Origin of the sequence: Labrenzia sp. C1B70, from assembly GCF_000475395.1 — a bacterium.
GTDB lineage: Bacteria > Pseudomonadota > Alphaproteobacteria > Rhizobiales > Stappiaceae > Roseibium > Roseibium algicola.
The window spans coordinates 171917-229587 of record NZ_AXCE01000003.1 but is presented as its reverse complement, the minus strand read 5'-3'; the positions used below and the strand labels follow the sequence as shown (position 1 = coordinate 229587).

Below are 57671 nucleotides of genomic sequence, written 5' to 3'. Positions count from 1 at the left end.
GGAGAGGATCAACGAGATCCTTGAAGAACTGGCGCTGGAAGGCTTGACCGTCGCCCGCCTGAAAGGCGGCGATCCACTGATCTTCGGTCGCGGTTCGGAAGAAGCCGAACATCTTTTGTCACGCGGCATCGCGGTCGAATATGCGCCCGGCATTACCGCTGCCCAGGGGGCTGCCTGCGTAACAGGTGTGCCGCTCACCCATCGTGGTCTGGCAACCGGCGTCCGCTATGTGACCGGACACCGGCAGGCAAACGGCGTTCTCGACCTCGATTGGAAAAGTCTCGCCTGCGAGGACACCACGCTGGTCGTCTACATGGGGGTTGCCAACATCGGGCAGATTGCCCTGCGCCTGATTGCCGAAGGACTGAGCGGGACAACCCCTGTACTTGCCATCGCAAACGCGACGACACCGCGTGAAACCAGGCTTTATTCGGAACTCGACAGGATCGCGATCGATATCCGCGACGCCAGGTTCAAGGCGCCGGTGCTGTTTGTTGTCGGCAAGGTCGTGACCCTGAGTGCCGAATGGCCGGCAGCCACCCTGGACGCCATGCTCAGTGCCGTGGACAGCGGCACAGCCGGAAGGCTGGTCCATGCTTAAGACGCTGCTCACCATTGCCTTCTGTCTCCTGGCCATCACAAGCCTCGCGCTTGCCGAGGAACAGGAAACGCCTGCGGCATTGGTCAACCTGGTGCGACAGGACTGCGGCTCGTGTCACGGCATGACACTGAAAGGTGGCCTTGGACCGGACATCCGGCCGGATGCCCTCGGTCATTACGATATCGACACCCTGTCCACGGTGGTTCTGGACGGCATCCCGAAAACGGCAATGCCTCCCTGGCGTCCGATCCTGAGCGAGGCCGACGCGAGGAAAATTGCCGAATATCTTTTGAAGGGAGACACGAAATGAAGTGGCTATATGGAGCCGTTCTGGCAGCCATCTTGACCGGCACTGTCCAGGCGCAGTCGGTCGTTGCCACCGGCGATCTCGGTCTTGTGGTTGAACGGGCGAGCGGGTCTCTGTTGCTGGTCGATCAGTCCGACCGTGCATCCCTGGCACGGATAGAAGGGCTTGGCGACCTTTCCCATGCAAGCCTGGTCTATTCACCGGACGAACGTTTCGCCTATGTCTTCGGCCGCGATGGCGGCCTTTCCAAGGTCGACCTTGTCGAGAAACGGATAGCCAAGCGGGTGATTCAATCCGGAAACGCCATCGGCGGAGCCATCTCGGACGACGGTTCACTGGTCGCGGTTTCCAACTATGAGCCCGGCGGTGTGCGTATCTTCGACGCTCAGACGTTGGAGATGGTTGCAGATATTCCGACCGGGTCGAAGACAATCGGTCTTGTCGATGCGCCCGGCAAACGCTTTGTCTTCACTTTGTGGGATGCAGGCGAAACCTGGATCGCGGACCTCAATTCGGAGGAACCGAAGATCACCAGGGTTACCGGCATGGGCACCAACCCCTATGACGCCCTGATCACCGGTGACGGCCGTCTCTACATCACAGGCCTGTTTGGCGAAGACGGATTGACCGCGCTCGACCTGTGGCAGGAAGATCCCGAACCAATTCGCGTTTTGCCCGGATATGGCCGCGGGGAAGCGGAGCTACCGGTCTACAAGATGCCGCATCTGGAAGGCTGGGCACGCGCGGGCCAGGAGTTTGTCCTGCCTGCCGTCGGGCACCACGAGGTTCTGTGGGTCGATGGTGAAACGCTCGCCGAAACCGGACGCACCAGTACCCATGGTCAGCCGGTCTTTGCCATGGCGCGGCCTGATGGCCGCCAGGTCTGGGTAAACTTCGCACATCCGCTCAATGACACCATCCAGGTGATCGATACGGTCACAAAGCAGGTCGTTCACGAGTTCAAACCCGGCCCTGCCGTACTGCACATGGAATTCACGCCACGCGGTAACGAGGTCTGGGTTTCCGTGCGCGATGCCGGCAAGGTCATGATCTACGACACCCGGACCTTCGAGAAGACAGGCGAAATCGACGCCGAAAGCCCATCCGGCATCTTCTTTACAGCCCGGGCACACAGGACGGGGTTGTGAGCCATGACAAGCCTCATCGATCCCATTGACCTGACCCTGCTCGACAACTGGCAACGGGACTTCCCGTTGGTGCCGAGACCTTTCGAAATCATTGCAGCGGGAACGAACTGCTCCGAAGGTGACGCTATCGGGCGGCTGCAGGATATGGCTGCGACCGGCCGGATCACCCGCGTTGGTGCCACCTGTGCACCCAACACGGTTTCGGCAAGCACATTGGCGGCCATGTCGGTGCCACACGATCGCATCGAGGCCGTTGCCGGGATCGTCGGTGCTCAGCCGGGCATAAATCATTCCTACCTACGGGAGAATTACCGGAACCTCTGGTTCGTTGCCACCGGCCCGGACCGGGAGCATGTCAACGGGGTTCTGGACACAATTCGAGACCAGACACAGCTTGCCGTACTGGATCTCCCGATCATCCGTCCGTTCAATATAGACCTAGGCTTCAGCTTGAACGGCGGCCTGGGCCGGCCACCAGTGCCCCGGCCGGTCCGGTTGGAGCGACTGCAGGAGGGAGACGATGACCTCCTGCAGGCTCTGACCACAGGACTACCGATCATACAGCGTCCCTACCTGCGTATCGCAGAACACCTCGGCCGAACGGAAGAGGACGTTCTGGAACGGATTGGAAGGTTGCTTGACGCCGGTATCATTTCCCGCTTCGGCGTGATTGTACGTCATCGCGCCCTTGGTTGGCGCGCGAACGCCATGGTTGTCTGGGATATCGAACCGGAAAGGATCGCCTCGGCGGGCCCGGCGCTTGCCGCGCATCCGGGGGTGACCCTGTGTTACGAACGCAGGCCCGTGGCAGGCGTGTGGCCCTATCGGCTTTACTGCATGATTCACGGCCGGAGCCGGTCGCAGGCACTGGATGTTCTCATTCAGGCATCGCGCCTGCCGGAAGTGGCGGGCGTCAGACACGACGTTCTCTTTTCCACCCGTTGCTTCAAGCAGACCGGGGCGCTGATCTCTCGTCAGGGAGTTGCGGCATGACCCGGAAACTGTCTCCTCTTGAACGGACCTTGATCAATCGTCTGCAGGACGATCTGCCGCTGGTTCCGCATCCCTTTCAGGAATTGGCGCAGGAACTGGGCCTGAGTGAAGAAGAGGTTGCCGGGCACATCCGGACCTTGCGCGACGACGGCCTGCTGACGCGGTTCGGACCCTTCTTCGATGCGGAAGCCCTTGGCGGTGCCTTTTGCCTTTGCGCCATCGCGGTACCGCCAGAGCGTTTCGAAGACGTCTTAACCAAAGTCAATGCCTACCCCGAAGTCGCCCATAACTATGAACGGGACCACAAGCTCAACATGTGGTTCGTCCTGGCAACGGAAAGTCAGGCCGCAATTTCGGCAACTGCCGAAGCAATCGAACGCGACACAGGCTTGCCGGTGCTGCTGTTTCCGAAGGAACGCGAGTTTTTCATAGGCTTTCGGGTGAACGCATGACCTTGACCCCACAGGACCGAACGATCGTCGAGGCCACACAGGCCGGATTGCCTCTGGTCACCAGACCCTTTGCCGTGGTTGCGGAAAGCCTGGGACTGAGCGAAGCGGAGCTGATCGACCGCCTGAAGCAGCTGAAGGCGCAAGGTGTCATCCGGCGTATCGGGGCCGCCCCAAATCATTACCGACTCGGCATGACAGCCAACGGAATGACCGTCTGGGATGTCGATGACGCAGTGGTCGACAGTCTTGGCGAAAAGGTCGGCGCCCTGCCGTTCGTCACGCATTGTTACCGCCGTCCGCGAGCGCTGCCCGACTGGCCTTACAACCTCTTTGCCATGGTTCATGGAGAAACCCGCGAGGAAGTTATTGCAAAGCGGGCGGAGATTTCCAGTCTGCTGGGCAAGGCCTGCCGTGCCGGCGACATCCTGTTTTCAACGCGCATCCTGAAAAAGACCGGCATGCGCCTACGCGGCAAGGAGGGCTGAACGATGTTCCGCCTCTCGGAATACATGCACCAGATCGTGGAGCCGACACCTGTCAGGACACGCCGCGGCACCGGTGCGGTCAAACCGGTGGTGATCTGGAACCTGACCCGGCGCTGTAACCTGAAATGCCGGCATTGCTACACTGTGTCGGCGGACGTCGATTTTCCGGGCGAGCTGACCCACGACCAGGCCATGGCGACCCTGGAGGATCTTGGACACTTCGGCATTCCCGCCCTGATCCTGTCCGGGGGCGAACCGCTGGACCGGAAAGACCTCTTTGAGATTGCCGGGCGCGCCAGAAGCCTTGTGCGCATGCTGGCTCTGTCGACCAACGGCACCAGGCTGCATGGCGAGACTGCCGACAAGGTGGCCGAGATCGGTTTCGATTATGTGGGCATTTCCATTGACGGGATCGGGTCCACGAACGACTGGTTTCGTGGCGTCGAGGGAGCTTTCCAATCTGCCCTGCGGGGCGTTCGCGAATGCAAGTCACGCGGCATCAAGGTCGGGCTGCGCTTCACCCTGACCGAGGGCAACCACGAAAGCCTGCCGGATCTTCTGCGTCTGTGCGACGATGAAGGTGTCGACAAGTTCTATCTGTCCCATCTCGTCTATGCCGGCAGGGGCGACAAGCACCGCGGCGAAGATGCCGAGCACAAGCGCTCCAGATGGGCAATGGACATTCTGATGGACCGCGCATGGCAAGGTGTCAGCGGTGGCCGGCCACTCGATATCGTAACCGGCAACAATGATGCCGACGCGGTTTACTTTCTGGAATGGGTACAGCGGATCTTTGGTCCGGAAACGGCAGCCCATGTGCGCGGTCATCTCGCGGCCTGGGGAGGCAATTCCTCCGGTCTCGGTGTCGCCAACATCGACACCCTCGGCAATGTGCATCCGGATACCTACTGGTCCGACTACACCATCGGCAGCGTGAAATCCGTTCCGTTTTCCGAACTCTGGACCGGTGAAGACCCCATGCTGGCCGGGCTCAGAACAAGGCCAAGACCGCTCAAGGGGCGCTGCGGTGCCTGTGCCTTCAAGGACGTGTGCGGCGGCAATACCCGTATCCGCGCACTGCAACTGACTGGCGATCCCTGGGCCGAAGACCCTGCCTGTTATCTCAACGACGACGAAATCGGGCTTGCCGGCCCTGGCGGCGAGCGCCTGGCCGTGACCCCGTTCCGAGGAAAACGCCATGATCCGGCTCACCGCTTCGCTTAGCGCACTCCTTCTGATGACCTCGCTTTCGGTTGCAGGCCCCGCGCAGGACTATGCAGACAACTGCCAGGACTGCCATGGAGCAGGCCGTCTTGGTGGTGTCGGACCGGCACTGATCCCGGAGACCCTCGGCCGCATGCGCGGTCCGGATCTGGATGCTGTCATTCGAGACGGCCGCAAGGCGACGCAGATGCCGGCATTCGCCGATATTCTAGGTGCCGATCAGATCGAGGCCCTGGCCGCTTTCCTGAAGGAGCCACTGAGTGACGTTCCGGACTGGACCGAAACGGACATCGCCGCCAGCCAGGTGATCAATGAGGACTATCAGCCGGTCGAAAAGCCGGTCTGGCAGTCCGATCCGATGAACATCACCCTTGTCGTCGAAACAGGTGATCATCACGTGAGTGTTCTTGACGGCGATACCTTCGAGACACTCGACAGGTTCGCAACGCCGTTTGCGGTCCATGGCGGGCCGAAATTCTCGCCGGACGGGCGCTATGTCTTCATCATGTCGCGCGACGGCTGGGTCCAGAAATACGATCTCTACGCGCTTCAGGAAGTCGGCCGGGTGCGGGCAGGGCTCAACAGCCGCAACATTGCCATGAGCCATGACGGCAAGTGGCTGGCGGTTGCCAACTATCTGCCGATGACGCTGACGATCCTGTCGACCGAGGACCTTTCGGTCGCAACCGTGATGGATGTGACGGCCAAGGACGGTACGGCCAGTCGCGTTTCGGCGGTCTATCAGGCTCCCAACCGCAAGAGCTTCATCCTTGCCTTGAAGGATGCTCCGGAAATCTGGGAAGTAGCGACCGATCCGGAAGCCGACCCGGTCTACGAAGGCTTCGTGCACAGCCGGGAAAAAGGCATGGTCGAAGCATTGCCTTCGTCCGTCGGTCTCTTCGCCCGCCGCCGGATCCTGACGGCGGAACCGCTTGACGATTTCTTTTTCGATGACGACTACCGGCATCTCGTCGGAGCGTCGCGCGACGGCGCGCGCGGTGTCGTGGTCAACCTGAATGTCGGCCGTGAAATCGCTGAACTGCCGTTGGAAGGCATGCCGCATCTCGGGTCCGGTATCAGCTGGGAGCGGGATGGCCGCAGGGTCATGGCGACCCCGCATCTGAAAGAAGGCAAGCTGTCGGTCATCGACACCGAAACCTGGAAGCAGATCGCGACGATCAAGACCGACGGTCCCGGCTTCTTCCTGCGCAGTCACGAGAACACGCCCTATTTCTGGGCCGATGTCTTCTTCGGTCCGAACAAGGACGAAATTCATGTGATCGACAAGGAAAGCCTGGAAATCGTCAAGACCTTGAAGCCCGTCGAAGGCGCGACGGTTGCCCATGTCGAATTCACGAAAGATGGCCGCTATGCCCTTGTCTCCGTCTGGGAGGACGACGGTGCGGTGATTGTCTACGACGCCAGCACGCTGGAAGAGATCCGGCGCCTGCCCATGCGAAAACCTTCGGGGAAGTACAATGTCTGGAACAAGATCACCTTTTCGGAAGGAACGAGCCATTGAGGCGATCCTCGTCTCGCATGGCCAGCCGTCGCACCCGCAGGCAGGTGAAGCGTATTTGCGCGCACTTGCGCAGCAGGTCCGCGAATTCCTGCCCGGCTGGTCCATCCGCTCGGCCACGCTGGCCGCGCCTGGCGCTCTTGATCGGGCCCTGGGCCTTGCCGGGCCTGAACCGCTTGTTTTTCCGGTTTTCATGGCCGAAGGCTGGTTCACGCAGACCGCTCTGACAGGCAGGCTGAAAGGGACGGGCGCCCGGCAGCTGCCTGCCCTCGGTATTCATCCCGAGTTGCCACGGTTGACGGCGCATTTTCTGGAAATGACGGCTGAAAGAACTCACTGGAATGCGTCCGGCTACGAACTGCTGCTGGCAGCCCATGGGTCGGCTACCTGCCGGTCGACCGCGCAAAGCACCGTCCGCTTTGCCGCTGGTCTTGCCGAATGGTTGCCGGAAAGACCGATCCGGCTGGGCTTCCTGGAAGAAGCACCCTTCCTGGAACAAACGGCTACAAGTTGCGGCATGAGAACGGTCTTGTTGCCCCTGTTTGCCGGAAACGGGCACCATGTGACCCAGGACATTCCGGAAGCTCTCGACAAGGCTGGGTTCGAGGGACTGCGCCTTGCTCCGCTGATCGAGGCGCCTTTCGTACCCAAACTCATTGCCTGCGCGCTGGAGAGCGCCAATCGGAAGGAACTGGCGGCGTGACCCGGATCGAAACCGGCTGGCCGGTGCGCAAACTTGCGATCGTGCTTTACCCGTTCACGGCCGCTGCCGTTGCCATCAATCTCTTCATGCTCAGCCTGATGGGGCAGGCCATCGGCTTGCCGGCCCTGTCGCCGATCGTGTCGATCTGGATCAGCTTGCCACTCGGCATCCCGGCGACATGGCTTGCAGCAAAGTGGGTGCGGCGACTGATGGACGAAGCAGATGGAAAACTGCCACCGGCAGATTGATAGCCTCGTAAACGGGAAACAGACCATGTTGATACAAAGGGACCTGCGTCGAGGAACTGGCCTGCGCATGGCTGGTGCCGCCGCCGCTGTTTTCGGTGTCATGACAGTCGTGAGCGGTGGAACGGTTCTCTTTGGTGGCGATCAGCTATCCAGACTGGCTGGCAACGTCGTCTCGTTTGTCCTGTGGTTCAATTTCCTGGCGGGCTTTGCATATGTAATGACCGGCATCGGGCTCTTGTTCGCCAGAGGGTGGGCTCGCTGGATGGCCATCGCGATTCTGATCGGGACCGCGATCGTCTTATGTGCATTCCTTGTGTATGTGTCCCAGGGCGGGCCTCATGAAACGCGCACTCTCGTGGCATTGATCTTCAGAACGGGCTTCTGGGCGATCGTTACCTCGACCACCCTGCGCGCCGTAATCCGCTGACAGACGCTTTCCTCAAGCCCTCAGCCACCCTGTCGAACCATCGCGGCGCACCACGAAGGCGCTGGTTGCCGTAAAGTCGGTAAGGGCTTTGCCAAGGCGGTTCTCTTCAAGTACCAATGCAGCTGTGGACAGGCCATCGGCGAGAGCTGCGGCCGGAGCTATGACGCTGGCGCCATCTACTGCACCCGCAACCGGCAGGCCGGTTCGCGGATCGATGATGTGGGAGCGCCGGCCGGCCTGATCGAACGTCGTTCCGAGCCGCGCGGAACTGGCGACTGCGGCGTTCGTCAATCTGATCCTGGTCTTCGCCTCTGCGCTTTCGGCCACTGGCTGCAAGGTCACTGGCCAGCCACGGTGAGCGCCTGCGTCGAGAGCAGGTTCTTCATCCGGCCCGCCTCTGGTGACGATCTCACCGAGGTCGACAACCATGTTCGTGCATCCCTTCGCGGCTAGCAGGGCCGTCACCCTGTCCGTGATGTAGCCTTGGGCAATGCCGTTGAAGGACATGGACATGCCTTTTTGCGCAAAGCGGATCTCGCTCGGGCCATAAACGACGTGTCTGAAGCCTGTGCGGCTTCGGGCAGTTGCAAGATCTTCTCCGGTGTCGCCGGATGCCTGCCTGGCGTAATAGGCCCACAAAGGTTGAATGGTCGGGTCGAAGGCTCCTTCAGTCGCGGCGTGTAGCCTGTCGCACAGGCTGAGCAGATCGACCATTTCCAATGAAGGCGCCGAAAGCCGTCCGTTGGCATTCAGCCGGACCAGCTCGCTGTCCGGTTGGTAGAGACTGAAGATCGCTTCCAGCCTGCGGATTTCCGCTTCCACCCTGGTGAACAGGCGTTTCGCTTCGCTTGCGCTTTCATGCAGGATATCGATCTCGGCCCCAGCCCCGAGCGCAATGCCGCGCCAGCGGTACAATTGGGCCTGTCCACCTGCCATTGCGGCGCCTGCGGGCAATGCAAGGCCAGCAACACCGGCGGCGCAGATCCGCAGGAAGCGCCTGCGGTTCATGGGTGGTTGATTGATGGTTGCATGTGTCATTGCGCAGCCCCGTGTTTTGCAGACATGGGAACCGAGGTGGCGGCGGATACATCGACGGCTCCCAGAACGTAGTCGGTCGGGATGTCTTCAGCGCGGACGACGCGGCCCTTGTTGTCCCGTGCGAAGGCGTCCGCTCCGGCCCGCGTGCCAAAGGGAATTGCTTCCGGGGCGCCCATGCCGCCTGCCACGTCGCTGCCGATGACGAACCAGGCCCCATCCAGATCGATCCAGTTGTCGGTACCGGGCTGGGTCCAGCTTTCTGCGCGCTCCATGTCATTGACATAAACGGCAGCAATATCCTTCGGCTCTTCGGGAGAACGCAGGAAGGCAACCGCATCGCGGACCTGTGTGAACCAGAGCGGATTGGGATTTCCTGCCAGATGGATCTGCGCCTTGGGGCCGTCATGTTCCAGAACGGTCATCTGGCAGTAGTGACCAGCCGCCTCCGGTGTCAGATGCACGGCATCGGGTTTGGCAATCTGAACCTCTTCCTGGCAGGCAGCCAGGAACCCGAGCATGAAGATGGAAATGAGCGCGCGTTTCATGGCGCAATCCTTTTTATCAGAAGAGCGGAGCTGGCCATGGCCAGGCCGGCAAATGCGGCCAGGGAGCCAAGGGCAAGCAAGGGGTCGAAGGGCAGCGTGTCTGCCACCCCGGCCATGCCGCCTACAAGATCACTTGCGCCGAGGGCGGCCAGGTTGAACAGGCGGAAGGCGTCGGCAGGGTTGAGCAGGATGGCGTAGGGGAAAACGTCGGACGCGAAGACACCGCTTGGGTTTGCGACCAGCGCGCCAAGCAGCGCAAGGTCATACAGGACGACCAGTATAAGCCACACGGCAACCGAAGCCGCCGCCGCAGTGCGCGACTGGCGTGTCAGTGAACTCAGAACGTAGCCCGTGGCGAGAAAGCAGACGCCGAGCAGGATCGAGGTTGCGATCAGACGCGCAAAATCCGCAAGGCCCGAGAGGGAGCCGAAACCCGCTGCCACAAGCAACCCGGCGGTCAGACCGTAGCCGACAACCAGTGCGAATGCCAGAACCAGCGTATGGCCGACGGCCTTGCCGATCAGGAATTCGACACGGGAGATCGGGCAGGACAGCGTCATCAGCAAAGTACCGCGTTCGATCTCGCCGCAGATGGCGTCGAATGCGAGCAGCAGGGCGATGAGCGGCACGAGATAGACCGACAGACTGGCCAGAGAGGCAACGGTAATGGTCAGGCGGTCGACGCCGAGCGTTCCCGCTGGTGCCGAGCCGAGCAGGGCGAGCGCCAGCGAGAACACGGCGAGGATCATCGCTGCAAGCAGGATCCACCTGTTGCGGATTCCAATTCGGATTTCTTGTCCTGCTACGGTGAGGATTCTGGAGAACATGGCTCAGGCCTCCTTGCCAGCAGTGCTGGAAAAATACCGGTAGACGTCGTCGAGGCTCGGCGCGTGCACATCGACATCCTCAACCAGGTTGCCGAGTGCGCTGATTGCCGAAAGGGCTTTGACCTTATCGTCCGCGTTGCAGTTGAATTCGACCGAACGTCCGTTCATCTGCCCGCCGCCGAGGCTTTCGGAGACATGGGCAAGATCTTCGGGCCTGGTCCAGACCTTCAGCCTGATCGGCAACCCGGCCTGGGCGCGCAGGCGGCTCAACACATCGTCCGCGACGAGCCGGCCTTTCGACAGGATCAGGATCCGGTCTGTCCGGGCCTCCAGTTCGGTAAGGGCGTGAGACGACAGCAGCACCGTCGTTCCCTGACCGGCGATTTCACCGATCAGTTCATAGACCGTCTGCCGCGAGATCGGATCGAGGCCTGTCGTCGGTTCGTCGAGCAGGATCAACCTAGGTCTCCCGACAAGAGCCTGGGCGAGACCAAGGCGTTGACGCATGCCCTTGGAATAGGTGCCGACCCGCCGTTTTGCAGCCTCCGCCAGGCCAACCCTTTCGAGCAGCGGCAAGGCCCTGGCCGGGCTTTCGCCTTTCAGTCTCGCGTAGAAGGTCAGCACTTCCTTGCCGGTGAGCGAGGCGGGAAAGGCGACTGATTCCGGCAGATAGGCCGTGCCGACACGGGCATCGTGACTGCCGGGGGCAGCTCCCATGACGGCGACGTCTCCATGGTCGCGCTTCAGAAACCCGAGCACGATCTTGAACAGTGTGGTCTTGCCGGCGCCGTTGTGCCCGAGCATGGCAACCCGTTCACCTGCGTTCAGCGAAAAAGACACTTCATCGACGGCCTTGTGCCCGGAAAAGGTCTTGCAGACGCCGTCCACGCGGAGGGTCGGTGCAGAAAGGGACGTTTCGGTCATCCTTGAACTCCCGAATTCGGTGTCGCCCGCACCGGCGGATGCATCAATGGGGCGTTATCGACGATGCCGCCTGGCAGCAGCGCCGGAAATTGAGATTGGGTCCACCGCAGCAGCTGAACGGCTGGACTGCCGACCAGAAGCTTGGCGGAAGGTTGGGTCCAGAGGACCTGGTCGACCATGTCGTTGGGCCGGTAGGCGGTGTCGGCAATGCCGTCGCCGTTCATGTCGAAGGCCGGGTGGTCGCTCCAGTAGTTGCCGCGCCCGTCCGTGCTCCAGTCAAGCTGACGGCTGCCGACATATTTCACCTGGGTCTTGTTGGCGATGAAGGCATTGCCCTTGAAGGCGTTATTCGCAGAACCCGCGGTGAAGTGAACGCCGATGGGGCAGCCTTCGAAGCTGTTGTCTGTCACCGTGTTCTTGTTGGCGTTGTACATGAACAGGCACTTCTCGCCGCCGCCTTCAACCTGGTTGCCGGAAATCTCGGCGTGATTGGCATAGTTGAGCATGAGGCCGTGATTGCGGTCGCGGATCGAGACGTTGTTGCGTACCTTCAGCCGGTCGGAAAACATCAGCGCGTAGCCGATGTCGTTGCCTTCAGAAACGTTGTTCTCGATGACACCGTTGTTGCCGTGCATGTAGTGAACGGCAAAACGCAGGTCTTCGAACCGGTTGTTGCGGAACGTGTCCTTGGGACTGGTGTTGACGAAGATGCCGTCGCGGCCGTAGCGGATCGTGTTGTATTCCGCCAGAAGATCAGGCGCGTTCCAGACGTAGATGCCGTTGCCGCGCTCGTTCATGCGCAGGTCCTGGCGGCCTTCGATGAGATTGTTCGAAACTGTTGCGTTGTGCGCACCGTGAACATCGACGCCTGTCAGGTTGTCGAGGATCCGGTTGTCACGCACGGTGGCACGATGCGCGGTCTTGGACAGCTTGACGCCCGCATCCAGCGTGTCCTGCGAGAGGCCGGAACCGGTCAGTTCCAACCCTTCCACGACACTGTCCGGTGCGTTGATGGTGACAACGCTACCTGTGCCGTTGCCGGCAATGCCGGCCTTGCCTGCTCCACTCAGCGTCAAAGGTTTGTCGAGAACCACGGGGCCCTCATGCTTGCCGGGTGCAAGCCGGAGAATGTCCCCGGCCTGCGCTTGTTGAAGAACCTGCTGCAAGGCGCCCTTTTCGGCTGGTACCTGCCATTCTTCCGCCTGTAGCGGACCGCAGACGGTCAGGCTCGCCACAGCAGCGGTGGAAAGGGCCAGTGATCTGAAAAAGGCGCGGTGCATGGCTTAGGCGTTCCTCGGTTCCACGAACATCCGGCCGCGCATTTCCATGTGCAGCGCATGGCAGAACCACTGGCAATAGTACCAATGGACGCCCGGGCGTTCGGCAACAAAGGTGACCGACGCGGTCGCCTGCGGACCAACTTCCATGGCGATGCCATAGTTGGACAGGCAGAAGCCATGGGTCAGGTCATCGATATCATCGATGTTGGTGACGTAGATGGTGACTTCGTCGCCCTGCTTTACCGTGAACTTCTCGAGGCTGAATGTCGGCGCGACCGAGTGCATGTAGACACGCACCTTGTTGCCGTCGCGGATGACATCCGCGGCATATTCCAGCTCGACGCCGTCGGCGGCAGCCTGTTTCTTGGCATCGTCAAACCAGGGATGGTTGCGATCCCAGACAGTTGCCGGATTCAGCTTCGACGCATGCACGATGATGCTGTCATGCGGCTCGGCGAACGTCGGCCCGTCGTGAACCACCTTCATGTCGTCGGTGGAAATGTCGATGAGCTGTTCGTTCTCCGGTTTCAGCGGACCGACGTTCAGGAACCGGTCCTTGGAGAACTTGTTCATCGAGATCAGCCATTTGCCGTCCGCTTCCGCGGTTTCACCCATGGACGTGGAGTTGTGGCCCGGCTGATAATGCACATCGACCTTCGAGATGATCGGATCGACTTCTTCGCCCGCATAGGCGCGGATGGCCTTGTCGACGTTCCATTTCACGATCTGGCTGTCGAGGAACAGGGTGGTGAACGCGTTGCCCTTGCCGTCGAAAGCCGTGTGGAGCGGGCCAAGGCCGAGCTGAGGTTCGGCGACAACAGCCGAGCGTGGATCGGCATTGTCAGAGAAGAGCGCGTCGACCTTGGTCACGTCGATCACCGTGCAGGTGGGCGACAGCTTGCCATTGATGACGATGTGCTTCTTGTCCGGTGCCGCGTTGCAGCCGTGCGGGCTGTTCGGAACCGGGATATAGCGGGTGAACTGGGAATTGGCTTCTTTCCGGCCGTCGACGATCGGTACACCGTTGAGTTCCCGGTAGTTGCCCGCAGCGACGGCTTCCTCGATCGCCTTGATGTTGAAGACGACGCAATGGTCCAGTTCGCTCTCGGTCATTTCGGCAAGGTTCATGCCCATTTCCGAGTTGTAGCTGGTCGAAAAGGCGTATTTGCCCTGGTAGTCGGCGTCGCAGTTATCGAGGTTGCCCGATACGATCACCTGCCAGGCGACCTTCATCTCGTCACCGTCGATGGCGGTGAACAGGCAGGAATACTGGGACGGATCGTCAAGAATCTTGCCGTCGTTGACCAGCGGTGCTTCATGCTCGCCATTTGCGAAGACATAGCCGGTGCGCGGATATTTCTGCGGCCGCATGCCGTGGATGTCGTGTGCGTTCGGGATCTCGATGATCTTGTCGCACTTCATCGTGGTGCAATCGATGCGAGCCACGCGCGTGTTCGCCTTGTCGTTGGCGAAGATGTAACGACCGTCGTAGGTGCCGTCGGTGAAGGACATATGCGGATGGTGCAGATCGCCGTTGTCATAGGTGACCTTGCCCTGTGCCGCGAGATACGCCTTGGTTTCCGGCAGCAGACCTTCCGTCAGGATCTTGAGGGACTCGTTGGTCTGACCCCAACCGGTTGCCGAGCAACGGTTGAACACCGGAACACGCATCAGTTCGCGCATGGACGGGAAACCGAGAATGCGCAACTCGCCGCTTTGGCCGGACGACCAGAAGCCGTAATATTCGTCGAGTTCACCCGGTGCGAGTTCGAACTTCTGTCCGTCTCCCTGCGCATATGCAAGGTCTGCACTGCTGAGGGCGACTGCGCCCATTCCGGCGACGATGGCGGTCTTGGCTGATCCGCCCAACAGATCCCGGCGGGATACGCCGCGCTGTTCTTGAGTGTCCTTCATGGCTGATCTCCTTAGGTTGCCTTTTGAAGGTTATTTGGCCGGCACCGGCGTTTCCGCCTTGGCTTTTGTGTCCGGCTTGACGAGACCGGTCTGCACCTCGAACCGCCGTCTTTTCGCGAGCTTCTTGATGCAAACGGGACATTTCTGGTCGTGCTGATACAGAACCTGGCAGTGCAGGCAGTTCAGGCACTCGTTGGGATTGATGTGGCCTTCGGGATGGATGGCCTGGACCATGCACTCCTTGGCGCAGCGGTTGCAGGGGTTGCCGCACTCGCGGTACCGCTTCAGCCAGTCGAACATCCGCAGCCGTGCAGGGATCGCGAGGGCTGCGCCGAGCGGGCACAGATACCGGCAGTAGAACCGCTCGATGAACAGGCCGGCTGCCAGCAGGGCCACTGCGAACAGGACGAAGGGCCAGGCGCGCTGGAACTTCAGGATGATGGCCGTCTTGAAGGGTTCGACCTCGGCATAGTGTTCGGCCACATCGAGTGAATAGAGCGACAGTCCGAACAGACCCAGGAAGATGATGTATTTCACCGGCCACAGGCGCTCATGCAGACCCCACGGCACTTCGATCTGCGGGATACGGCACAGCTTGGCGATACGGTTGGTCAGCTCCTGCAGCGCGCCGAAGGGGCACAGCCAGCCGCAATAGGCGCCGCGTCCCCAGAACAGAAGGGCAGCAGCCACGGAGAACCACAGCAGGAACACCAGCGGATCCATGAGGAAGGCGTCCCAGCTGAAGTCGCTCGTGAGGGCGGAGAAGAAGGCCAGCACGTTGACCACTGACAGCTGGGCGTTTTCCATCCAGCCGAGCCAGACCAGCGTGAAGGTGAGGAAGCCGATGCGGAACCAGAAGGTGAAACGCTCGTTACGGGTCACCTGCATCTGGAAGAAGAACACCAGCGTGAGCACGGCGATGGCAGCGCCAAGGATCAGAACGTCCGTCTTGCGGTCATTCCAGATCCGTTTCCAGAGGGCCTGGACACCTGTGTCCTTTTCCGCGATGGCTCCGCTGGATTGACCCGAAGCTGCGGCAGGCGCTGCGGCTGGTGCAACGGTCTTCAGATAACTGTCGGGCAGGCGGTAGCCGAGGTCGAACGTCAGGAACACCTTTTCGATCGGCCCGACCGGGCGCTGCACGAGCAGCTGCAGCCGGAATTCCTTGGCAGGATCGAAACCTGAGTCTGCCGGAATGATGAAAAGGTCCATTTCGGAAAAGGCCGGGGCACCTTCCGCGACGATCGTGCCGACGCGGTTGTGCTGGCGATCATGGAAACGAACCGAGATATCGTCCTGGATGAGCTGGATCCGGTCAAAGATCCCGCCCCGCACATAACCGGACCCCTTGAAGGAATAGCGTCCCCGGCCGGCCACAAGAATGGCGTGGTCGCCGTCGTTCAGCCGTGCCATCAGGTTGGCATATTCCGCTTCGCCCAACAGCGACAGGCCGATTGAAGGTACATCTGCAAGAGCGAGGTAGAGGTCGATGAAAGTGCCGGTTTCCGGGCCTTTTTCAGGCCTGTCGACCGCACGTTTGTCACCCTGGCTCACAAAGGATTCGTTGATCTGAGCAACATCCAGGGAGAGGCGCCGTACCGAGCCATCACCGGTCAACGTCATCCAGTCACTGATGTCTTTCTTGCCGGTATCGACTTCCCTTTGCGGGCCACTCTCCGCAACTTCGGAAGCAAGACCACCCAGACCCAGGGTCCGTGCAACCTTCAGGCCCGAACGGATGATGGAATCGTCGATGACCATGATGGTCACGGTCGCGCCGGATATGATGTCGAGATCGTGTGCCGAGCCACCACTGGCGGCTTCCGCCTTCAGGTCGAGACCTGCATAGCCTTCCGTGACCGCACGGATTTTCTTGTCCGGAATTCCGATCAGGACAATCGGTTCGGAGTGTTTGACCAGTCGGACACCCGTGATGACGGCGTCCTTGTCGACCCCGACAAGAGTGTGGATCGGTTTGCCGGAATAGCCCGTTGTGGAGACGAAATCCGAAGTCAGGTAAACCCAGCCGAGCGTGTCTTTGCCTTTCAGGGCAGGCACGACCGGAACATCGTTCTTCAGCGGGCCGAAAGTTTCGGCCCCCGGCACGAGTTCGCCCGGCACTACCTTGTCGAGGTAATGCTGGACCAGCGCTTCATCTGCCTTGACCGGTGCGATTCCCACCAGACCCAGGGCAACAGCAATGCTCAGGAAGGCGAACAGAAAAATGTGACGGGGATGACCCACGAGACGCGCTCCAAGAAGTCGTGTGTTTTCTCTTGGGGCTAGTTGTCGGCCTTCGTGGCCTGGAACTTCTTGACGATAGTCAAGCGTGTCGAAATTGATTTTTCAGGAGATGAAAAAAAGGCGCTCACCTGTGGCGAGCGCCTTGATAAATATTGTTATTTTCGTATTCGAGGTGTTGTCAGGATCGGGAAATAGACCCCGACATACAAAGCGAAGGCCATGATCCACAAACTGCCCGACAGCAGCATGGTTTCGAAATAGCCGAGGGCGCTGAGCCCGAAACTTCGCACCAACGCGGCGGCGATCAGAAGCACATAGGCGAGCACGATCGGCCTCGACACCTTCAACGGCAAACCCGCGTGACCGAGCGAGGCGCGCGTCATCATTGCAAGTGTCATGCTGCCGATTGCTCCGGCAGCAAGCAAATGCAGGGCAGCCGTTTCGGAGTATTCGCCGGTCAGTAAAGTCACACCGTAAACCAGGTACCCGGACCCAAGCAGTAGATACGCGGCATGCAGGATCCAGAGGATCGGTTCCCTTCGCGCCGCCCAGCCTTGCCAACCGGCAAGACGTAATAGCGTGACCAGCCCGGCCGCCAGGCAAAGCCCACCACGCAACACCTCAGGCACAAACGGCAGGAATGCGAGAGCTGTCAGCAGCACAAGCAGGATACCTGCCCGGTCCAGCCAGACACGCGACACGGGCAGGGACCCTTGATAGCCCGCCCGAAGCAGGGCGTTGCGCGTGAACGCCGGCACGACCCGGCCACCGATAATCGCGATCATGGCCGTACTGGTGAATATTCCCATCCGAACACCGGCCTGGGCGGTGTCGTCGGTCCAGCCGATCCACTCCAGATGCATCATCAGATTGCCGGTGAGGAGAGCCGTCAGCAGGGCCAGGAACACCATGTTCCGGGCCTGGGATTTGCGAGCAAGGCGCCCGAGTACGGCGGTGGAGAGGACCGGGACAAACGCAAGGTCTACCGCGGCAACGATCACCGGGTCGATGCTGTTGGAAAACCAGATCGCAAACCGTCCGGCAAGCCAGACCGTGCCACTGGCAATGACAAACAGCGAACCGGCTTCCTTCGTTCCGGTCCAGTTGGGCACCGCTGTCACGAAGAACCCTGCAATAACGGCAGCCGTATAGCCGAAAACCATTTCATGCGCGTGCCAGAGGTGCGGTGCCATGGCCATGGGTGTGGAGATAAAGGTGCCTCCGGCGGCGTGCACACCGAGCCAGACTGTCCAGGCGAGCATGGCAAATACCGAAAAAATGCCTGCGGAGAGGAAAAAGAACCTGAACCCGGCGGTCAACACTGTCGGGATCCGGGTAGGGCTGCCCAATGCCCCAAAACGATGAGTTGCCATCATGAGCTTGCCTTTCAGGGTGTTTCTGCCGGCAGGCCGGCAAATGCAGCTGAATATGAAACAGGCCGAAGGGCCCTTGGCTCATGATCCCAAGACGGGTCTGCAAGTGTCTTGACCATCGTCAAGTCGGATTGGATTCATGACTATAAGAGTCATGTATATCGACGGAGCTGCGAGGTTCCGGAAACGTGTTCCTGTAGAGAGCGCCCCTGCCATGCTCAGCCTCAACTGGCTCAATTTTATCGCGGCCTTCCTGGTCTTCTTCGCCTCCCACATGGTTCTGGTCAGGCCGCCGCTTCGTCCGCTTCTGGTCGCCTTCCTCTCACCGCGCGGGTTTTCACTCGGCTATTCGCTGCTTTCACTGGGGATCCTGTGGTGGCTGATTGTGGCAGCCCGTGATGCGCCATACATTGCGCTTTGGCCCTGGGAGCCCTGGCAGACCTATGTACCCGTACTGATGATGCTGCCCGTCTGCCTGATCCTCGCCTTCGGGATCGGCGCACCAAACCCGTTTTCCTTCGGCGGGCGGCGCAACAATCGGTTCGATCCCGAGCGTCCAGGCATCGTCGGCCTGATGCGTCACCCGATCCTGGTGGCTGCGTTTCTGTGGTCAGTGGCGCATGTTGTTCCGAACGGAGACCTGGCACACGTCATCCTGTTCGGAACGTTTGCGGTTTTCTCTCTGGCGGGCATGAAACTGATCGATCGGCGCAAACAAAGGGAAATGGGCAATACCTGGAATTGCCTGCTTGCCGACATGAAGCGTTCGTCCAGCGTGGCGCCGGTCGACTGGCAAGCAATCCTGATCAGGGCAACGGCAGGGTTTGTGCTCTACATCGTCCTGGCTGTCGCGCACCCCTTGTTTGCAGGTGTCGATCCCGTGGCAACGCTGATGCCGTAAGGCAGCAGTCTTCAGGTCTTGCCGGAAATTCTGGCCAGTTCCGTCAGCCGCCGGGCACACCGATCCGCCATATCCGCCAGAAACTTGAGGCTTTCGGCATGATCGAGCATCTCCTGCGGTGACAGCGGCTTGCCGCTGAGGAGCGACAGGTCGCTCAGAAAGGATATGCCGGACGCCATCTGTGCATACTCGGTCTCGATATTGCCGGTCAGGTCCCTCTGCAGCTTGAGGGTTCTCCAGGTTTCTATGGCGACGATCGTCCGGTCCAGTTGTTCCTTGCACGTACAGGGCATGTCCAGGCGTTGCAGTTCACGGTGGATCTGCTCGATGACATCCGGAAATTGTTCGCTTCGCGCTTCGGTGTCCGGTCTCAGGCCGGGAGTGTTGCTGTCTTCCATCCTGCATCTCCTGCGAGATAGGCGTTGCAGACAGGGCCGGGCAGGCCTTGGCCTGCGAGCTCTGCATTCAAGTCTTCACATGTCAGCTCGCCATCCAGAAAACGCCTGAATGTGCCGGCGACCTTCACCATGTCCAGCGAATGAGGAGACAGGCGTAGCCGGCGGATACCCGCTGCCTGCAATTGTCCGCTGGTTACGCCCGCAACATGAACGGCATCCGACAGGGTCTGAATTCCGTTTGCCGCCAGGAACCTGCGATCGTCCAGTGTGGCGATGTTCATTCCGTCCGGGTCGCGATCACAGACAAACTGACAGGCGTCCTTGCGCAGCCCATGTGCCCTTGCATGATAGCAACGGGACGAGAGTGCGAGTGGAAGCCTGCCGAACGCAAAGAGTTCAATGTCCACCTCCGGCACGAGCGCGGCGATTTTCTGGATCGAAACAAGAGGCAGTTCGACCGGAGGACACCAGGCCGTGGCTCCTCTGTCGGCAAGCAGTCTGAGGCTGGCTTCGTTGTAGACATTCAGAAACTGGCCTGCCGTGAATTCCTGGCCAGCGCGGCCCGGGACCATTGACAGATCGTTGATCTCTATCGGCATGTCATAACCGGCCTGCTGCCGCAGGATCTCCCGTTCCCGCTTGTTGACGGGTTGCGCAAGCCCCGACAGGACCACCTGTTTACCGGCCTTGGTCAGCATCTCCATGATGTCCGGCCAGATCGCGTCGGTGAACGGCATGCGCTTGCCGCACACGACTTCACCCAGATACACGCGGTCGATGTCCGCTTCCTCGGCGATGCCGCGGTAGAAGTCGACAAGCCGCTCTGCAGACCAGTTGAAGAAACAGGGCCCGAGCGCAAGTTCAATTTTCGGATGGTCCGGCATCTTTTATCGCCATGTTTTCTTGTAGGAGCCTGCGGTCTGACGGCCGCCTTCCGAAAAGGCTTTCAAGGCGCCGATGGCCGGGCCGGGGTCGCCGCCGTCTGAAAGACTGTCGACAGCCTTTCGAAACGCGCCGACGACGCCCGCGATATAGGCCTTGCCGCGTTGGCGACCTTCGATTTTCAGCGCTGTGACACCTGCCTTGGAAAGGTCTCCGAGAAGCTCGAAGGCATTGAGGGAAACCGGGTCCTCGAACAGGTAGCCGGTCTTGCCTTCCGCGGTGAACTGGCCCTTGCAGAGCGTCGGATAACCGGCTGCCTGGCCTTGCTCGAAACTGTCGATTGTGAACCCGCCGAGCCGGGCCTGAAGTTTGCCGTCGGCGTCTTCGGTGTAGTCGACATGTTCCGGCGGCGAACACACACCGGTCAGGTTCGGCGACTTGCCCGTGGCGTAGGAGGAAAGCGAACATCTGCCCTCTGTCATCACGCAGAGCCCGCCGAAAACGAAGACCTCGGTTTCAACGTCGATTTCCTTGTTCAGGCTCGCGATTTCAGGCACCGACAGCACCCTGGGCAGGACGACGCGCTTCACCCCGAAAGTGTCCGTATAGAACCGGATCGCCTCGGGCGTGTTGGCGGCCGCCTGCACGGACAGATGAAGCCTCAGATCAGGATGGTTGCTTGCCGCATGATCGAGAACGGCAAGATCTGCGGCAATGACGGCGTCGGCCCTGCATTGCGCAGCCGTATCAACGGCCTCTCGCCACAGACCGACATCTCCGGCCCGGGCAAACGTGTTGATCGCGACCAGCACCTTGGACCCCTTGCGGTGGGCAAAGGCAACACCCTCCGCCAGCTCTTCCGGCGAGAAGTTCAGCCCGGGAAAGTTGCGCGCGTTGGTCTCGTTTGCAAAACCGCAATAGATCGCGTCGGCCCCAGCTTCCGCGGCCGCGCGTAACGCGGCAGGCGTTCCTGCCGGGCAAACCAGTTCCATCGCCTTTGCTTCAGGTGATTTCATGAGAGTTTCTGCCGGGAACAGTCAGCCTGGGCGGATTTTTGCGCAAAGGCACGAACCTGGCCCAGCAGCTTGTCGCTGATGGTGTTCACCCAGTCGGCCGATTGTCCGCTCAGGCCGAAGAATTCGCCCGGGGTGAGATCTGCCTCTTCCAGCGTGTTGCGCAGGGCCAACACGTGCTCTGTCCTGCCTTCGATACGAAGATCACGGCTGAAGAACAGGGCGTCGCCATCATAGGTACCGTCCAGCAGTCCCAGCAGCACCAGAAAGGGAGCGCGCACGATCGCCCTGGCATCGCCGATCCGGCTCTTGTCACAGATCCGGACCCTGGAGTTGTCCGGATCCAGTGACAGAAGAAAGGCGTGGGGCAAATCGTCCGGAACGATCGCGATCGGCACCTGGACAACGTCGCCGAGCCTGCGGATCAGATCCGGCCGGCGTGCGACAAGGCGTTTCGTGAGGGTGGACAACAGCGCTTCCATTGGAGGTTTCGGCAGGGGCGAAACAAGGGAGGAAACGAGTGGTGGCAGGCTTTCCGAAGAGGGGTGTGTTTGCATCCGGATCTCACTTTCTGTGAGCGGAGCCTAGACCGGCATCGCCCCTTGCCAACTTGACAATTATCAAGGCGGGCATCGGTCGTTCTGCCGATATCGCCGGACACTCTGAGCAGCGTGTTGCCACACGCGCATGTCTTGCTGGAACCACGATGCAAAAGACCGGTCGCGACCTGCCTCCCTTTCCCGACTTGCGGAAATTCCTGGAATTTCTGGGTCGTGAAGACGATCTGAAGACCCTGAGCACCCCCGTGGATGTTCATCTTGAAGCGACCGCGTTGCATCAGAAGGTGATCGGGAGTGCCGGTCCCGCGGTCCTCGTTTCCAATCCAGTCCGGGCAGACCGGGGCGGTTTTGCCGCACCCCTTCTGATCAATCTCTTCGGCACCTCGAAGCGCGTTGCGAACGGACTGGGTCTTCACCCCGAAAACCTGCCCGACCTCGGACAGTTTCTGGCCAGCTTGCGCAGTCCGCAGCCGCCTGCTTCCTGGCGGGAGGCTGGCACCCTGATCCCGATGGCAAAGGCAGGGCTTAATTCAAGGCCGAAGATGACTGGCGTTCCCAAGGAACTCCAGCGGGTTGAGCCGGATCTCTCGCAGCTTCCGGTCCAGACCTGCTGGCCGGGCGATGCGGGACCACTGATCACCTGGGGAATGGTCGTCACCCGTAGCCCCGGCAGGGACGACCCCAGGAGCTACAATCTCGGCATCTACCGGATCCAGGTGCTGGACAAGGACAGGGCAATCCTGCGCTGGCTGCCGTTTCGAGGCGGTGCCCAGCATTACCGCCAGTGGCAGCAGTCAGGCGAGGTAATGCCTGTTGCCGTGGTAATCGGCTGTGATCCGGCAACCTTGCTGGCGTCTGTTATCCCGGCTCCGGCAAACGTGAGTGAACTGGCGCTGGCCGGCATCTTCAACGGCACGCCATCAAAGCTTGCTCCCTGCGATACGATCGATCTTCATGTCCCGGCGAGTTCCGAGATTGTCCTGGAAGGGGAAGTCCAGCCGGGAGAGACGGCGCTGGAAGGACCTTTCGGCGATCACACGGGGTACTACAACGAAGCCGCCGATTATCCTGTGTTCCGGCTGAAGGCCATGAAGATGCGCCGGGACTGCGTCTATCTGTCGACCTTCACAGGCAGGGCACCCGACGAACCCTCTGTTATCGGCGAGGCCATGACGGGTCTCTTCCGCCCGCTGCTGCAACAGGCCATTCCGGAAATTGTCGATGTCCATCTGCCCCCTGCGACCTGCTCCTACAGAGTGGCGGTCCTTCAGATCGCCAAGACCTATCCCGGTCAGGCACGGAGGGCGATGATGGGCTTCTGGTCACTCTTGCCGCAGTTCTCGATGACCAAATACGCGATCGTTGTCGATCAGGACATCGACATCCGGAACTGGGACGATGTCATGTGGGCTGTCGCGACACGGTCCGACCCGGAGCGCGACCTGCTCGTCCTGACCGGAACACCGGTCGATCAACTGGACTTTGCCAGTCCGCGTGAGGGACTGGGTGGCAAGCTCGGCATTGATGCGACGATCAAGACAGGCGCAGAGACGGCACGTACGTTTGCGGAGAAACTGACCATGCCGGCGGAGATGGAAACGCGAGCTGACAGCCTCTTCGCGCAGCTGTGCCGGACACCTGCGGCCGAGGTGCACCCATGAGCCGGCGCAAACGACTTGTAATCGGCATTTCAGGGGCGTCGGGTGCGGCAATTGCACTTGAAATTCTGCGGTTGTGCAAGGCACTCAAGCTCGACACCTTCACCACGGTGAGCGCTGCGGCGGAACGGACGATACAGCTTGAGTTGGGCGATGCGGCCCGCCGGGAAATCCACGATCTCGCGACGCAAGAATATGCCGCTTCGGATGTCGCCGCACCCATATCCAGCGGCTCCTTTCAGATGGATGCCATGATCGTCGCGCCCTGTTCCATGCGCAGCCTCGCTGCCATCGCCTACGGCACGGGGGAGGGACTGCTGGCGCGTGCTGCAGATGTCACGCTAAAGGAACGCAGGCAGCTTGTCCTGCTGGCTCGTGAAGCCCCGCTCCACGAAGGGCACCTGGAGGCGATGCTCAAGGTTACCCGCATGGGTGCGATCGTCGCACCGCCGGTGCCTCCGTTTTATCTGGGCCTTTCAACAATAGAGGAAATGACCCGGCAGATTGCTGTCCGCACGCTCGCAACGGCGGGGATCGATCCGGGAGACAGCCTGCGGCGATGGACTGGTGAACCAGCCTGAAATTAGATCTCCGGCAGCCCTTTGCCGGTCGATCTGTGATCTTTCGCCGCGACCGGCCCCCTGTCAGACTTGACTATGGTCAATTGGGTCGGGTTCTCCCGGTGCTACGCCCTTATTCGGAACAAGAAGGGCCCTGCCAATGTCTGAACCAATCCTTCAAACCGAAAGTGGACAAATAACGTCGCCGCCAACGGCCGATGGCGCGGATGTTCTGACGCTTGCGCATGCCGTGCCGGGCAAGGCGTATCATGTTGTCTGCCTGGGCGAGACACGCCACTCGCGCATGGAACTTCTTGCGGCCGGGCTTGCACCCGACACGGTCATCAATCTTCTTCGCGGCAACGGTTTGCGGCCGCGCATCGTGGCATGTGGTGACATTCGCGCCGCCATCGGCGTGGATCTGGCCTTGTCGGTCCATCTCTCTCCTTGTGACTGTGGCTGCGGTTGCGACAGCAATCGTCAGAAGAAACAGGGACAAGAACACGTTTTCCGGGGGAGGGACGTCTGATGGGCTGTTCCAGTTGTGCCGCACCCGGTTGCGTTCGGCGAGACCTTCTGCCCTGTGCGCCGGCGCAGTACCGGGTGTTCCTGCTCGGCCCTGCCAATTCGGGCAAGTCCACGCTGTTCAACATGCTCACCGGCGCCCGGCAAACGATCGGCAACTGGCCCGGCGTGACCGTCGATCGAAAGAGCGGAACGGCTGTCATCAAGGGTCTGACCGTAGAATTCGTCGATCTGCCGGGAATCTCGAGCCTGTCCGCTCCCCAGGCGGAACGGATAGATGAAAGGGTTGCCAGAGACGCGCTCGTCAACGTAGCGCACGATTCCCTGATTGTTGCAGTGGATCTGTCCGCGCCGCATCGCGGATTGTCCATGTTGCTGCAGGCCCGTGGAAACGGCGTGCCGGTTGTGGCGGTTCTGACGAAGGCCGACTGCTGGACGTCGGCTGCCGTGGACGCAGCCGCGCGGGTTCTGAGCGAACAATTGAATGTTCCAGTGGTTGCCGTTTCCGGCAGAACCCTTTCAGGGCTCGATCAGCTCCATGACCAGCTTGCACGTTGCCTGCAAGATCGGCAGCACGTTTCCTCTCCTCAGCAGACATCCTTGCCCGGCAAGGTCTGCGATGCCTTGGAGGCGTTGCAACGGGTACTGGACGGCAGGCCCGAATATGAAAACGCCAACACCGTTGCCGCATCGCGCCGGTTGATGGAACGGGATTGGCTGACGGAAAAACGCGCGAGACAAGACCTTCTTGAAATCCGTGACCGTTTGATCGAGGAGGCCGGACCTGTGGAAGGCGTGCCGCTCGACCAGTATCTGGCGGACGCGCCCCTCGCACAGGCAACCCTTCTGGCGCGCCGCATAGATATGCCGCCCCCTGCAGGTCGCAGATTTCTGTCCGACAGGTTCGACCGGATCGCTCTTTCGCCATGGTTCGGCCCGGTGCTGTTTCTTGGCGTGATGTATCTCCTGTTCTTCCTGACGATCAATGTGTCCGGCGTTTTCATCGATCTGTTCGATGGCCTCGGTCAGGCTGCCTTTGTCGATACACCAGCGCTCGTATTCCATCAGCTCGGGCTGTCCGGCACGGTTCTCGATATTGCCGTCAGCGCGATCGGTACCGGCATTCAGACGGTCGGGACCTTCGTGCCGGTGGTCGGGTTCCTGTTCCTGTGCCAGATCTTTCTGGAGGAAAGCGGATACATGACCCGCGCAGCCGTGGTCGCGGACCGTGTGATGCGTCGTCTGGGACTGTCGGGCCGCGCCTTCCTGCCGCTCGTGCTCGGCTTCGGATGCACAATTCCGGCGGTCCTGGCAACGCGAACACTCGACACGCGCGCCGAGCGCATTTTGACCTCGATGATGGCACCCTTCATGTCCTGCGGGGCGCGCCTTCCGGTCTATGCGCTGTTCGCCGCTGCTTTCTTCCCGGTTGGGGGCCAGAATGTCGTTTTCGCACTTTATCTGATCGGCATCGCGGCAGCGCTATTCACCGGCTGGATGCTGGCTCCCCGGCTGACCTTGCAGCGACCCCGGCCTCTGGCAATCGAACTGCCGATCTACCAGATGCCACCACTTTCCAGGGTCCTGCGGCTCTGCTGGGCCCGGATCCGGCAATTTGTTGCCGAGGCTGGAAAAACCATCGTGATCGTGGTTGCGCTGCTGTCGTTTCTGAATTCCGTCGGCCCCGATGGCAGCTTCGGCAATGAGGACAATGGCACCTCCATACTGGCGCTCACAGCCCGGCAGGTTACGCCCGTTCTTGAACCCATGGGCGTCAGTGCCGACAACTGGCCGGCAGCGGTCGGTCTTTTCACCGGCATGTTCGCAAAGGAAACCGTGGTGGGGACCCTGCAGGCTCTCTACGCCTCCGGCGAAACGACAGCTGAAGTGGTTCCCAATCCGATGGAAACCGCACAAGCCACGGTGCTTGCCCTGGGCGAATCCCTGCTCGGCCTGGCGGATGCCCTGCTTGATCCGCTTGGACTGGATGTCGGTGACATATCCAGTTTCGAAGCCGCCGCAGGCGAACAGAACGTCCAGCCAGCCGTCTTTGCCGAAATGTCCAGGTACTTCGGCAGCCAGAGCGCTGCATTTGCCTACATGCTGGCGGTATTGCTCTACATCCCCTGCGTTGCGACCCTTTCTGCGATTGCTCGGGAGATCGGTGCCGGTTGGGCCGTCTTTGCTGCGGCATGGACAACGTTTGTCGCCTATTCCGGTGCCACGATCGCCTATCAGCTCAGCCAGATCGGCAACCACGCTGAACGCTCCCTATTCTGGCTGGCACTCATGACGGGACTGATCGGACTGACCTTCTTCATTAGCCGGACCCTTGGAAGAAGTGGTCCGGCCAAGGCAGATTTTCGACCTTCCGCATCCGGGTGAATTTTACCCTCATAACTAGAAAGTGCCAATTTGTGCCGTCGGGCGTTCGAGGGGTGGCGAAGGGCGATCGACGCTGTGAGCATCTGCAAGGCCTTCGCTTCCCTGCATCGATAAGAGCAGCCAAAGGGCATGTCTGAATGCTCATTTAGATCAGTGCCTTAGATTCATGGGTTACTATCCGCCGTTCTGTCGATTTGGACCGAGCCAGGTCAAGTTGACGGCATCGAAATTCGTTCTCCAAACAAGTGCAGATACCGAAACCTTAGGTAGTGGGAGCGCGGTTCCGGCCCTGGCCGGGATTGCGGCTGCAATGCTGTAGCGTCGCTGGACGACAGCGTTTCGACACGGAAAATGTCGATTTTTGATATTATTCGACTCTTGCTTGACAAATGACAAAATACGGATGAAGCATAGAGCCCATCAAGACCGGACCTGCACGTTCAGGGCGGCTCAGGGAGGAGCTAATCAGCGTCACTCTTGTCTCGGAAACTTCGGTTGACCGAGCGCGGACCTTTGTTCAAAGGCGTCTCGCGCATGGCTTCCGGGGCTGAGCCCTTCTGTGACGTTTTTTCAAGCGGAAAGAGAATGCAGAGATTTATCAACGACCCAGACAACCTCGTGGACGAGACCGTTGCCGGCTTCGTGAGGGCGCATAGCGACCTTGTCCGGCTGGATCCGGAAAACGACCGTGTTGTCGTGTCCACCACAGCGCCGCGGCCAGGTCGTGTGGGTATCGTCACTGGTGGTGGATCGGGTCACGAGCCGGCCTTTATCGGCTATACCGGCCGGAACCTTGTCGACGCCACCGCTGTTGGCGAGCTGTTCTCCTCACCGACCGCCAAGAGCTTTGCCGATGCGATCCGCGCCGCCGATGGTGGCAAGGGTGTTGCCGTCCTCTACGGCAATTATGCCGGCGACAACATGAACGTGAAAATGGCCAAGGAAATGGTGGCTCCCGACGGCATCGAGGTCGTTACGGTAGTTGCCAACGACGACGTCTGCTCTGCTCCGCTTGCCGAGCGGGAAAAGCGCCGGGGTGTCGCCGGAGAAATCTTCATGTGGAAGATCGGCGGAGCGAAGGCTGCGCTCGGAGGGTCATTGACGGAAGTGCAGGCGGCCGCGCAAAAGGCAATCGATGCCTGCCGGTCCGTTGGTGTGGGTCTCGGGCCCTGCACCTTGCCCGCTGTGGGTCATCCCAACTTTTCGATCGAAGCCGGTACGATGGAAGTGGGCATAGGTCACCACGGCGAACCCGGTGTTCGTGTTGAAAAGCTCGCTTCTGCCGATGCCGTGGCCGACGACATGCTGAAGATCGTTCTCGATGATCACGGACTTGAGGACGGAGCGGAAGTCGCCGTGCTTGTTTCGGGTCTCGGTGCCACGCCCGTGAACGAGCTTTATGTCCTCTACAACCGCATCGAGACACGTCTCCAGGCGCAGGGCATTCGTGTGCACAAGGCGTTTGTCGGCAACTACTTCACCTCCCTGGAAATGATCGGTGCGACCTTGACGGTCATGGCGCTCGACAGTGAGCTGAAAGAGTTGCTGGACATGGCCGCCGAGGCACCGGGCATGTCGACCGGCAAGGTCGAAGCACCGGAAGTTACCGAAGGCGCTCCGACCCACAGGTCACGGGGAAGTCGAAAAGAAGCGCGGTCCACCGTCGCAAAGGATGTCACCATCGAGGGACCTTCTGTGCCTGTTGCGGGATCTCAGGAGATCGTGGCGGAAGTTGCCGAGGTGATCGTCGCGAACAAGGCCTATCTTTCCGAAATCGACGGTCTGATAGGGGATGGTGATCACGGGATCAACATGGCCAAGGGGTTTGGTCGTGCCGCGGAGCGTATTTCCGGCAAGTCCCTTTCACTTGATGAGGCGATGAGCGTTCTGTCCGATGTCCTGATGAGCGAGATCGGCGGATCCATGGGGCCATTGTACGGCTTCATGTTCCAGGAAATGGCAACGACCGTTCAGGGGCGCCCCGCCATCGATGCCGACGGGTTCTCGGCCGTTCTCAATGCCGCGCTTGATGGCGTTCGCCGGACCGGCTCGGCAAAGGTCGGCGACAAGACACTGATCGACACGCTTGTTCCGGCGGTCGAAGCCTTTGACGGTGCGAAATCGCAAGGGTTCGTTGCTGCCCTTGCCGCCATGCGCAAGGCCGCAGAACAGGGACGTGACAGCACGATCGATCTGGTCGCGAAGATCGGACGTGCCAGCCGTCTGGGCGAACGATCGCGCGGTGTGCTGGACGCAGGCGCGACATCCTGCTGCCTTATCCTGGTGGCACTGGCCGACTCACTTGAAAAGAGGCTGGGCTAAACGGAGCAGCAGACGAACCATGACAAACCTCAACGCAACGCAAATGACCGAATTGCTCCGCATCGTCTCGATGCGGATCGACGAAGCAAGTGCCGAACTTGGTGCCCTGGATGGCGCCATCGGTGATGCCGACCATGGGAACACCATGGCACGCGGATTTGCCGCGGTCGTTACCGCATGCGTTGAGGCTGCAAACCAGGACGTGAAGGCCGGTGCCCTGTTGCCGATTGCAGGACGCTCGTTCCTGAATGCCGTTGGTGCGACAACCGGCCCGCTCTATGCCAGTGCCTTCCTTCGGGCTGGTCAGGCCTTTGATGCGCAGCAGGATATTCCGGTGGATCGTCTCCCGGAGATGGTCGTCTGCTTCTGCGACGGGATTGCACAACGGGGCAAGGCGACCCCTGGCGACAAGACTATGCTGGACGCCTGGGGGCCGGCTGCGCGTGCCGTAACAGAAGCACAGCAGAACGGGGCAGGCCCGGTTGCTTGCCTCGATGCCGCGCTGGAGGCGGCGAGCGAAGGGCGAGAAGCCACGCGCGCCATGGTCGCCTCCGTCGGCCGGGCCGCAAGATTGGGTGAAAGATCCCTCGGGCATGTCGACCCGGGAGCCGCCTCCGCAGTCATCATCATTGCCGCATTGCGCGAGGGTCTCGCGAACCTCCTGCAAGGGGAGGCAAGCTGATGGTGAAGCGTTCCGGCGGGAAACCCGACAAGGCCGTCCTGAGTGAAATGCCGATGCGGTTCGGTGACGATCCGCTGCTGTGGGCTGCCTGGCTTTATTACGAAGACGGCATGACCCAGGCGGACATCGCCAACCTCATGGGGCTTTCCCGGGCGTCGGTAAATACCTATCTGGCCGATGCGCGCACGCGTGGGCTGGTCAATATCGAGATCGAACCGGATCGTTTCCGTTCGGTCATGATCGCAAAGGCCATGAAGGACCGCTTCAACCTGCAGGATTGCCTGGTCATCCCCAGCGAAGGCGGTGATCGTTCGCTGTTCGAACGGCTCGGCGCTGCAGGTGCGCAGGTGCTCAAGAGGCTGGTGCGCGCCGGCGATACGATTGCAGTGGCCTGGGGCCGGTCTGTTCTGTCCCTTGCCGAGGAATTGCACCATCCGGGCCTTGCCGACATTCGCGTCGTTCAGGCGTCCGGCAGCACGACCGCGCGTATACCCTGGACCCCGGAGGCCTGCGCCGCCCGCCTTGCCGAAGCGCTTGGGGCTCGTTGGGTGCCCTTGTCGGCACCTGCCATCGTATCTTCGCCGGAAATGCGCGAACGGCTGCTGGCCGAAACCGTCTTGTCCGAGCAGATGGTTGTTCTTTCGGAAGCCAATCGCATCGTGATGGGCATTTCGTCGATGCGCCCGGAAAGCACAATTCACACAAGCGGCTTTCTCGACGGGGTCGACCAGCAAGCGCATTATCAGGACGCGGTCGGCAGCGTCAGCGGGCGCTTCATCTCGGCACGCGGGGAACCGGTCATCGGTCCGGTCAACGATCGGACGATCGGCCTTGATCTTGCAGCGTTGCGGGCAATCCCGCAGCGCATTGCCGTTGCCGGCGGCATTGAAAAGGTTTCGGCGATCCTTGCTGCGCTGCGCGGCGGATACGTCAACGTGCTGATCACCGATGCGGCCAGTGCAAGGGGTGTGCTCACGGCGGATGGCTGGCAGGAGCCGAAGCGGCGTTCGCAAGTCCCGGCCCCTGTTGTCGACGGGGCTGCACCGCGCGTCCATCACGGCGGCGACAAGAAACTGATCAACGAAGCACGGGACATTGTCGACGAGAGTATCGACGGTCTTCTGCTGGCGCATGAACCCTTGCTTGCCAAGGTGCCCGGGACCCATCGTGCCGTGATGGCGCGGAACGGGCCGAGGTCCGGAAAGGTCGGCATCGTCATAGGGGGCGGTTCGGGCCATGACCCCGGGTTCTGGGGTTATGTCGGCCAGGGCTGCGCTGATGCTGCCGTCATGGGCAACATCTTTGCCGCGCCGCCGCCTGATCCGATTCTGGCTGCGAGCCGTGCAGTTCATGGCGATGCCGGGCTTCTTTATATCTACGGAAACTTCTCCGGTGACGTCATGAACTTCGACATGGCTGCCGAAATGGCAGCGGCGGAGGGAATTCGTGTTCGTCAGGTTGTGACGACAGACGACATCGCCTCGTCACCACCGGATGCCCGCGGGTCGCGCCGGGGTGTTGCCGGCAACGTCTTCGTTTTCAAGATCGCGGGGGCTGCGGCAGATCTCAATGCCTCGCTCGAGGCCTGCGAAATCGTTGCGCGGCGCGCGGCCGACTGTACCTACACGATGGGTCTGGCCCTGGAGCCGGTAAGGCTGCCCGATACCCGTCAGCCGAGTTACGAGGTCGGTCCGGACGAGATGGAGATCGGGGTTGGCATCCACGGTGAACCCGGTGTGATGCGGCAGAAGATCGTCAAGGCGGATGATGCCGCGGATCTGCTTCTGGACCGCATTCTGAGCGAGATGGCACCGGTGCGCGGCGATCGCGTGGCGCTGCTCATCAACTCGCTCGGCGGCACCCAGACGATGGAACTCTACATTCTGGCACGCCGCGTTCGCCAGCGTCTGAAGGCGCATGGCATCGGCGTTCACCGCACCTTCGTCGGACCGTATTTCACCTCGCTGGACATGAAGGGAGTGTCGCTCTCGCTGATGAAGCTGGACGACGAGCTTATCACCCTTCTCGACCATCCCTGCCACACTCCTGCACTGACGGAACTCGGTGAGCAGAAGGGTGGAAAGTGACGAAAAGACAATGGGTTAAAGGTGAATTGTCAAACCTTGAATCAGAGTGATTGACATTTGTCAGATACCCTTGTCTAAATACAATTAACGATCCGGGGTGCAAACGCTCCGGCCCCTGGGAGGAAAGATTGTTGCCTAGAGCTGACCGACAGACGGTGTTTTTGGCGCTGATCAATGTGATCGTGCTGGTCACCGGTGCCCTGCTTGCAGGTGCCAATTTTATCGACAGCTATAACCTGCAGATCATGGCTGCCCAGGTACCGGAGCTCGGCCTGCTGGCGCTTGGCGTGACCCTGGCCATGATCTCCGGGAACGGCGGCATCGATCTTTCCGGCATCGCCTTGGCCAATCTTTCCGGCATCGTTTCGTTTCTGGTCGTTCGTGCGCTTATCGTGCCGGGTGACGATCCGCTGCTGTTCTCCTGGACGTTCGCCGGCGTTGCAATTGCGGTCGGTCTCGTCGGTGGTCTTCTGAATGGAATAGTCATCGCCTTTGCCGGTCTGACGCCGCTGATCGCGACACTCGGCACCCAGCTGCTGTTCACCGGTGTCGCCGTCTGGCTGACCAACGGATCGGCGCTCAGCCTCGGATATATTCCGCCGCTCGACAGCTTCGGAAACCTGCCCGTTCTCGGCGTTCCCCTGTGCTTCACGCTGTTTGTCGTGGTGGCCGCGCTGATTGCCTATGTCCTGCGTTATACGCCCTTCGGCGTGAAGCTGATGCTGCTCGGGTCGAATGCCAAGGCCGCTCACTATGGCGGTATTCCGGCCCGCCGCATGATCGTGATCACCTATACGATCTGCGGAATTCTGGCCTCTATCGCGGGTGTCGTCATCGCTTCACGCAATCTGTCCGTCAAATGGGATTACGGCAGCTCCTATGTCCTCATCGCGATCCTGATTGCGGTTTTGGGTGGCGTGAAGCCGGAAGGCGGATACGGCAAGGTGCTGTGCGTTCTTCTTGCGGCAACGGCGCTGCAGATCCTGTCGAGCCTGTTCAACTTTCTCGGAATCTCGAACTTCTTCCGCGACCTTGCCTGGGGTGTCCTTCTGCTCGCCCTGCTGGCCTCGGCTCGCGTGAACTTCAGCATCTGGTTGCCATCAAGGCAATGAACGGATGCGCCGCGGGCCTGAGGGCATCCCGGGCGGCGCAAGAATGAACAGCCCTTTTAAAAAACCGTGGAGGAAAGACTATGAAATCAGTCAAGAAACTGGCTGGAAGCGCGCTCGTCCTGAGCACTATACTTGCCGGCCCGGCTTTGGCTGCAGACGAGCAGACCATCACGACGGTCGTGAAGGTTACCGGCGAAAACTGGTTCATCCGCATGAACGAAGGCGTCGATGCCTTCAATGCGGACAAGGAGGCTATCGACGCCACCCAGATCGGTCCGGCACAGGCCGATGCCGCTCAGCAGGCGCGCATCATCGAGGATCTGGTTGCCAAGGGCGTTTCCGCGATCGCGGTAGTGCCGATGGATCCGTCCGCACTGGAAGGCGTGCTGCGCCGTGCACAGGGCCGTGGCATCAAGGTCATCGCCCATGAAGGTGACAGCATCGTCAACGCGGATGCCGACATCGAAGCTTTCGACAACGCGGCATTTGGCACCAAGATCAACGAAGGTCTGGCCGAATGCATGGGCGGTGAAGGCAAGTGGACGACCTTCGTCGGCTCGCTCGGCAGCCTGACGCACAACCAGTGGGTTGATGCCGGTGCGGCCAACGCGGAAGCCAAGTATCCGGGCATGGAACTGGTTGCTGCGAAAAACGAATCCTTCAACGATGCCAACAAGGCATATGAGAAGGCCAAGGAAATCCTGCGCGCCTATCCGGACATCAAGGGATTCCAGGGTTCCTCCGCAATCGACGTCATCGGCATCGGCCGTGCGATCGAGGAAGCTGGCCGGTCTGATCAGACCTGTGTCTTCGGCCTGGGTCTGCCCAAGGACACCGGACCTTACCTGGAGACCGGTGCTGTCGACCGGATCTACTTCTGGGATCCGAAGGATGCCGGCTACGTGATGAACGTCGTTTCGGAAAAGATCCTCAACGGCGAAGAAATCACCGATGGCGCCGACCTCGGCGTGCAGGGCTACAACTCAGTCAAGGTGAGCCAGGGTCCGGGCAAGGGCATCATCATTCAGGGTCAGGCCTGGGTTGATGTCGGCAAGGAAAACTACGGCGAATACCCGTTCTGATGCTCTGACACACGACTGCAAAACAGGGGGCGCGGGAACACCGCGTCCCCGAACCTATCGAATTCACAGGACGTCACCATGCAGCCCCAGCCCGCTCAGTCTCAAAAGACAGACACGGCGCCTTTTCTAGAGATCCGCAATGTGCGCAAGTCGTTCGGCGGCGTGCAGGCGCTGAAGGATGTCAGCGTCACGCTTCATGCCGGACAGATCTACCATCTCATGGGTGAAAACGGCTGCGGCAAGTCCACGTTGATCAAGATCATCTCTGGCGCCCAACCGGCGACATCGGGACAGATCTTCATCGATGGCGTGCAGACCGAAGGCGAGGTCGCAGGCGATCTCGGTGCCATCGGTGCCCTGCGTGCGGGCATCGAGACCGTCTATCAGGACCTTTCCCTGCTCCCCAATCTGTCGGTTGCCGAAAATGTCGCCCTGACAGGTCAGCTCGTGGAAGCAGATGGCAGTCTCGCCCGGAGGCTGAAGCTGGGGGCGCTTTACGAAACCGCGGCCAAGGCTCTCGAGCAGGTTCATCTGCCGACGGACCGTGCCTTCCTGACGCGCAGAATTGACACGCTTCCTCTTGCAACCCGGCAGCTGGTCGCGATTGCCCGCGCCATTGCCGCAGAGGCACGGCTCGTCATCATGGATGAGCCGACCACTTCGCTCACCCGGCAGGAAGTGAACTACCTGCTTTCCGTGGTCCGGAAGCTTTTGGACAAGGGCGTGACGGTCCTGTTCGTGACGCACAAGCTCGACGAGGTGAAGTCGCTTGGTGGACACGCCATCATCATGCGTGACGGCCAGAAGGTCGCCGAGCGCGACGTGACCACCACCAACAAGGCCGAAATAGGTCATCTGATGACCGGTCGCGAGATTTCCGAGGCCCGGTATCGTACCGAGCCGAAAATCGGCGATACGCTGCTTCAGGTCGAAGGACTGAGCCAGGGACGTGCCTTCAAGAACCTGTCGTTCACGGTGCGCAAGGGTGAAATTCTGGGTGTGACCGGCCTTCTGGATTCCGGCCGCAACGAGCTGGCCCTCGCGCTTTCCGGTGTCGTCCCGGCAGAACGCGGCACGATCCGTCTGGACGGCCGGTCGGTTGCCCTGCGCTCACCGGCTGAGGCCATCAGGGAAGGCGTCGGCTATGTTCCCGAAGATCGCCTGACCGAAGGCCTCTTCCTGGAGAAATCCATTCAGGACAACGTCACGCTGCCGGTGCTGAACAGGCTGCGCAACTTCTTCGGAATGATCAGCCAGCGCAAGGCGCGCAAGCTCTCCGAAGACCAGATCACTGATCTTCAGGTGGTCGCGCCCGATGTCACGGTGCCGGTGCAATCGCTTTCGGGCGGTAACCAGCAACGGGTTCTGATCGGACGCTGGCTCACCATCGAACCACGCCTTCTTGTGCTGCACGGCCCGACGGTCGGCGTCGATGTTGGCTCGAAGGACACGATCTTCCGTATCATTCAGCGTCTGGCGGACGACGGCATGGCTGTCGTGATCATTTCCGATGACCTTCCCGAGCTGCTGCAGAACTGCGACCGCATTCTCGTCATGCGACAGGGCGGGATCGTCGCCGACTATGCGGCCGAAGAGGTCGATGAAGACGGGATCTACCAGACAATGGCTGCAGGCCCGACGTCGGAAGCGTCGGCGAACATGGACGAGGAAGCCGCACAGTGACCGACATGACCCTTACCAACAGCGGACCCGGCGTGTTCAAGCGCATCTGGGATCTGATGGGCCGCAGACCGGAGCTGTTCACGCTTGCACTCGTCATCCTGACGGTGATCGGCGTTGCGATTGCCAATCCGGACTTTCTGGCGGTCAACAATCTCTTCGACATTCTGCGAGCCTCGGTGGTCCGCGGCATCTTTGCGATGGGCGTGCTTGCCGTTCTTGCCGCCGGCGGGATCGATGTATCGTTTACCGCGATAGCAGCCTTCGTCATGTACGCGCTGACCATGCTGGTCACGAATGTGTTTCCGGGCATGCCGATCTGGGTGATCCTACCGCTGGCCGCCGCCGGAGGAGCTGCTTTCGGCGTGGTCAACGGGCTTCTGGTCCATGCGCTGCGCACGCCTTCGCTGATCGTCACCATCGGCACCCAGTACTTCATTCGCAGTTTCCTGCTGACGTTCATCGGAACGGCCCTGTTCATGAATATTCCGGCCGCGATGGATGGCTTCGGGAAAGCCTCGCTGATCACGTGGCATGGCACCAATGGTGTGATCTCGACCCTGCCGGCAACAGTGCTGGTGCTGGTGGCCGCGGCATTTGCGACCTGGTTCATCCTCGAAAGAACGCTCATGGGACGGGCGATCTTCGCGGCTGGCGGCAATCCGGGTATTGCCGAGCGCCTCGGGTTCAATCTGTTCTATGTCAGGTTGTTCGTCTTCGGCTGGGCCGGCCTTCTGGCTGGTGTCGCTGGTATCGTGCATGTCGCTTCGAACCGGCTTGCCAACCCGTTCGACCTTGCAGGCATGGAACTGGAAATCATCGCGGCAGTGGTGCTCGGCGGCGCCAAGATCACCGGCGGTTCGGGAACCGTGGTCGGCACACTGCTCGGCGTTGTCCTGATCACGCTGGTCAGCAACGTTCTTGTCTTCATCGGTATCCCCAGCACGCTTCAGCTCGCCATCATCGGCGCCTTCATCCTGCTGGCGGGCACGATCTTCGCATTGCGCAACCGCGCCTGAAACATACTTTCCCGGGAGGAAAAATGAGCCACGATGCTGCTGTCATAGGCCTTTACATTCTTGACGTTCTCGGTCGGCCAGTCGATGCGATCCCCGAGGGCGGTAACGTCGAGTTCATCGACGAAATTCGGTTGACCGTTGCCGGTACCGCAGGCGGTACGGTGATCGATCTGGCGAAACTCGGGCTGAACTGCCTGGCCGTCGGAGCCGTCGGCGACGATGAAAAGGCCGACTTCGTGCTGTCAACGCTCAACCGGTTCAAGGTCGACACCAGCCTGATGCAGCGGCTCGAGGGCGTACCGACGTCGGCAACCATCCTGAACGTGCGCCGTAACGGTGACCGTCCGGCCCTGCACCAGCGCGGCGCGTCCGATCATTTCGATGTCCCCGCCGACATGCTTGATGCCGTGCTGGCGCCGTCAATCATTCACCTGGGTGGAACCGGACTGCTGGCCAAACTGGACGGCGAGCCGAGCGCGAGACTTCTGGCGGAAGCCAAGAAACGTGGCCGCATGGTCACCTTCGATTTGCTGGGAGCCAACGAAAACACAATCGACCTGCTCCTGCCGCTGCTTCCGCATGTCGATTATTTCATGCCGTCGATCGAAGAAGCCCGTCTGATTTCCGGTGCAGACGACATCCAGGAAGCAGGACGTTTTTTCCTGGATCGCGGCGTCAAGCAGTGTGTCTTCACGCTCGGCGGTGACGGCGTCTGCTTCATGGATCACAAGGGCGAGTTTGTCCGCCAGCCTGCGTTCGAGATTTCCGTCGTGGATACGACCGGTTGCGGCGACGCCTTCGATGCCGGGTTCATCACGGCCCTTCATCACAAGATGGATCTGAAGACTGCGCTGAACTTTGCGCAGGCCTCGGCGGCGCTTGTGGCGACGGGGCTCGGGTCTGACGCGGGCATCAAGAGCTTCGAGGACACCGTCAACTTCATGAATTCGGCAAAGGTTCTTGCCTGACCAACAGAACGCGCGGGCCTCAGCCCTTGAGGAGGGCCCGCGCCGTTTCCAGGTCGGTGACAAAATGGGTTGCATAGCCACCCTTCAGCGTTGCGCGGATTGCCTCGAGCTTTGACAATCCGCCTGCCACGCAAAGCCGGCGTGGAATGGCGCGCAGTTCGTCGAGTTCGATCCCCATCATGCGCTTGTCGAATTCCCGCGTGATCTGATTGCCCTCCTCATCGAGGAACCGGCAGATCAGAACGGCTTTCGCACCGTCTTCACCGTAAGCGTCGATTTCCTCGTCCGTCGCGATGTCGGCAAAGCGGATGGTGCTTTCCGGACCAAGGCCGCCGAGCCCGAAAACGATCGTACGGGCTTGCCGGATCATGTCGAACTGGCGTTCGAGGGCAGGTTCACGTCGCAGCGCCTGGCATAGGTCTGCGCTGGACAGAACTGCGGGTGCATTCAGGTTCATGCTGATCGCACCAAGCTTACGGGCCATGATTGCGGTGCAGAGTTCGGCGGAAAAGTCGCGCTTGCTGGTAGCGGCTCCTGTCACCTGAACCACCGTGACCCCGTCGACGTCGCTCATGGGTTTCAACGCGTCGGCAACCGCAAGAACAGTCTTGCCCCAGGAAACACAGAGTATCTCACCGGGGTCGATCATCCGCTCCAGCTGGCGCGCACCGGCTGCACCAAGGGTCAATAGCCGTGTCTGGGCATCCGCGCCGGGTTGATGCTGCACCACCAGCGTTTCGCTGAGGCCAAAGCGTTCGCATATCTCCCGTGAGAGATCGGAACGTGCCATGACGCCCGCATCCATGGCGATGCGAACGACACCCCGCTCTCGTGCTTCCTGAAGATAGTTCACGATGGTTGCGCGCGAGACACCGATGATGCCGGCAATGTCGCTCTGGTTGAGCGATTCTTCGTAATAGAGCCAGGCTGCCCAGACGACGACATCGTCAAACTCCGCAGGTACGCGGCGATTGACCTCTCGAGACGGTTCCATTGTCATGACCGCTCCCCCTTTGTTGCCGATCTGAATTGCACGATTTCGGCCGATAGTCCAATCCGCCGATTAGTGAATCTGACTTTTGGCAACATTAAGTAACATTTGTCATTTCGTTGCAACAAAAGACGACAATGTTACGATTGTCTGGAGACAAGAATTGTCGAGAGGATCTCAGGCAAGCCGGACGTCGATTTTTCTGGACAGCATTCGGTCGACAAGCAGCGGGGGAACGGCGGAATTCACGACAACCGCGTCATAGTCACGAAGATCGTTGCCACCGTAAAAGGCCTTCTTGTCGAACATCCCATGGCTGGCAACCAGGATGATCCGCTTGGCCTTTTCCTGCATCGCATTCCGAACGGCCAGGTCTTCTTCTGTCTCGTAGAAGGTCTTTTCCTCGAAGATCGCATCCGCAGAGACAATCGCCGCATCCGCATCGATGTCATTGATTTCGCGGATTGTTTGCGGACCGTGGAAACAGCCAGACCAGGATTTGAAAGTCCCGCCGAGCCCGATGAGAGAAATATCGGGAAGTTCGCGGAAATCGTTCATCAGATCGAGGGAGTTGGTCACGATGGTGAGCGGCACCTTGCTGGCGAGGTACCTGGCTGTGTGCCTCAGGATCGGGGAGCCTGCGAGAAAAACGGTCTGGCCGGGTTGGATCAAATCTGCAGCGGCCGCTGCGATCGCCTGATAGTCGCCGGCGTCAGTTGCCGTGGTATCAGCCGGTTCAGCTAAACCAGCAGCACTGGTTCTGGAGGTGATCACACCGCGGGACTTCGAGACAAGCCCGTCCTCGACCAGCGTGTCGATATCGCGATGGACCGTCATCAGGCTGATGCCGAAGCGTTTCGAAATCTCGTCGATGCGCGCACTCTGGCGGCTGTTGACGTAGTCGGCGATCAAACGCCTGCGCGCAATCTGGCGCGCCTGTCGGCTGTCGGTGGGAAGGTTGGCCCGGTTTCCGGGGGAACTGGTGTTGTCCGATGCCACGCTGTGTCGCTTCTGCTGCTGCTCGATCAGCTTCACTTAACGTCAAAGTCTGAATTTGGCAAAGTGGCAGCGTTGCGGTCCGGTTGCCCGGAAAAAAGCGGAGGCACCTTGCGATGCCTCCGTCAGGTGGGGAGGTATTATTGGGTCAGGGTGAAGGCTGCCGTGACCTTGTCGACGTTGTCGGCCGTGATCAGCACGCAATCGAAGAGCTGCTTTTCGCTTTCCGCGCCGGTGGAGCCGGTCTTGATGTACTTGTCGGCCTGGCGGATTGCTTCAGCGGAGAAGACAGCAACCGGCTGCAGCACGGTGTACTGAAGTTCGCCAGCACGGATGGCAGCAACCGCGTCCGGCGAACCGTCAAAGCCACCGACTTTCACCTGGTCAAGCTTGCCGGCTTCCTTCAAGGCAGCGATGGCGCCGAGAGCCATTTCATCGTTGCCGGAAATGACGCCGATGATGTCCGGATTGGCCTGAAGCATGGACTGCATCTTCTGATAGCCCTGGGTACGGTCCCAGTTGGCGACTTCCTGTGCTGCCTTTTCCAGATCCGGGTACTGGGTCAGCACGGTTTCGAAACCGTTGGAACGGGTTGCTGCGTTGTTGTCGGACGGCGCACCGAAAAGCTCGACGTATTTGCCCTCTTCACCAACCGCTTCCACCCACTGCTGCGCACCGATTGCAGCGCCCTGGGCGTTGTTGGAAACGAGCTGTGCCTGGGCAAGGCCTTCCTGGTTGATTTCAGCGTTGATGAGGAACACCGGAATGCCGGCGGCCACGGCCTTCTTCACCGCGCCAACAGAACCGTCTGCATTGGCCGGGTCGAGAATGATTGCCTTGGACTGGTTGGTGATCGCGGTGTCGATCAGGGTGCTTTCGGTGTTGGTGTCACCTTTATGGGCGCTGACCTGTGCCTCGTAACCGAGCTCTTCCGCAGTCGCCTTTGCAACATGGCCTTCGGTGTACCAGTAGGGGTTGGCCGGGTCGTTGACGATGATCGAGATCAGGCCGTCGGCAAGAGCCGGGCTTGCAATCATCGGCAGGACGGCGGCAGCGGCAAGCAGGGTCCGTCTGGTAAATTTCAACATCGAGTATTCCTCCCTTAGCGTGAATGGGGGTCGCCAATTGGCGGGTATTCCCGCTCCCTAAGTCCTCCGGGAGCGGCGAAATCTGTTCGAGGCAGTGGCTATTTCTTCCGCGCGCTGCCGTATTGGATGGAGTTCATCAGGACGGCGAGCACGATCACGGCACCGGTGAAGACGGTCTGCCAGTAGGACGAGACGCCGATGATCACGAGGCCGTCGGACAGGAAGCCGATGACGAAGGCACCCAGCATGGTGCCTCGGACGGTGCCTCGGCCACCGGTCAGGGCTGCACCGCCGATCACCACAGCAGCAATTGCGGTCAGCTCGTAGGTCGTTCCCGCGGTCGGGCCAGCGGATGTCAGCTGGGACGAGAGAACAAGACCTGCGATGGCCGCAAGAATGCCGGAGAGCGTATAGACCGACACCTGCACCTTCTTGACGGGGACGCCGGAAAGATCGGCCGCGTGGGCATTGCCGCCGGAAGCGTAGAGCCAGCGACCGAAGGCGGAACGGCTGAGCATCAGGCCGGCAACGATCGCAAGTGCCGCCAGCACCAGAACACTGATCGGTACGCCGAACAGACGGTTGAAACCAAGCCAGTCGAAACCGGTGTTTCCAAGCGAAGGATCGCCTGACAGGTTGTTGTAGGTGAGGCCGTTGGTCATCAACAGGGCGATGCCGCGGGCGACATACATGACGCCGAGCGTTGCCACGAAAGCCGGAACGCGGAACCAGGCGATCAGGATCCCGTTGACCGCGCCAACCAGCGCCCCGACGACACAAGTAATGACGACCACCGCCCAGACCGGCGGATAGACGATGACGCCGAAGGCATCCAGAACGATGCCCTGCATCTGGAAGCCGGCAATGACACCGGACAGGGCCAGAATGGAGCCGACCGAAAGGTCGATGCCGCCGTTCAGGATCACCAGCAGCATGCCGATGGCCAGAATGCCGTAGATCGCCACATGCGAGGACATGATCAGGAAGTTCCCGACCGTGAAATAATGCGGCGACAGGAACGAGAAAACGGCAATGATCGCGATAAGGGCGAAGAAAGCGCGGCCTTCGAGAAGGAGCCGTCCTATATTGTGCTCGCGGGACTGGCGGTTCTTGGCGACCGGTTGCGTGTTGGCGCTCGTAACGCTCATGATCTGATCTCCGTCAGGCGACCACGGCTTCGCCGGAGGCGGCCATGATCTTTTCCTTGCTGATGGTTGAATCGAATTCCGCCGAGATCCGGCCCCGGTGCATGACGATGATGCGGTGGGCGATGGACAGGCATTCGCCGACTTCCGAGGTCGAGTAGATGACGGCCAGACCTTCGCGGGCACGTTCGGCCAAGAGCCGGAACACTTCCGCCTTGGCGCCGATATCGATGCCGCGGCTTGGCTCGTCGAGCATGATCACCTTCGGCTCGGTGGCCAGGATCTTGCCGATCACGACCTTCTGCTGGTTGCCGCCAGACAGCGAGCCAATCGCCGCGTCCGGTCCGGAGGTCTTGACGGTGACCTTGCGGATGCTGGTTTCGATGAGATCGGATTCCAGCTTTCTGGACGTGAAGATGCCGCGCGTGAAATCCATGATGGAGGCAAGCGACAGGTTCTGGCCGACCGTCATTGTCTGGACGAGGCCGTCCTTCTGCCGATCCTCGGGTACAAGCGCGAGACCGTTGGCAATTCTCTGGCCGATAGAGAGGGGCGAGACATTGCCGCCGTTCAGGAGGATGTCTCCCGTCTCCTGCTTCAACCGCCCGGCGACGGTTTCCAGAAGTTCGGTGCGTCCGGCGCCCATCAATCCGTAGATGCAGACGATCTCGCCGGCTTTCACGTCAAGCGACAGGTCGTCGACCACGTTGTAATCCGCGCCTGACGGGTCGGCGACGGTCAGATTGCGAATGGAAAGGGCGGTTTCGCCAAATTCGTAACCGGTCGGTGGTGAGCCTAGATCATAGTTCTCGCCCACCATGTTGCGGACGATCCATTCCAGGTCGATGTCGCTGCGTGGCGCATAGGCGGTCATCACGCCGTCCCGCAGAACAACCGCGTGATCGGTGATCTGGAGCGCTTCTTCCAGGTGATGGGAAATATAGACGATGGAAACGCCGCGGCTCGTCAGATCGCGAATGACCTTGAACAGCACTTCCACTTCCGAGGCGGACAGGGCAGAGGTTGGCTCGTCCATGATCAGGATGCGGCTGTCATATGAAAGCGCACGGGCAATTTCGACGATTTGCTGCTGGCCGAGGCGCAGATCCTCAACCGGCGTCAGCGGGTCGATATCCTCTTCCAGCTCCACCATCAGCGCTCGCGTCTGGCGTTCTTCCTCCGCGAAGTCGACCCCCATCGGTCCGCGAATTTCACGGCCCATGAAGATGTTGTCCCGCACGGAAAGGTTCGGCGCCAGGCTCAGCTCCTGGTGGATGATGGAGATGCCTCTGTCCCGGGCTTCGGTAGCCGAGGCAAAGGTGATCGGTGCGCCATCCAGGATGATTTCACCCGTCGTCGGCGTCGTGATGCCGGACAGGATGCGCATCAAGGTCGACTTGCCGGCGCCGTTTTCACCGAAAAGGGTGGTGACCTGGCCACGGTGAATGTCGAAGTTGACGCCCTTCAGAGCCTGGATCGCACCGTAGGACTTGGCGACATTACGCGCGGCGAGCACGACTTCGTCTTCCACTGCGGCAACGGGATGGATCGCGTTCATCGAACGGTGACCTCCGTCGGTGTTACCAGCCAGTTCTTGGGATTGATCAGGCGGAACGCGCCGGTGACCTGAATGGTCTTGCCGGTGAGGGCGCTCGTGTCGAGGCCTTCAAGCACCACCTGCTTCATTGCCCGGTTGATGGCGGAAGCGGCGTTCTGATACTCGATCTGGTTCTTGAAATCGCCGAAGGCGATATCCCCCGGAACATCGCGAAGATCCGTGCCGTTGATGGCAGGACCCGTCTGGACGCGAACCCGGATTTCCGACGGCACACCGTCGATCGTGACGTTGTAAAGTCCCGACTTTCCTTCGCCGACGACACCTTCGAACTTCACCGGAATGATCGAGCCGGTAGACGAAGCCGTGCCGTAGGTTTCGGCCAGCTTTGCTTTGTCGGAAAGCGCCAGGGCTCCGATCTCGCTAGCTTCGACGGCCTTTTGTGCAACGAAGTCGCGAATACGCGGGAAAGTGTCCACGCCGTAGACGTCAGGTGAAAAAGCCTGTTGCCGAATGTCGCTCTCGGAGCCGACACGCACGACCTTGGTATCCAGGACTATGGCGCCGGCCACTACAGCGGCGATCGCGACCGCGATCCACTTTCCATAGCTGGGCTTCACGATTGAGGCGCCGCCGACTGCTGTTTCGACCTTGGCCATATCTTCCTCCGGCATGCAATTCTTGTTCGGCCGCGACAAGGCTTGCGGCCGGCATGTTCTTCTCGTGTCAGGAGCTGGATGTGTCGGACGCCCGTTAACCGCGCCCGTTCAGCACGTTCTTAGCGGCTATGCGCAACTGGATGTGCAAATGCCCGGTGCTGCGTGCGGCATTGATCCGCGATGCGCTTCCGGGCGGCCGCCATTTCTAACGTGAAAACCATTGCTCTCCTCCCAGTCCGCGCTTGCGCGGCTTTTTCGTTTGAGGGTCCCGTTCCTGCGAACGCTGCTCCCACCCTCGCACCGGGAGAAATGCCTGCTGCATGCCTCCCAATGACAATCACCCTAGATGAAATAAATTACTTTGTCAGTAAAAAAATACATGCATATGAGATAATAGTGTTATATATAGACTGCAGAAGCTTCGTCCCGAACGGCGCATGCAGGGCTGTGCAAACAGTCAGGATCTGCGAGAGTCCGGTCAGTTGAAGCTTTCTGGGAGGAATGAAATGCAAGCCGAAATAGCGGCTCTTGAGCATGGCTTGGGCGGTGGACGCCATCATGCATAAGGGCGACATTCTTATCGGAATCGACTCCGGCACGTCCGTGGTGAAAGCGGTGGCGTTCGACCTTTCAGGCACCCAGATTGCGGTGGCTTCGGTCACGAATGCCTATGACACCGGCGCCGGAGGTGCCGCGACCCAGTGCATGAGCCGAACCTGGCAGGACTGTGTCACAGCCCTGAAACAGCTTGGTAATCTGGTCGATGGCCTGAGCGGGCGCACTGTCGCGATCGGCGTGACCGCGCAGGGAGACGGAACCTGGCTGGTGGGGCGGGACAATGTTCCGGTCGGTGACGCCTGGCTTTGGCTTGATGCCCGTGCCGCACCTACTGTCAGCCGGCTGGAAGGAAATGCGCTGAACCGGGCCCGGTTCGAGGCAACGGGAACAGGGCTGAATACCTGTCAGCAAGGCGCCCAGCTTGCACATATGGACCGGTTTGATCCGGCAAGCCTGGACCGTGCGGAAGTCGCGCTTCATTGCAAGGACTGGCTCTACCTGAACCTCACGGGCGTCCAGGCAACGGACCCGTCCGAGGCTAGTTTCACCTTCGGCAACTTCCGGACCCGGCAATATAATGATGTGGCTATCGAAGCACTCGGCCTCAGGCACCGGCGGCATCTGCTGCCGGAGATCGTCGAGGGAACGGAAACGACCCACGGGCTGAGCGGTGCGGCCGCGAAGGTGACGGGCCTTCGGGCAGGGACACCGGTTTCGCTCGGCTACGTCGACATGGTGATGACAGCACTTGGCGCCGGTGTCTACACGGGCGAGGCGGATGCCGCCTGTTCGACGATTGGCTCCACCGGTGTGCACATGCATGCCAAGCCAGCCGAAGAAGTGCACCTCAATGCTGAAGGCACAGGTTATGTGATTGCGTTGCCGGTGCCGGGCATCGTTACCCAGGTGCAGACCAACATGGCGGCCACCCTCAATCTCGACTGGGTTCTCAACATTGCCGCGGACGTGATGCGCGGCATGGGACAGGATGTCTCTCACCGCGATCTGGTGTCCCACATCGAGGGCTGGCTTGCCGCCGGCAAGCCGGGCTCCATCCTCTATCACCCCTACATCTCTGAAGCCGGCGAACGCGGCCCCTTCGTCAATGCCAACGCCCGCGCCGGATTTACTGGGCTTTCCGCCGCAAATGGCTACGCGGATCTGGTGCGCGCGGTGGCGGAAGGTCTCGGTATGGCTGCCCGTGATTGCTACGCCGCAATGGGAGCACTTCCTTCCGAACTTCGGTTGACCGGAGGCGCGGCACGCTCCCCGGCACTGCGTCAGATACTGGCAGCCGCGGTGAACGCACCGGTTCGCGTCTCGGCCCGGGACGAGGCCGGAGCGGCGGGTGCCGCAATGATGGCGGCGGTTGCCACCGGCGTTTATCCGGACATGCGCAGCTGCATCAGCGAGTGGGTCACGCCCTTGCTTGGACAGGCGGAAGCACCCGATCCCGGCCTTGTCCGGTCCTACGAGGCTATTTTCCCGGTCTTTGCAGGTCTTCGCAGGGATCTTGCAGGCACATGGGACCTGCTCGCGAAACTGCGCACCGAAAGCCGCGACGAGACGGAAACTGCCAGCAGTGTCACCACAGGAGCATGAAATGACGAGCGAAACGCAGACGATCGATCTTTTGGTGATTGGTGGCGGCATCAATGGCGCCGGCATTGCGCGCGACGCTGCCGGCCGGGGATTGTCCGTCTGGCTCTGCGAAAAGGACGACCTTGCGCAAGGAACGTCATCCCGGTCGGGCAAGCTGGTTCACGGTGGTCTGCGGTATCTGGAATATTATGAATTCCGGCTGGTGCGCGAAGCCCTGATCGAGCGGGAAGTGCTCATGAATTCCGCCAGCCATATCATCTGGCCCATGCGCTTCGTGCTGCCACACAGCCCGGCAGACCGCCCGGCCTGGCTCGTGCGTCTCGGCCTGTTTCTCTACGATCACCTGGGAGGCCGCAAGAAGCTGCCGGGCACCCGGACGCTCGATCTGCACAGGGATCCGGAAGGCGCGCCGATCCTCGACAGTTACAAGCGCGGTTTCGAATATTCCGACTGCTGGGTCGACGATGCCCGCCTTGTTGTCATCAACGCATTGGATGCCTTCGAGAAAGGGGCCCGGATTCTCACGCGTACGGCTGTTGCCAGCGCGCGCCGCGACAACGGCGTCTGGCTGGCAACATTGCGCAACAGCGAAACCGGCGAAACGTCAACAGTTCGGGCCAGATGCATCGTCAACGCGGCAGGTCCCTGGGTATCCGATGTCATCTTGAACGTAGCCGGATCGAATTCCAGCCGGAACGTGCGGCTGGTCAAGGGAAGCCATATCGTCGTGCCGAAGTTCTGGCAGGGACAACAGGCCTATCTGGTTCAGAACGACGACAAACGGGTGATCTTCATAAACCCCTATGAGGGCGACAAGGCCCTGATCGGAACCACGGATATCGCTTATGAAGGCCGGGCCGAGGACGTGCAGGCCGAAGAATTCGAGATCGAATATCTGATCAAGGCCGTGAACAGGTACTTCAAGGCAAAGCTGCGCCGGTCGGATGTCCTGACGTCCTTCTCGGGTGTGCGTCCATTGTTCGACGACGGCAAGGGCAATCCGTCCGCCGTAACGCGCGACTATGTGTTCGATCTCGACATGACGGACAATGTCCCGCTTCTGAATGTCTTCGGCGGCAAGATCACGACTTTCCGCGAGCTGGCCGAGCGCGCGATGCACAAGCTTGACCGGATCTTCCCGCAGATGGGCGGCGACTGGACGGAAACCGCCACGTTGCCTGGCGGCGAAATTCCGAACGCTGATTTCGAGAGCTTTTCGGAAACGATGCGGGAGGCTTATCCGTGGATGTCGCGCGCCCTTTTGAAACACTACGGGCGCTGCTATGGGGCAAGGACCAGCCGGATAGTCGGCTCGGCCACCGCACTGGACGGGCTTGGCAGACACTTCGGCGCGCAACTCTATGAGGCCGAGGTGCGCCATCTCGTCAACGAGGAATGGGCGCAGACCGCTGATGACATCCTGACCCGGCGGACCAAACACGGCTTGCACCTGAGCGCGGATGAAAAAGCGGCCTTTTCAAGCTGGTTCAACGCCGAATACGCCGCACGCGCCGCCTGATATCCGGCTCGGACGCCTGCCATTTCCCCCGACGACTGGACACTTCATGCCCCTGACGCTTTCGCTCAACACAAACCCGCTGGTCAATCGCTACGCGGATCCCGCGGATCTGATCGAGACGGTCGCTCACGACCTGAAGATCCGCGACCTGCAGTTGACGCACGAGTTCATCAACCCCAGCTGGCCGGCGCCCCTTATCCGGCGGTTGACGCGCGAGATGTCGGCGTCACTTGCCAGGACTGGGGTGCAGGTGACCAGCGGCATGACGGGGCCCTATGGTCGCCTCAATCATTTCGGCCATCCCGATGCCGATGTGCGGCGTTATTATGTAGACTGGTTCAAGACCTTCGCCGACATCATCGGCGATCTCGGAGGCGTTTCCGTCGGCACCCAGTTCGCGATATTCACCTACAAGGATTACGACGATCCGGTCCGGCGGGGCGACCTGATCAGGATCGCCATCGATTGCTGGGCAGAGGTTGCCGAGCACGCGAAGGGGGCGGGCCTGGAATATGTTTTCTGGGAGCCGATGAGCATTGGCCGGGAATTCGGCGAGACCATAGCGACCTGCCTTGCCCTTCAGGAGCGAATTTCGGCCACTCCGATGGCCATTCCGATGTGGATGATGGCCGATATCGACCACGGTGACGTGACCAGCTCAAATCCGGACGATTTCAACCCCTTTGCCTGGGCCGAAGCCGTTCCCCGGGTATCGCCGATCATTCACATCAAGCAGAGCCTTCTGGACAAGAGCGGCCATCGACCCTTCACGGCGGAATTCAACGCCCGTGGCCAGATCCATCCCGAGCCGCTTCTGGAAGCTTTGGCGAAAGGCGGCGCCGAGGACAATGAGATCTGCCTGGAACTCAGCTTCAAGGAGCGCGAGCCAAATGACCGCCAGGTCATTCCGCAGATCGCCGAGAGTGTTGCTTTCTGGGCACCTCATATCGATACGGGCCAGCAGGATCTCAACATCTAGCTGATCGCGTCTTCGGCTATTTGCCAACGGGCTTGCGGTAGCAAGGCCCCGATATCTAAGCTATTGAAATCAGGTGACCGTCGCGGTTCGGCTGGCGGCTGCAAGCGGCATTGCGAAATATTGGGAAGGTACGCAAGGTGAGGGATATCGACCCGGAGGAATCGCTCGCGACGCGGGCTGCCTGGCTGCATTACGCCGGTGGGCTGACACAGGCGGCCGTGGCAAAGCGGCTCGGGGTTGCCTCGGTCAAGGCGCACCGGCTGATCGCAAAGGCGGCTGCCGAAGGGGTGGTGAAGGTCTCCATTGATGGCGCGATCATCGAATGCGTCGAGCTGGAAGACAGCCTCTGCGACCGCTTCGGCCTCGAATTCTGTGATGTCGCACCGGATCTGGGCGAGCCCGGCATGCCGCTGCGGGCTCTGGGCCAGGCCGGTGCGGATTTCATCCGCCGGGAAATCGAGCGCAAGGAGCACAAGGTCATTGGCCTTGGCCATGGCCGGACGCTTTCCAACGCTGTTCGTCTTATGAGCCGCATGGATGCAGGCGGTGTCCAGTTCGTTTCCCTGCTCGGCGGATTGACCCGCAACTTTTCCGCCAATCCATACGACGTCATGCATCGCCTGGCCGAAAAGACGGCGGCGAGCGCCTTTGTCATGCCGGTGCCCTTCTTTGCCAATTCGTCGGAAGACCGGGAGGTGCTGCTCGCGCAGCGCGGGGTTCAGGACGTGTTCGACATGGCGAACGCAGCCGATATCAAGCTCGTCGGGATTGGCACCGTCGAGCCGCAGGCGCAGCTGGTCTCGTCCGGCATGATCGAACTCAGTGAGATCCAGGAAATCAAGGCCGGTGGCGGTGTCGGTGAAATGCTCGGCCATTTCTTCGATGCCAGTGGACGGACACTGGAAACGACCCTGACCGCCCGCACGCTTGCGGCCACTCTGGATGAACGGGCCGACAGTCAGATCATCGCGATTGCAGGTGGCCCTGAAAAGATCGAGGCCATTCGCGCCATCTTGCGCAGCGGGCGCCTGCGTGGCCTCATCACCGACGAGACCACCGCGCATGCCCTGACCGGAGAGTGACCGGTCAGGATGCGCAGACGGCTTGATCAGCCGGCCAGAGACTTCGCCATGCGGGCAATCCCTTTTGTCGTGATGCCGAATTCCTCGTAGAGGCGTTCGGCCGGCGCAGAAGCTCCGAAGCCTCTCAGGCCGATGACATTGTCTTCACTGCCGACATAACGGGCCCAGCCAAGTTTTCCCGCGGCCTCGATGGCAATGCGCGGGGCGGTACCGAGAACTTCGGCGCGGTAAGCGTCCGGCTGGGCGTCGAACAGTTCCCACGACGGCATCGATACGACCGCAACGGCCAGTCCATCGGCTGCCAGGCCCTCTGCTGCCTCGACCGCCAGTGCGACTTCGGTTCCGGTCGCGATCAGCGTGATGTCGCGGCCTTCTCCGAACTGGCGGATGACATAGGCACCGCGTGCCGTCAGGTTTTCTTCTGTCCGCTCCAGGCGCAGTTGCGGGACAGCCTGACGGGAAAGGGCCAGAAGGCTCGGTGCATTCTTGGAGCGAATGGCACAGTCCCAGGCTTCCAGCGTTTCGACCGTGTCTGCGGGTCGGAACACCGTCAGGTTGGGGATTGCCCTCAGCGAGAGGAGATGTTCGACCGGCTGATGGGTCGGGCCGTCTTCGCCAAGACCGATGGAATCATGTGTCATGACATAGATGGAGCGCAGCCCCATCAGGGCCGAGAGGCGAATGGCGTTCCTTGCATAGTCGGAAAAGACAAGGAAAGTGCCGCCGTAGGGCAGAAAGCCGCCATGCAGCGCGAGTCCGTTCATGGCTGCCGCCATGGCAAATTCACGAACTCCGTAACCGATATAACGGCCGGACGCTTCCCGCGAAAACTGGCTGTTGACCGCAGGAACGCGGGTCAGGTTCGACCCGGTCAGATCGGCTGATCCCCCGATCATTTCCGGCAGGGCCGGGGCAAGGGCTTCCAGGGCCATCTGGCTTGCCTTGCGGGTGGCCGCGGACCTGGGCTCTGAAAAGAGGCTGTCACGCGCACTGGAGACCGCTGCCTCATAGCCTGCCGGCAAGGTGCCGCTCACGCGTCTTTCGAATTCGCGGCGCTTGTCTTCAGGCGCACCTGCCAGCCGGCCTTCCCAGGCCTCGCGGCTGTCCTGGCCACGTGTGCCGATCTTTTTCCAGCTGTCGGCGAGATCATCCGGAATGGTGAAAGCAGGAGCCGTCCATCCGAGAGCTTTCTTGGTCGCGTCCGCTTCGTCCTTGCCAAGCGCCGCGCCATGTACACCGGCGGTGCCCGCCTTGTTGGGGGAGCCAAAGCCGATCACCGTTTTCAGGGCGATCATCGAGGGTTTTTCGGTGGCTGCCTTGGCTGCGGTCAGTGCGGCGTCGACTGCAGAACCGTCATGTCCGTCGCACGTTTGCACATGCCAGCCACAGGCTGCGAAGCGGGCCGGAACATCCTCGGAAAAGGAAACGCTGGTTGGGCCGTCGATGGTGATGGAATTGTCGTCGTAGAGTACGATCAGTTTGCCAAGGCCCAGATGACCGGCAAGGCTGATCGCTTCCTGACCAATGCCTTCCTGAAGGCAGCCGTCACCGACGATCACATAAGTATTGTGATTTACGAGATCATCACCGAACTCATCTGCAAGACGCCGTTCGGCCAAGGCCATGCCGACGGCGGTCGCAATCCCCTGGCCAAGAGGGCCGGTGGTGGTTTCGACGCCTTTGGCGTGACCATGCTCGGGATGACCTGCGGTTATCGAGCCCCACTGCCGGAAATTTCGGATCTCCTCGATCGTCATGTCTTCATAGCCGCACAGGTGCAGCAGGCTGTAGAGGAGCATGGAGGCATGACCGTTTGACAGCACAAAACGGTCCCTGTCCGGCCAGTCCGGCGTTTTCGCGTCAAACTTCAGGTGTTTGCGAAACAGCACGGTCGCTGCATCCGCGAGACCCATGGGCGCGCCCGGATGTCCGGAAGCGGCTGCCTCGACGGCATCTATGGACAACGCCCGAATACAGTTGGCGAGTTTGAAATTTTCCGGGTCCAGGGCTGCTTTCGACGATAGAAATGTGTCTGTAGTCATGAGGTCCTCCTCTGCGCTTACGGCATAGGCGTAGCGGAGGATGTCACAAAAATAAATCACAAAATCACAAAATAACTTTGATTTTGTGATTTTGTGATGTTAGGTATCAAGTATCCGGTGAACGCCGGACGAGGAGGATTTGCGTGAAACGCGAAGAACGAAGACAGGCGATCATGGATCTGCTCGTGGAGCACAGGGAAGTCGATCTCGACGACCTTGCGGAGCGATTTGCCGTCTCGAAAATGACAATTCACCGGGATCTGGACGAGCTCGAACAGGCCGGCGTGCTGCGCAAGGTGCGCGGAGGTGCCACTGCGGATTCAGGAACGCAGTTCGAAAGCGACTTCCGCATCCGGGCCCGCCAGGACGCGGCCGCGAAGGAGCGGATGGCCCGTGCGGCGCTCGAGCTGATCGAACCCGGCATGACCGTGATGATCAACGACGGTTCGATGGCCGCAGTGCTCGGTTCAATGCTGCCGGAAAAGCGGCCGCTGACGGTCATCACCAACAACGCCGCCATTCTCGATGGTTTGCGGGATGAGCCCGGCATAACCCTATTGGGCCTCGGCGGCGTCTATTCGGCCAAGTTCAACGGCTTTTTCGGCGTCGTTACCGAAGCGGCGCTGTCGCAGTTGCGCGCGGATATCGCTTTCGTGTCGACCCCGGCCGTAGCGGACCTGAAGGCCTTTCACATGGACGACAACGTCGTTCGTTCCAAGCAAAAGATGATGGGTGCCGCGTCTCGGCGCTGCCTGCTCGTCAATCACACGCGTTTCGGACGCACCGCACTTCATACCCTCGCCGATCTGGATCGGTTCGACTGGATCATCACGGATGACCAGCCGGCCGGAGATGCGGCGAAGGAAATCGAGGCTGCGGGGCTCAAGCTGATGATCGCAAAGGACTGAGCGAATGGCTGCCCTCACCGGAAAATGGGTCGGTACGAGCTGGAAAATGAACAAGCTGCTGGCGGATGCCAGACGGTTTGCGGACGGGCTTGTCACGTCCGACGCGGATCGGGATCCCCGGATCCAGCGGTTTGTCATCCCTCCCTTCACCGCGGTGCGCGAAGTGAAGGCGATGCTCGCAGGCACATCGGTGAAGGTCGGCGCGCAGAACATGCACTGGGAAGATGCAGGCGCGTGGACGGGAGAAGTCTCGCCGCTCATGCTGACCGATTGCGGTCTCGACATTGTCGAACTTGGGCATTCCGAACGGCGCAGTTTTTTCGGTGAAACCGATGAGACCGTGGGCCTGAAGACCGAAGCGGCCGTGCGTCACGGGCTCGTTCCGTTGATCTGCATCGGTGAAACGCTGGCGGAAAAAGAGGCCGGACAGGCAAAGGCGGTGCTCGAGGCGCAGGTTCGCGCGGCTCTTGGCAATCTGTCCGATGGGCAGAAACAGGCCGAGATCCTGCTTGCCTATGAACCGGTCTGGGCAATCGGCGTCAATGGTGTGCCGGCAACGTCGGACTATGCCGACGCTCGCCAGGCGGAGATCATTGCCGTTGCCGAGGACGTTCTCAACCGGCGTATCCCCTGCCTCTATGGCGGGTCGGTCAATCCCGGAAACTGCGAAGAGCTCATTTCCTGTCCTCATGTGGACGGGCTGTTCATCGGGCGATCCGCCTGGGAAGTCGAGGGTTATCTCGACATTCTCGCCAGGTGCTCGTCGAAACTCGGAGAGGTTTGACATGAAACTTGCAATTGCGGGCGACAGTGCAGGCGAAGGCCTTGCGAAACTGCTGGCGGACTACCTGAAGGATCGTTTCGAGGTCGACGAGATCTCCAGAACGCCCGAAGGGCCGGATGCGTTTTATGCCAATCTGTCCGAGCGTGTTGCCAGCCAGGTGATCTCCGGTGCCTACGACCGGGCGATCCTGGTATGCGGAACCGGTATCGGAGTGTGCATTGCCGCCAACAAGGTGCCGGGCATTCGCGCCGCACTGACCCACGACACCTACTCCGCCGAGAGGGCAGCCCTTTCCAACAATGCCCAGATCATCACCATGGGCGCGCGTGTGGTTGGCCCCGAACTCGCCAAATCCATCGCCGACGCCTTCCTGAAGGAAACATTCGACGTCAACGGTCGTTCTGCTAGCAATGTTGACGCGATCAATGCCGTCGATTCGAAGTATCATGCGGTCTGATCGAAATTGCTGACCTGAGGAATGATGAGACCATGCTGAGACTTCCGAACGATACGGACGTGAATGCCGAAACGCTGCAAGCGTATCTGGCAAGACAGCATGGGGCGAGCGATACCGCCGCCGTTCTTCAGGCCATTGCGGATGCGACCGGCGTTCTGGCAGACAGGCTTGCCGCAGGCCGGTTGCCGGGGGACCCCGGCGAGGTCGTCGGCACCAATGAAAGTGGCGACAAGCAGAAGGCACTCGACGTCGGTGCCCATCTTCACATGGTCGAGGTGTTGCGGGCAGCGGGTGTCCGCCAGCTTCTTTCGGAAGAAGCCGAAGAGATTATTCTTCTCAATCCGGAAGGCACGCTCGACGTTGCCATCGACCCCATCGACGGGTCCGGCAGTATCGGAACAGGCGCTCCGCTCGGGACCCTGTTCTCGATCCTGCCGGCATCGGACCAGGGTTTTCTGTGCACAGGCAGATCCGTCATTGCGGCGGGATATGTTTCGTTTGGCCATTCCACAGACCTGGGGTTCAGCCTGGGCAACGGCCTTCACCTTGCAGTCTTCGACCGCGCTACGGGCGTGTTCCGCATGTTGCGGGAGAACCATCAGGTGCCCGCAAAATCAAGAACACTTGCCTTCAACGCTTCCAACGCCCGTCATTGGCCGGATGCGGTCCGGCGCTTTTCAGATGACGTTCTGAAAGGCAAGGAGGGGCGTCTTGGCGAAAACTACAACATGCGCTGGCTGGCCTCCGCGGTTGGCGAATTTCACCGGATCCTGCTTCAGGGCGGTTTGTTCTTTTATCCCGGCGACCGGCGGCCCGGCTATGAGAACGGGCGCCTGCGTCTGGTCTATGAAGCGGTCCCGATCGCGTTTCTGATCGAGCAGGGCGGCGGCAAGGCGACGGACGGGCAAACTCCTATCCTCGACCTGATGCCCGAGAGCCTGCACCAGAACATTCCGTTGATTTTCGGGTCACCCGAAAACGTCGACATGTTCATTACCTATTGCACGGACAACACCTAAGGAGCTTTTGATGGCCCGCATCACTTTGCGTCAGCTGCTGGATCACGCAGCTGACAACGGCTACGCTGTGCCTGCGTTCAACATTTCCAACATGGAACAGGGCATGGCTGTCATGCGCGCCGCGGCCGATTGCGATGCGCCGGTCATCCTGCAGGCAAGCAGGGGCGCACGGGCCTACGCCGGTGACAGGGTGCTTGCCTGCCTGATTGATGGTTTCGCCGAAACCTATCCCGATATTCCCGTCTGCATGCATCTGGACCACGGCAACAACCTGGCAACCTGCGTGACGGCTATCCAGCATGGCTTCACCTCCGTGATGATGGACGGGTCGCTGGAAGCGGATGGCAAGACGCCTGCCAACTATGCCTACAACGCGGGCATCACCCGGCAGGTCGTGGACATGGCTCATGCGGCCGGTGTTTCGGTGGAAGGCGAACTTGGCGTGCTCGGCTCGCTCGAAACCGGAATGGGGGATCAGGAAGACGGGCATGGCGCGACCGAAAAGCTGAGCGAAGACCAGCTCCTGACCGATCCGGCAGAGGCTGAACGCTTCGTTGCCGACACGGGTGTCGATGCGCTTGCCGTTGCCATGGGCACCAGCCACGGCGCCTACAAGTTCACGCGCAAGCCGGATGGCAGCGTTCTGGCAATGAACGTGATCGAGGCCATTCACGCCCGACTGCCGAACACGCACCTCGTCATGCACGGATCGTCTTCGGTGCCGGAAGATCTCCAGGAAATCATCAATTCCTACGGCGGTGATATTCGCCCGACCTGGGGCGTTCCGGTCGAGGAAATACAGCGTGGCATCAAGAGCGGTGTGCGCAAGGTGAACATCGACACCGACAACCGCTTGGCAATGACGGCAGCCGTACGCAAGGCCCTGACGAACGATCCCTCCGAATTCGATCCACGCAAATACCTGAAGCCAGCCATGGAGTTGATGGCGCAGGTGTGCCGCGACCGTTTCGAGGCTTTCGGAACAGCCGGAAACGCCAGCCGCATTCGCCCGCTGCCGCTGGAAGCGATGGCACAGCGCTACAACTGAACATCACGCGTTATTGGCCTGGCCAAACTAGGTTTTTCGAATGATATCAACGAGTTACGTCAGTTCTGCGCGGAGCCAGGCGATCAACTGGTCGACGGCATTGTGCCGCGACTGTTTGGTGCCTCGGTAAACCGAGATTTCGCTTGGTCTCTTCAGGGCAACATCACAGATGGAGCGCAACTTGCCTTCGTCGACCAGGCCGTCCACCGTGCGCTTCCAGCCGAGGGCAACACCCTGACCGGCAACGGCGGCCTGAAGAACAAGCGGGTAACTGTCGAAATAGATGACCTTCTTGTGGGCGGATCGCGGAACGCCGACAGCTTCGAACCAGTCCGGCCAGTCGAACCAGTCCTGTGGCACCACACGGTGCGACAGGAGCGGCAAGGTGGAGACCTCTTGCGGTGTCAGCGGCAACGAAACGTCTTTCAAGAGCGCCGGAGCGCAGACCGGGAAGATCTCGTCGGACGCCGTGAACACCAACCGTGCCGCTCCGGCCGCCCGCCCGGTGGTCTGAAGGGCGACGTCAAATGGTTCGCGAGCTTCCGTTAGGGGTTCCAACGCGCTGACCAGTTGAAGCTGGATTTCAGGATGTGCCGCATGGAAACCCGAGAGACGCGGCATCAGCCAGTAGAAGGCTTCGCATAGCTGGCATCGCAGGACGATGGTATCTGGATCGCCTGTCCCGCGAATGGCGGCAACTTCCGTGCGGATTGCCCTGAGTGCTTCTCCGACAACCTGGCCCAGGCGTTTTCCTTCCTCGGTCAGGAACACCGCGCGGTTGCGCCGCTCGAACAGGCGGACACCCAGTTCCTCTTCAAGCTGACCAATTTGCCGGCTGATGGCCGTCTGGGTCAGGCCGAGTTCATCGGCCGCGCGTGTGAAACTTTCATATCGCGCAGCGGCCTCGAACGGTTTCAGGCGGGCCAGTGAGAGGTCGTCCTTATGCATGCGTTTCAGTCATGTATTTCTCGAAATTTCTCATTTTTACAACGGTAGGCAACATGTTTCCATGCTGAAATGATATCTTTATTTCTGCCGAAACAACAAGCTGGATCGCTCCTTGCCGGGATCATTTCGATTACCGGAGCAGTGCTGTTGCTGTCCTTGTCCGATGCCTTGGTCAAACTGAACAGTGGCGGTATCGCGCTCGGGC

Annotated in this window: 54 protein-coding genes (2 of these 54 running past the window's edge); 34 read left to right on the top strand and 20 right to left on the bottom strand. The window is 60.5% G+C overall.

From position 1 onward, the window contains the following. The 11 genes in view from cobA to Q666_RS37855 are tightly spaced (at most 25 nt apart) and all read left to right on the top strand, a layout consistent with a single transcriptional unit that may run on beyond the window. Positions 1-601: the 3' portion of a uroporphyrinogen-III C-methyltransferase gene (gene cobA / locus Q666_RS37905; RefSeq protein WP_023001475.1), read on the top strand. 203 nt of this gene lie to the left of the window's left edge; 601 of the gene's 804 nt are visible here — the last part of the coding sequence; the start codon falls outside the window, past its left edge; the stop codon is at positions 599-601. Further along, complete coding sequence (locus Q666_RS37900; RefSeq protein WP_023001474.1) at positions 594-911, top strand: cytochrome c; 318 nt, start codon at positions 594-596, stop codon at positions 909-911. The genes cobA and Q666_RS37900 overlap by 8 nt, the downstream gene beginning before the upstream one ends. After that, complete coding sequence (locus tag Q666_RS37895) at positions 908-2056, top strand: cytochrome D1 domain-containing protein (RefSeq protein ID WP_023001473.1); 1149 nt, start codon at positions 908-910, stop codon at positions 2054-2056. The genes Q666_RS37900 and Q666_RS37895 overlap by 4 nt, the downstream gene beginning before the upstream one ends. A gap of 3 nt (positions 2057-2059) precedes the next feature. Continuing rightward, positions 2060-3049 (top strand): Lrp/AsnC family transcriptional regulator, encoded by a 990-nt coding sequence (locus Q666_RS37890; protein WP_023001472.1) that lies wholly within the window; start codon positions 2060-2062, stop codon positions 3047-3049. Continuing rightward, entirely contained in the window at positions 3046-3501 is a 456-nt protein-coding gene (locus Q666_RS37885; RefSeq protein WP_023001471.1) for an Lrp/AsnC family transcriptional regulator, read from the top strand. The genes Q666_RS37890 and Q666_RS37885 overlap by 4 nt, the downstream gene beginning before the upstream one ends. Next, positions 3498-3986: an Lrp/AsnC family transcriptional regulator gene (locus tag Q666_RS37880; RefSeq protein WP_023001470.1), complete on the top strand. Its 489-nt coding sequence runs from the start codon at positions 3498-3500 to the stop codon at positions 3984-3986. Before Q666_RS37885 ends, Q666_RS37880 begins: the two co-directional genes overlap by 4 nt. A 3-nt stretch (positions 3987-3989) precedes the next feature. Beyond that, positions 3990-5210 (top strand): heme d1 biosynthesis radical SAM protein NirJ, encoded by a 1221-nt coding sequence (nirJ, locus tag Q666_RS37875; protein WP_023001469.1) that lies wholly within the window; start codon positions 3990-3992, stop codon positions 5208-5210. Beyond that, a complete protein-coding gene (locus Q666_RS37870) occupies positions 5185-6732 on the top strand; it encodes a nitrite reductase (RefSeq protein ID WP_023001468.1) in 1548 nt (515 codons plus the stop codon). Before nirJ ends, Q666_RS37870 begins: the two co-directional genes overlap by 26 nt. Continuing rightward, a complete protein-coding gene (locus Q666_RS37865; RefSeq protein WP_023001467.1) occupies positions 6689-7432 on the top strand; it encodes a CbiX/SirB N-terminal domain-containing protein in 744 nt (247 codons plus the stop codon). Before Q666_RS37870 ends, Q666_RS37865 begins: the two co-directional genes overlap by 44 nt. Further along, on the top strand, positions 7429-7680 hold the full coding sequence (locus tag Q666_RS37860; RefSeq protein WP_023001466.1) for a hypothetical protein: 252 nt from the start codon (positions 7429-7431) through the stop codon (positions 7678-7680). The genes Q666_RS37865 and Q666_RS37860 overlap by 4 nt, the downstream gene beginning before the upstream one ends. A 25-nt stretch (positions 7681-7705) precedes the next feature. Then, positions 7706-8107 (top strand): hypothetical protein, encoded by a 402-nt coding sequence (locus tag Q666_RS37855; protein ID WP_023001465.1) that lies wholly within the window; start codon positions 7706-7708, stop codon positions 8105-8107. Between the two features lie 12 nt (positions 8108-8119). Here Q666_RS37855 and Q666_RS37850 read toward each other — a convergent pair whose 3' ends face one another. The 8 genes from Q666_RS37850 to Q666_RS37815 form a co-directional block, all read right to left on the bottom strand. Continuing rightward, the gene (locus Q666_RS37850) at positions 8120-9145 is read right to left on the bottom strand and encodes an FAD:protein FMN transferase (RefSeq protein ID WP_023001464.1); all 1026 of its coding nucleotides are present in this window, start codon (positions 9143-9145) and stop codon (positions 8120-8122) included. Beyond that, a complete protein-coding gene (locus tag Q666_RS37845; protein ID WP_023001463.1) occupies positions 9142-9690 on the bottom strand; it encodes a nitrous oxide reductase accessory protein NosL in 549 nt (182 codons plus the stop codon). The genes Q666_RS37850 and Q666_RS37845 overlap by 4 nt, the downstream gene beginning before the upstream one ends. Then, entirely contained in the window at positions 9687-10517 is an 831-nt protein-coding gene (locus tag Q666_RS37840) for an ABC transporter permease subunit (protein ID WP_023001462.1), read from the bottom strand. The genes Q666_RS37845 and Q666_RS37840 overlap by 4 nt, the downstream gene beginning before the upstream one ends. Before the next feature lie 3 nt (positions 10518-10520). Continuing rightward, positions 10521-11441 (bottom strand): ABC transporter ATP-binding protein, encoded by a 921-nt coding sequence (locus Q666_RS37835; RefSeq protein WP_023001461.1) that lies wholly within the window; start codon positions 11439-11441, stop codon positions 10521-10523. Next, positions 11438-12721 (bottom strand): nitrous oxide reductase family maturation protein NosD, encoded by a 1284-nt coding sequence (locus Q666_RS37830; RefSeq protein ID WP_023001460.1) that lies wholly within the window; start codon positions 12719-12721, stop codon positions 11438-11440. The genes Q666_RS37835 and Q666_RS37830 overlap by 4 nt, the downstream gene beginning before the upstream one ends. A 3-nt stretch (positions 12722-12724) precedes the next feature. Continuing rightward, on the bottom strand, positions 12725-14635 hold the full coding sequence (nosZ, locus tag Q666_RS37825) for a TAT-dependent nitrous-oxide reductase (RefSeq protein WP_023001459.1): 1911 nt from the start codon (positions 14633-14635) through the stop codon (positions 12725-12727). A 30-nt stretch (positions 14636-14665) separates the two neighbouring features. Next, positions 14666-16879 carry a NosR/NirI family protein gene (locus Q666_RS37820; protein ID WP_023001458.1) on the bottom strand — a complete coding sequence of 738 codons (2214 nt, stop codon included), beginning with the start codon at positions 16877-16879 and terminating at the stop codon, positions 14666-14668. Between the two features lie 155 nt (positions 16880-17034). Continuing rightward, positions 17035-18252, bottom strand: a complete 1218-nt coding sequence (locus Q666_RS37815) for an NnrS family protein (RefSeq protein ID WP_031269528.1) — start codon at positions 18250-18252, stop codon at positions 17035-17037. Positions 18253-18391: 139 nt separating this feature from the next. Here Q666_RS37815 and Q666_RS37810 point away from each other — a divergent pair, with 139 nt between their 5' ends. Beyond that, positions 18392-19153, top strand: a complete 762-nt coding sequence (locus tag Q666_RS37810) for an NnrU family protein (protein ID WP_286133844.1) — start codon at positions 18392-18394, stop codon at positions 19151-19153. An 11-nt stretch (positions 19154-19164) separates the two neighbouring features. On the opposite strand, the gene Q666_RS37805 is transcribed toward Q666_RS37810, so the two are convergent. The 4 genes from Q666_RS37805 to Q666_RS0132810 are packed head-to-tail and all read right to left on the bottom strand — an operon-like array spanning position 19165 to position 22003. After that, positions 19165-19551, bottom strand: a complete 387-nt coding sequence (locus Q666_RS37805; protein WP_023001455.1) for a hypothetical protein — start codon at positions 19549-19551, stop codon at positions 19165-19167. Next, positions 19524-20435 (bottom strand): U32 family peptidase, encoded by a 912-nt coding sequence (locus tag Q666_RS37800; RefSeq protein WP_023001454.1) that lies wholly within the window; start codon positions 20433-20435, stop codon positions 19524-19526. Before Q666_RS37800 ends, Q666_RS37805 begins: the two co-directional genes overlap by 28 nt. A gap of 3 nt (positions 20436-20438) precedes the next feature. After that, complete coding sequence (locus Q666_RS37795) at positions 20439-21425, bottom strand: peptidase U32 family protein (RefSeq protein WP_031269526.1); 987 nt, start codon at positions 21423-21425, stop codon at positions 20439-20441. Positions 21426-21445: 20 nt separating this feature from the next. Continuing rightward, on the bottom strand, positions 21446-22003 hold the full coding sequence (locus Q666_RS0132810) for an SCP2 sterol-binding domain-containing protein (protein ID WP_075281785.1): 558 nt from the start codon (positions 22001-22003) through the stop codon (positions 21446-21448). Between the two features lie 149 nt (positions 22004-22152). Between Q666_RS0132810 and Q666_RS37790 the strand changes: the two genes are divergently transcribed. The 12 genes from Q666_RS37790 (at position 22153) to Q666_RS37740 (ending at position 38086) form a co-directional block, all read left to right on the top strand. Continuing rightward, on the top strand, positions 22153-23667 hold the full coding sequence (locus Q666_RS37790; protein ID WP_023001451.1) for a UbiD family decarboxylase: 1515 nt from the start codon (positions 22153-22155) through the stop codon (positions 23665-23667). Further along, positions 23664-24245, top strand: coding sequence for a UbiX family flavin prenyltransferase (locus Q666_RS37785; protein WP_023001450.1), 582 nt, complete (start codon positions 23664-23666; stop codon positions 24243-24245). The genes Q666_RS37790 and Q666_RS37785 overlap by 4 nt, the downstream gene beginning before the upstream one ends. 139 nt (positions 24246-24384) lie before the next feature. After that, positions 24385-24753, top strand: coding sequence for a FeoA domain-containing protein (locus tag Q666_RS37780; protein ID WP_023001449.1), 369 nt, complete (start codon positions 24385-24387; stop codon positions 24751-24753). Then, the gene (feoB, locus tag Q666_RS37775; RefSeq protein WP_081713179.1) at positions 24753-27134 is read left to right on the top strand and encodes a ferrous iron transport protein B; all 2382 of its coding nucleotides are present in this window, start codon (positions 24753-24755) and stop codon (positions 27132-27134) included. Before Q666_RS37780 ends, feoB begins: the two co-directional genes overlap by 1 nt. Positions 27135-27719: 585 nt before the next feature. Next, positions 27720-29456 (top strand): dihydroxyacetone kinase subunit DhaL, encoded by a 1737-nt coding sequence (gene dhaL, locus Q666_RS37770; protein ID WP_023001447.1) that lies wholly within the window; start codon positions 27720-27722, stop codon positions 29454-29456. A 19-nt stretch (positions 29457-29475) separates the two neighbouring features. Then, positions 29476-30138: a dihydroxyacetone kinase subunit DhaL gene (gene dhaL / locus Q666_RS37765; RefSeq protein WP_023014445.1), complete on the top strand. Its 663-nt coding sequence runs from the start codon at positions 29476-29478 to the stop codon at positions 30136-30138. Beyond that, entirely contained in the window at positions 30138-32225 is a 2088-nt protein-coding gene (locus tag Q666_RS65425) for a bifunctional sugar-binding transcriptional regulator/dihydroxyacetone kinase subunit DhaK (RefSeq protein WP_023001445.1), read from the top strand. Before dhaL (Q666_RS37765) ends, Q666_RS65425 begins: the two co-directional genes overlap by 1 nt. A gap of 131 nt (positions 32226-32356) precedes the next feature. Further along, positions 32357-33337, top strand: coding sequence for an ABC transporter permease (locus tag Q666_RS37760; RefSeq protein ID WP_035907770.1), 981 nt, complete (start codon positions 32357-32359; stop codon positions 33335-33337). Between the two features lie 80 nt (positions 33338-33417). After that, positions 33418-34419 carry a substrate-binding domain-containing protein gene (locus tag Q666_RS37755; RefSeq protein WP_023001443.1) on the top strand — a complete coding sequence of 334 codons (1002 nt, stop codon included), beginning with the start codon at positions 33418-33420 and terminating at the stop codon, positions 34417-34419. A gap of 78 nt (positions 34420-34497) precedes the next feature. Continuing rightward, positions 34498-36102, top strand: coding sequence for a sugar ABC transporter ATP-binding protein (locus Q666_RS37750; RefSeq protein ID WP_023001442.1), 1605 nt, complete (start codon positions 34498-34500; stop codon positions 36100-36102). A 56-nt stretch (positions 36103-36158) separates the two neighbouring features. Beyond that, positions 36159-37118, top strand: a complete 960-nt coding sequence (locus tag Q666_RS37745; RefSeq protein WP_228148166.1) for an ABC transporter permease — start codon at positions 36159-36161, stop codon at positions 37116-37118. Between the two features lie 23 nt (positions 37119-37141). After that, complete coding sequence (locus tag Q666_RS37740) at positions 37142-38086, top strand: sugar kinase (RefSeq protein ID WP_023001440.1); 945 nt, start codon at positions 37142-37144, stop codon at positions 38084-38086. Between the two features lie 19 nt (positions 38087-38105). On the opposite strand, the gene Q666_RS37735 is transcribed toward Q666_RS37740, so the two are convergent. From Q666_RS37735 to Q666_RS37710, 6 genes are all read right to left on the bottom strand, one after another. After that, a complete protein-coding gene (locus Q666_RS37735; RefSeq protein ID WP_023014444.1) occupies positions 38106-39086 on the bottom strand; it encodes a sugar-binding transcriptional regulator in 981 nt (326 codons plus the stop codon). A 168-nt stretch (positions 39087-39254) separates the two neighbouring features. Next, positions 39255-40112, bottom strand: coding sequence for a DeoR/GlpR family DNA-binding transcription regulator (locus Q666_RS37730; protein ID WP_023001438.1), 858 nt, complete (start codon positions 40110-40112; stop codon positions 39255-39257). 101 nt (positions 40113-40213) lie between these two features. Next, positions 40214-41161 (bottom strand): D-ribose ABC transporter substrate-binding protein, encoded by a 948-nt coding sequence (locus Q666_RS37725; RefSeq protein WP_023001437.1) that lies wholly within the window; start codon positions 41159-41161, stop codon positions 40214-40216. Positions 41162-41259: 98 nt separating this feature from the next. Then, positions 41260-42309, bottom strand: coding sequence for an ABC transporter permease (locus Q666_RS37720; protein ID WP_023001436.1), 1050 nt, complete (start codon positions 42307-42309; stop codon positions 41260-41262). A gap of 13 nt (positions 42310-42322) precedes the next feature. Further along, a complete protein-coding gene (locus Q666_RS37715) occupies positions 42323-43864 on the bottom strand; it encodes a sugar ABC transporter ATP-binding protein (protein ID WP_023001435.1) in 1542 nt (513 codons plus the stop codon). Beyond that, entirely contained in the window at positions 43861-44520 is a 660-nt protein-coding gene (locus Q666_RS37710; protein ID WP_031269513.1) for a DUF2291 domain-containing protein, read from the bottom strand. Before Q666_RS37710 ends, Q666_RS37715 begins: the two co-directional genes overlap by 4 nt. 555 nt (positions 44521-45075) lie before the next feature. On the opposite strand from Q666_RS37710, the gene Q666_RS37700 reads away from it, so the two are divergent. The 4 genes from Q666_RS37700 (at position 45076) to Q666_RS37685 (ending at position 50260) form a co-directional block, all read left to right on the top strand. Further along, positions 45076-46680: an FGGY-family carbohydrate kinase gene (locus tag Q666_RS37700; protein WP_353607749.1), complete on the top strand. Its 1605-nt coding sequence runs from the start codon at positions 45076-45078 to the stop codon at positions 46678-46680. 1 nt (position 46681) lies between these two features. Next, positions 46682-48199, top strand: a complete 1518-nt coding sequence (locus Q666_RS37695; RefSeq protein WP_023001431.1) for a glycerol-3-phosphate dehydrogenase — start codon at positions 46682-46684, stop codon at positions 48197-48199. 46 nt (positions 48200-48245) lie between these two features. Continuing rightward, entirely contained in the window at positions 48246-49178 is a 933-nt protein-coding gene (locus tag Q666_RS37690) for a TIM barrel protein (RefSeq protein ID WP_023001430.1), read from the top strand. 146 nt (positions 49179-49324) lie between these two features. Next, positions 49325-50260 carry a sugar-binding transcriptional regulator gene (locus tag Q666_RS37685; protein WP_031269512.1) on the top strand — a complete coding sequence of 312 codons (936 nt, stop codon included), beginning with the start codon at positions 49325-49327 and terminating at the stop codon, positions 50258-50260. A gap of 26 nt (positions 50261-50286) precedes the next feature. Here the strand turns inward: Q666_RS37685 and tkt are convergent, their stop codons facing one another. Further along, entirely contained in the window at positions 50287-52302 is a 2016-nt protein-coding gene (tkt, locus tag Q666_RS37680; RefSeq protein WP_031269511.1) for a transketolase, read from the bottom strand. Between the two features lie 143 nt (positions 52303-52445). Here tkt and Q666_RS37675 point away from each other — a divergent pair, with 143 nt between their 5' ends. From Q666_RS37675 to fba, 5 genes are read left to right on the top strand one after another with little or no spacing between them, the layout of a single operon-like run. Then, a complete protein-coding gene (locus tag Q666_RS37675; RefSeq protein ID WP_031269510.1) occupies positions 52446-53210 on the top strand; it encodes a DeoR/GlpR family DNA-binding transcription regulator in 765 nt (254 codons plus the stop codon). Positions 53211-53214: 4 nt separating this feature from the next. Further along, positions 53215-53994 (top strand): triose-phosphate isomerase, encoded by a 780-nt coding sequence (locus Q666_RS37670; protein ID WP_023001426.1) that lies wholly within the window; start codon positions 53215-53217, stop codon positions 53992-53994. 1 nt (position 53995) lies between these two features. Then, positions 53996-54451 carry an RpiB/LacA/LacB family sugar-phosphate isomerase gene (locus Q666_RS37665; RefSeq protein ID WP_023001425.1) on the top strand — a complete coding sequence of 152 codons (456 nt, stop codon included), beginning with the start codon at positions 53996-53998 and terminating at the stop codon, positions 54449-54451. Between the two features lie 32 nt (positions 54452-54483). Next, positions 54484-55470 carry a class 1 fructose-bisphosphatase gene (locus Q666_RS37660; protein WP_023001424.1) on the top strand — a complete coding sequence of 329 codons (987 nt, stop codon included), beginning with the start codon at positions 54484-54486 and terminating at the stop codon, positions 55468-55470. Positions 55471-55480: 10 nt separating this feature from the next. Continuing rightward, on the top strand, positions 55481-56518 hold the full coding sequence (gene fba / locus Q666_RS37655) for a class II fructose-bisphosphate aldolase (RefSeq protein ID WP_023001423.1): 1038 nt from the start codon (positions 55481-55483) through the stop codon (positions 56516-56518). Positions 56519-56572: 54 nt separating this feature from the next. Here the strand turns inward: fba and Q666_RS37650 are convergent, their stop codons facing one another. Beyond that, positions 56573-57466, bottom strand: a complete 894-nt coding sequence (locus Q666_RS37650) for a LysR substrate-binding domain-containing protein (RefSeq protein WP_023001422.1) — start codon at positions 57464-57466, stop codon at positions 56573-56575. Between the two features lie 69 nt (positions 57467-57535). Here Q666_RS37650 and Q666_RS37645 point away from each other — a divergent pair, with 69 nt between their 5' ends. Continuing rightward, positions 57536-57671, top strand: the beginning of a protein-coding gene (locus tag Q666_RS37645) for a DMT family transporter (RefSeq protein WP_023014443.1). 818 nt of this gene lie beyond the right edge of the window; only the first 136 of its 954 coding nucleotides appear in the window; it begins with the start codon at positions 57536-57538; its stop codon lies off the right edge, out of view.

Bases quoted from the DNA above. Each gene is read 5' to 3' on its own strand.
- Q666_RS37900 (WP_023001474.1), top strand. From the start codon at position 594: ATGCTTAAGACGCTGCTCACCATTGCCTTCTGTCTCCTGGCCATCACA.
- Q666_RS37895 (WP_023001473.1), top strand. From the start codon at position 908: ATGAAGTGGCTATATGGAGCCGTTCTGGCAGCCATCTTGACCGGCACT.
- Q666_RS37890 (WP_023001472.1), top strand. From the start codon at position 2,060: ATGACAAGCCTCATCGATCCCATTGACCTGACCCTGCTCGACAACTGG.
- Q666_RS37885 (WP_023001471.1), top strand. From the start codon at position 3,046: ATGACCCGGAAACTGTCTCCTCTTGAACGGACCTTGATCAATCGTCTG.
- Q666_RS37880 (WP_023001470.1), top strand. From the start codon at position 3,498: ATGACCTTGACCCCACAGGACCGAACGATCGTCGAGGCCACACAGGCC.
- nirJ (WP_023001469.1), top strand. From the start codon at position 3,990: ATGTTCCGCCTCTCGGAATACATGCACCAGATCGTGGAGCCGACACCT.
- Q666_RS37870 (WP_023001468.1), top strand. From the start codon at position 5,185: ATGATCCGGCTCACCGCTTCGCTTAGCGCACTCCTTCTGATGACCTCG.
- Q666_RS37865 (WP_023001467.1), top strand. From the start codon at position 6,689: ATGTCTGGAACAAGATCACCTTTTCGGAAGGAACGAGCCATTGAGGCG.
- Q666_RS37855 (WP_023001465.1), top strand. From the start codon at position 7,706: ATGTTGATACAAAGGGACCTGCGTCGAGGAACTGGCCTGCGCATGGCT.
- Q666_RS37850 (WP_023001464.1), bottom strand. From the start codon at position 9,145: ATGACACATGCAACCATCAATCAACCACCCATGAACCGCAGGCGCTTC.
- Q666_RS37845 (WP_023001463.1), bottom strand. From the start codon at position 9,690: ATGAAACGCGCGCTCATTTCCATCTTCATGCTCGGGTTCCTGGCTGCC.
- Q666_RS37840 (WP_023001462.1), bottom strand. From the start codon at position 10,517: ATGTTCTCCAGAATCCTCACCGTAGCAGGACAAGAAATCCGAATTGGA.
- Q666_RS37835 (WP_023001461.1), bottom strand. From the start codon at position 11,441: ATGACCGAAACGTCCCTTTCTGCACCGACCCTCCGCGTGGACGGCGTC.
- Q666_RS37830 (WP_023001460.1), bottom strand. From the start codon at position 12,721: ATGCACCGCGCCTTTTTCAGATCACTGGCCCTTTCCACCGCTGCTGTG.
- nosZ (WP_023001459.1), bottom strand. From the start codon at position 14,635: ATGAAGGACACTCAAGAACAGCGCGGCGTATCCCGCCGGGATCTGTTG.
- Q666_RS37815 (WP_031269528.1), bottom strand. From the start codon at position 18,252: ATGGCAACTCATCGTTTTGGGGCATTGGGCAGCCCTACCCGGATCCCG.
- Q666_RS37810 (WP_286133844.1), top strand. From the start codon at position 18,392: ATGACTATAAGAGTCATGTATATCGACGGAGCTGCGAGGTTCCGGAAA.
- Q666_RS37805 (WP_023001455.1), bottom strand. From the start codon at position 19,551: ATGGAAGACAGCAACACTCCCGGCCTGAGACCGGACACCGAAGCGCGA.
- Q666_RS37800 (WP_023001454.1), bottom strand. From the start codon at position 20,435: ATGCCGGACCATCCGAAAATTGAACTTGCGCTCGGGCCCTGTTTCTTC.
- Q666_RS37795 (WP_031269526.1), bottom strand. From the start codon at position 21,425: ATGGAACTGGTTTGCCCGGCAGGAACGCCTGCCGCGTTACGCGCGGCC.
- Q666_RS0132810 (WP_075281785.1), bottom strand. From the start codon at position 22,003: ATGCAAACACACCCCTCTTCGGAAAGCCTGCCACCACTCGTTTCCTCC.
- Q666_RS37790 (WP_023001451.1), top strand. From the start codon at position 22,153: ATGCAAAAGACCGGTCGCGACCTGCCTCCCTTTCCCGACTTGCGGAAA.
- Q666_RS37785 (WP_023001450.1), top strand. From the start codon at position 23,664: ATGAGCCGGCGCAAACGACTTGTAATCGGCATTTCAGGGGCGTCGGGT.
- Q666_RS37780 (WP_023001449.1), top strand. From the start codon at position 24,385: ATGTCTGAACCAATCCTTCAAACCGAAAGTGGACAAATAACGTCGCCG.
- feoB (WP_081713179.1), top strand. From the start codon at position 24,753: ATGGGCTGTTCCAGTTGTGCCGCACCCGGTTGCGTTCGGCGAGACCTT.
- dhaL (WP_023001447.1), top strand. From the start codon at position 27,720: ATGCAGAGATTTATCAACGACCCAGACAACCTCGTGGACGAGACCGTT.
- dhaL (WP_023014445.1), top strand. From the start codon at position 29,476: ATGACAAACCTCAACGCAACGCAAATGACCGAATTGCTCCGCATCGTC.
- Q666_RS65425 (WP_023001445.1), top strand. From the start codon at position 30,138: ATGGTGAAGCGTTCCGGCGGGAAACCCGACAAGGCCGTCCTGAGTGAA.
- Q666_RS37755 (WP_023001443.1), top strand. From the start codon at position 33,418: ATGAAATCAGTCAAGAAACTGGCTGGAAGCGCGCTCGTCCTGAGCACT.
- Q666_RS37750 (WP_023001442.1), top strand. From the start codon at position 34,498: ATGCAGCCCCAGCCCGCTCAGTCTCAAAAGACAGACACGGCGCCTTTT.
- Q666_RS37745 (WP_228148166.1), top strand. From the start codon at position 36,159: ATGGGCCGCAGACCGGAGCTGTTCACGCTTGCACTCGTCATCCTGACG.
- Q666_RS37740 (WP_023001440.1), top strand. From the start codon at position 37,142: ATGAGCCACGATGCTGCTGTCATAGGCCTTTACATTCTTGACGTTCTC.
- Q666_RS37735 (WP_023014444.1), bottom strand. From the start codon at position 39,086: ATGACAATGGAACCGTCTCGAGAGGTCAATCGCCGCGTACCTGCGGAG.
- Q666_RS37725 (WP_023001437.1), bottom strand. From the start codon at position 41,161: ATGTTGAAATTTACCAGACGGACCCTGCTTGCCGCTGCCGCCGTCCTG.
- Q666_RS37720 (WP_023001436.1), bottom strand. From the start codon at position 42,309: ATGAGCGTTACGAGCGCCAACACGCAACCGGTCGCCAAGAACCGCCAG.
- Q666_RS37715 (WP_023001435.1), bottom strand. From the start codon at position 43,864: ATGAACGCGATCCATCCCGTTGCCGCAGTGGAAGACGAAGTCGTGCTC.
- Q666_RS37710 (WP_031269513.1), bottom strand. From the start codon at position 44,520: ATGGCCAAGGTCGAAACAGCAGTCGGCGGCGCCTCAATCGTGAAGCCC.
- Q666_RS37695 (WP_023001431.1), top strand. From the start codon at position 46,682: ATGACGAGCGAAACGCAGACGATCGATCTTTTGGTGATTGGTGGCGGC.
- Q666_RS37690 (WP_023001430.1), top strand. From the start codon at position 48,246: ATGCCCCTGACGCTTTCGCTCAACACAAACCCGCTGGTCAATCGCTAC.
- tkt (WP_031269511.1), bottom strand. From the start codon at position 52,302: ATGACTACAGACACATTTCTATCGTCGAAAGCAGCCCTGGACCCGGAA.
- Q666_RS37670 (WP_023001426.1), top strand. From the start codon at position 53,215: ATGGCTGCCCTCACCGGAAAATGGGTCGGTACGAGCTGGAAAATGAAC.
- Q666_RS37665 (WP_023001425.1), top strand. From the start codon at position 53,996: ATGAAACTTGCAATTGCGGGCGACAGTGCAGGCGAAGGCCTTGCGAAA.
- Q666_RS37660 (WP_023001424.1), top strand. From the start codon at position 54,484: ATGCTGAGACTTCCGAACGATACGGACGTGAATGCCGAAACGCTGCAA.
- fba (WP_023001423.1), top strand. From the start codon at position 55,481: ATGGCCCGCATCACTTTGCGTCAGCTGCTGGATCACGCAGCTGACAAC.
- Q666_RS37650 (WP_023001422.1), bottom strand. From the start codon at position 57,466: ATGCATAAGGACGACCTCTCACTGGCCCGCCTGAAACCGTTCGAGGCC.